Origin of the sequence: Massilia sp. BSC265, assembly GCF_000740675.1 — a bacterium.
Lineage (GTDB): Bacteria > Pseudomonadota > Gammaproteobacteria > Burkholderiales > Burkholderiaceae_D > Telluria.
Genome location: NZ_JPXI01000010.1, coordinates 227,991 through 279,509 on the forward strand (window position 1 = coordinate 227,991; position 51,519 = coordinate 279,509).

Sequence of the window (51,519 nt, forward strand, 5' to 3'; positions counted from 1 at the left end):
ACGATACGACAGGCGCGAATTCACTGTCGCGCGAGGCTCAGACAGCTGCCTTGACTGGCGCGGCGCGGTCGGTGACGAACAGGGTCAGCACGGCCGCGAGCAGCATGCTGGCGCCGCCCAGTACCAGGGTCTGCACGGTGTGGCCGCCGAAGAAGTGCTCCGTCACGCCGCCCAGCAGCAAGCCGCTGCAGATCTGCGGGATCACGACGAAGAAGTTGAACAGGCCCATGAAATAACCCATGCGCTTGGCCGGCAGCGAGCCGGCAAGGATCGCGTAGGGCATGGTCAGGATCGAGGCCCAGGCCAGGCCGACGCCGATCATCGGCAACATCAGCGTGTTCTTGTCGGTGATCAGGACGATGCTGGCCAGGCTCAGGCCGCCGATTGCCAGGCAGCTGGCATGCACGGTCTTGCGGCTGGTGGCGCGCGCGAACACCGGCAGCAGGAAGGCGGCCAGCGCCGACACGCCGCTATAGACGGCGAACATCACGCCGACGAAGCTGCCGGCGGCCTGGAATTCCGACGACTGCGCATCACGCGTGCCCCAGACGTTGTCGGCGATCGCCGAGCCGGTGTAGATCCACATCGCGAACAGCGCGATCCAGGTGAAGAACTGCACGAAAGCCAGCTGCACCATGGTCTTCGGCATCTTGCTGAAGCCGCCAACGATCTCCTTCAGGGCCACGCCGAAGCTGCGTGCGTGCTTGCGCTCGGCGTTGAAGGCGTCCATATCCGGGGGCGGCAGTTCGTCGGCGGTGACGACGGTCCAGAGCACGGCCAGGAAGAAGATGGCGCCGCCCGCATAGAAGGAATAGCGCACGGTCTCGGGGATCATGCCGCCCACCGCTTCGTTCGAGACGCCCAGCGATTCGAAGAAGACCGGCAACAGCGAGGCGATCACCGCGCCGCAGCCGATGAAGAAGGTCTGCATCGCATAGCCGGCGGTCTGCTGCGAAGCGTCCAGCTTGTCGCCCACGAAAGCGCGGAACGGCTCCATCGAGACGTTGATGGCGGCATCCATCATCCACAGCACGGCCACGGCCATCCACAGCACCGATGAATTCGGCATCAGGAACAGCGCGATGGCGGCCAGCACGGCGCCGATGAAGAAGAAGGGACGGCGGCGGCCCCACTTCGGGTGCCAGGTGTTGTCGCTCAGGTAGCCGATGATCGGCTGCACCAGCAGGCCGGTGACCGGCGCGGCCAGCCAGTACAGGGCCAGGTTGTCGGGGTCGGCGCCGAGCGTCGAAAAGATGCGGCTGGTGTTGGCGTTCTGCAGTGCAAAGCCGAACTGGATGCCGAAGAAACCGAAGCTCATGTTCCAGAGCTGCCAGAACGACAGGCGCGGCTTGAGCACGCCAGTTTGCATATCCATGTGTGTCCCCAATGACGGCCCGGACCGAAGCGGGCTCTCGTGTGATGCAGGCAGCCCACATCAGGCCGACCTACAGGTAGCTGTAGCAAAATAACATGGCGATTTCTGGGTGTCAATCGAAGAGCTCTCATAGTAGAATCGGCACAACAGGGGTAGCCAAAGTGTGCACCTCTGTAGTCAAACAACAAAAGAATCGACAAGGAGACTGCGCCATGTCCCTGTTTCGCCGCGCCTTCCTTCCCCTCCTCCTGGGCGCAGCGCTCGGCGCTCCCGTCTTTGCTGTCGAGATGCCTGCAGACAGCGCGAAACCCTCCACCGCCCTGCCCGGCGTGAGCCTGCTGGGCGAGCCGCTCGCGATGCCGGGCCTGGCGCGCACGCGCCAGCTGCGCATCTACCTGCCGCCCGGCTACGCGACCTCGGGCAAGCGCTATCCGGTGCTGTACATGCACGACGGCCAGAACCTGTTCGACCATGCCACGGCCTACGCCGGCGAGTGGAAGGTGGACGAGACGCTCGACGCGCTGGCCCGGGAGGGCAAGCTGGAAATGATCGTGGTCGGTATCGACAACGGCCAGGAAAAGCGCATGACGGAGCTGAACGCCTGGGACAACGAGAAGATCGGCAAGGGCGAAGGCCGCGAATACACCGATTTCATCGTCAAGACGGTCAAGCCGATGATCGACAGGAAGTACCGCACCCTGCCGGGGCGCGAGCACACCGCGATCATGGGCAGCTCGATGGGTGGGCTGGCCTCGCACTACGCACTGGTGCAGTATCCGGAGGTATTCAGCAAGGCGGGCGTATTCTCGCCGGCCTACTGGACGGCCCAGCCTGCGTTCGATTTCGTGGCGTCGAAGCCGGTGCCGAAGGATGCGCGCGTGTTCCTCCTGATGGGCGAGAAGGAAGGACCGCAGATGAACGCGGACGTCAAGCGCATGGCCGAGGTGGTGAAGAAGACCGGGCATCCGGCGGCCAACACGGTGCTCAAGATCGTGCCGGGGGCCGAGCACAACGAGGCGTTCTGGGCGGGGGAACTGCGGGAGGCGCTGTTGTGGATGTTTGCGGCACCAGGAGGCGGCGCGAAGGCGCTTGCCGTCTCCCGCTGACGCGGGCCGCCGCTCGGTCCCGGCGGCGCCGGCCCTCAGCCCGCTTCAGGCTCGAACACATAGATGTCGCCGGTCGCCGCGACGGCGATCAACCGTCCCTCGTGCCATACGGGGGTGGCGGCGAATGCGCCCAGGCGCTTGACGTGCTCCAGTCCGGCATCGAGGGCGTGGGTGCCGCCGCCGAACAGGCGCCCGCTGTCGAATTTTCCGTTCGCGTCGACGATGCCGGAAGCATTCGCCGCCGCCTCAGGGGTGCGCCAGCTCCAGCGCGCCTTGCCGCCCGCCGCGTCGAGCAGGTGAAGTTCGCCCTTCATCGAGGCGCCGAGTAGCGCGTCACCCACCAGCAGCGGCGAAGCGAAGGTCCATACCCGCATGTCGTGGCGATACAGCTCGCGTCCGCTGCGCTTGTCCAACGCCAGCAGCAGGCCGGTATCCGAGGTGGCCAGGTAGACGCGGGCCGGGTCGTGGGCGGCGGTGGCCACCACCCAGGTGCCGCCGGCGTCGTAGCGCCACCGTTGCCGTCCGCTGCGCGCATCGATCGCATAGAAGTAGCCGTCGCGCGCGCCGATGTAGACCGTGTCCTCGTCCATGCTGGGTGAGGCCTGGATGCCCGTCATGACGCTGATCTTCTGCTCGGTGCGGGTCTGGAAGCGCCAGCGCTCCTCGCCGCTGGCAGCGTCCAGCGCATACACCGCCCCGTCCCAGCTGCCGATCACGACACGCCCGTCGGCCAGCGCCGGCGACGAATGCACGACACCGCCGGTCTTGTAGGCCCAGGCCAGGGCGCCGCTCCTGGCGTCCAGCGCGTAGACGTGCTCGTCGCTGCTGCCGAAATAGACCTTGCCGCCATGGACCAGCGGCGAAGACAGGTACAGGTCCCAAGGGTCGGGCACCGGCTCGCCGTTGCGCGGCAGGCCGAACATGCCATGCGCGGCGAAGCGTCGCTCGCCGCCGGTCCTGAAGGTCCACAGTGGCTTGCCTTTGGCGGCGTCGAGCGCATGGAAGCGCCCGTCCCGGGCAAGGAAGTAGACGACGCCGTCCGCCACCGCCGGGGTCGAGCCGATGCCGGCGCGCGCGTGGTACAGCCACTGAAGCGTCATGTCGCGCGCATCAAAGGCGTACAGGTTGCCGTTCTCGGCGGCGACGAACAGGCGGCCGCCCGCCACCACCGGGGAGGCGCGGACCTCGGCATGGACGTCGGCGCGCCCGACCAGGCGCAAGCCGCGGATGCCGTCCGGGGCGTCGGCCCGGCCGCTGTGCCGGGCATCACCCATCAGGACCGGCCAGTCCGCGTGCGCAGCCACAGGAAACAAGGCCCCGAGAGATACGTACAAGACGACCAGGGAAGCGGCAAGACGGAAGCGTGGCATGCGTTGGCCTTTCGAAGTGAAAGCCAGGATTGTAGAAGCGACGCGCCGGAAAAACCTTCAGCCAATCTATAGGCACATGGGCAAGGACGCGGCGGCGCCCTATACTTCCATCCATGCGAATACTCCTGCTCGAAGACGACCTGGCGCTGGGCCGCGCGCTGCAGACGGTCTTGCACGACGACGGCTGGCTGGCCACCTGGGTGCGCCTCGGCGCCGATGCCGAGCGCCTGCTCGGCCAGGAATCCTTTGCCGCGCTGCTGCTCGACCTCGGCCTGCCCGACGACGACGGCCTCGCCCTGCTGCGCCGCCTGCGCGCGGCCGGGCATGGGCTGCCCAGCCTGGTCATCACGGCGCGCGACAGCCTGGAGGACCGCCTCAGCGGCTTCGACGGCGGCGCCGACGACTACCTGATCAAGCCCTTCGACATTCCCGAGCTGCTGGCACGCCTGCGTGCAGTGGTGCGGCGCGCAGGCGCTGCAGGAACCGGATCTGCGGCGGCGCCCGACCCAGGCTGGACGCTGGGCGACCTGGCCCTCGATCCCCGGCGCCTGAGCGTGAGCCGCGCTGGCCAGCCGCTGCCGGTGTCGCGCACCGAGTTCGCGCTGCTGTACACCCTGGTGCGCCATGCCGACCGCATCGTTACCCGGGCCGAGCTCGAAGACGGCGTGCTGCCGTATAGCGGCGGCCAGACGCTCGATGTCCACATGTCCAACCTGCGTCGAAAGATCGGCGAAGGATACATCCGAACCGTGCGCGGCGTCGGCTACATGGTGCGCGATGACGCCTGAACGTCCGCGCTCGCTGCTGCGGCGCCTGCTGGCCGGCTTCATGCTCGTAATGCTGGCGATCTGGCTGGCGGCGCTGGCGCACGTTGCCTGGCAGGTGCAGGCTGACCAGCAGCGCCAGGCGCTCATCGTCAACAAGGCCTGGGCGCGCCAGATCATGCTAAGCGTGCGCCACGCCGCCCATGACCCGGCCGAGATGGCGCGCATCGGTGCGGGCATCGAGAAGCTGCGCCAGGAGATGTACCGCGAAGCCGGCTTCGACAGCCCGGCGCGGGTCGTGCTGCGCCACCACGGCCGCCTGCTCTACGACTCGATGCCGGAGCCGGTCCCGCCCGCGGACTGGGTGCGCTGGGTCGAACGCGACGATGCGGCCGGTATCGTGGTCGAGCGTGCGGAAAAGCCGAACACGGACTGGCTGTTCACGCCCTCCGCCGCCAGCCACCTCCTGACGCCGCTGGCCTACAGCCTGCCCTTCCTGCTGCTGCCCGCCTGGCTGATCGTGCGCGTGGGGCTGCGTCCGCTGCGCAGCCTGGCCGACGCCGTGGCGGGCCGGGATGCCTCCGACCTCGCACCGGTGCCGCCCTCGCCCTACCGCGAGCTGACGCCGCTGGTACAGGCCATCAACGGACTGATGGCGCGCCTGTCCGAACGCCTGTCACGCGAGAAGGAATTCCTGGTCGACGCGGCGCACGAGCTCAAGACGCCGCTGTCCGTGGTGCAGCTCAACGCGCACCTGCTGGAACACGCGCCCGACGCTGAACGGCGTGCACAGGCCGCGGCAGGACTGCGCGCAGGCGTGGCGCGCGCGACGCACGCCGTCCACCAGCTGCTAGCACTCGAGCGGGCCCACGGCGAGGCGGGCGGGCGCGACAAGACGCCGCTCGACCTGGCGGCGCTGGTGCGAGAGCGCATCGCGCTGGCCGCACCGCTGGCGCTGCAGCGCGGCGTCGACGTCGCCTTCGAGGTTCAGCAATCCTGCACGCTGGCGCTGCACCGCGAGAGCACGTCGGCGCTGCTCGACAACATCATCGGCAATGCCCTCAAGTATTCACCCGACGGTGGCGCAGTACTGGTGCGGCTAAATGGCCGCATGCTGACGGTGTCGGACCAGGGGCCCGGCATCCCCCCGGAACTGCGCCGCAAGGTGTTCGAGCGTTTCTACCGGGTGCCCGGCCAGGAACTGCCGGGCAGCGGCCTGGGGCTGTCGATCGCGGAGCGCGCTGCGCTGCGCAATGGCGCGCAGATCGCGCTGGCAGATGGGCCGGATGGGCGCGGATTGACGGTAACGCTGGCGTTCTAGCCGGCGTCGCCACAATCAGCCCTTGCGGTGCGGCTTCTTGCCGCCCTTCTCCGCCACGCGCCGGTCGGCGCCCGGCTTCGCGAAGCTCTTCTTCTTCGGCGCCGTGACGATCGGCTCCTCCGCCCCGTCACGGGTCATGTTCAGCTGCTGGCCGGCCACCCACACGGTCTTGAGGTGGTCGACCAGGTCCTGGGGCATGTCGTCCGGCAGGTCGATGGTGCTGAAGTCGTCGTAGATCTCGATGCGCCCCATGTACTTGGCCGGCATGTTGGCCTCGTTGGCGATGGCGCCGACGATGTTGCCCGGCTTGACGCCGTGCTGGTGGCCGACCTCGATGCGGAAGGTCGCCATGCCCGGTTCGGGCGCGCGCTCCACACGCTCTTTCTTGAAGGCCGGTTCACGCGGTTCGCGCGGCGGACGTGCCGGACGGTCTTCCCAGGCGCCCGCATCCCGGCCCGCATCGCGGCCAAACTCGCGCGGCACGAAGTCCGCGCGCTCCGGACGTGCCTGCACGTCGCGGTCCGGCTTTTCCAGCAGCAGCGGCTGCTCGCCGCGCGCCAGCTTGGCCAGCGCGGCGGCGATGTCCACCGCCGGCACGTTGTGCTCGCGCTCGTAATCCTCGACCAGCGAACGGAACACGTCCAGGCCGCCCTCGGCCAGCGTCGCCGCGATCTGCTCCTTGAAGCGGGCAATGCGCACTTCGTTCACCGCTTTCACGGTCGGCAGCTGCAGCGGCGCCACCGGCTGGCGCGTGGCGCGCTCGATCGCCTTGAGCAGGCCGCGCTCGCGCGGGGTGATGAACAGGATCGCCTCGCCGCTGCGGCCGGCGCGGCCGGTGCGGCCGATGCGGTGGGTATAGCTTTCCGGGTCGGACGGCACGTCGTAGTTGATCACGTGGCTGATGCGCTCGACGTCGAGGCCGCGCGCGGCGACGTCGGTCGCGACCAGGATGTCGATCTTGCCGTTCTTGAGCTGTTCGATGGTACGTTCGCGTGCCTGCTGGGCCATGTCGCCGTTGATGGCGACGGCGGCAAAGCCGCGTGCCTGCAGCTTGGTCGCCAGTTCCTCGGTGCCGAGCTTGGTGCGGGCGAAGATGATCATGCCGTCGAAGGGCTCGGCCTCCAGGATGCGGGTCAGCGCATCGAGCTTCTGCATGCCGGCCACCAGCCAGTAGCGCTGGGTGATGTTCTCGGCGGTGCCGGTCTTGGCGGCCACCGTGATTTCCTGCGGGTCGCGCAAGTAGGTCTTGGCGATGCGCTTGATCGCCGGCGGCATGGTGGCCGAGAACAGCGTGGTCTGGCGCTCCGGCGGGGTCTGCTGCAGGATGTGCTCGACGTCGTCGATGAAGCCCATGCGCAGCATCTCGTCCGCTTCGTCCAGGACCAGGGTCTTGAGCTGGGAGAGGTCGAGCGAGCCCTTCTCGATGTGGTCGATCACGCGGCCCGGGGTGGCCACCACCACGTGCACGCCGCGGCGCAGGGCCGACAGCTGCGGGCCATAGCTCTGGCCGCCGTAGATCGGCAGCACGTGGAAGCCCTTGATGTGGGCGGCGTAGCTCTGGAAGGCCTCGGCCACCTGGATCGCCAGCTCGCGCGTCGGCGCCAGCACCAGCGCCTGGGGCGCGGCCTGCTTGATGTCGATGCGCGACAGGATCGGCAGCGCGAAAGCGGCAGTCTTGCCGGTGCCGGTCTGGGCCTGCCCGAGCACGTCACGGTTGGCCAGCAGCAGCGGAATGGTCGCGGCCTGGATCGGCGACGGCGTTTCGTAGCCGACTTCCTTCAACGCCTTCAGGACTGGAGCGGAAAGGTCGAGGTCGGCAAACGTCGGGAGGGGGGTGTCAGACATGGGGGAGATGCTCATAAAGTAAGTACGAAGGCGCCAGTTTACACTGTCGCCCGGGAGCCCGTCGCAAACTGCGGGGCCTTGTTCTGCAGTAAAAAAGAAAAAGCCCTTGCAGGCATTGCTGCCTGCAAGGGTTGCGGCGCGCCCGAAGGGGGCGAGCGGGATGATTACAGCTTGTAGTTCAGGCCGAACAGCATCTGGCGGCCGTACTTGCTGTAGCCGCGCGGGCGGTCTTCGGTACCGGCGTAGCTGCGGAAGGCGGTGTCGGTCAGGTTGTTCACCTGGAACAGCACCGACAGACCCTGGATCGACTTGAAGTCGTAACCCAGCTGCAGGTCGACGACCTTGTCAGCCTTTACGTAGGTCAGCTCGGTCGCGCCGCCGATGCCGCCGATTTCGCCGACGAAGTCGCTGCGGTAGCGCTGGCTGACGCGTGCCGAGAAGCCTTCCTTCTCGTAGTACGCGGTCACGTTGAACACACGCTTCGACAGGCCAGGCAGCGGGATGTTCATGCCGGCAAAGCGCTGGTCGAGGATCGTGATCTCGCTATTGGTGAACGATGCGTTGGCGGTGACGCCGAAGCCGTCCAGCACCGGGTGGACCATGTCCAGCGGAACCGAGGCCGCGAATTCGAGGCCCTTGATGCTGCCGCCTTCGCCGTTGCGCGGCTGGGTCATGGTGCCGATGTTCGAGGTGGCGCCGACCAAGCGGTATTCGGAGAAGTCACGTGGCGTGGTCACGGTGTAGATGTACGACGTCAGGTCCTTGTAGAAACCTGCTGCCGACACGTAGCCCTTGTTGCCGAAGTACTTTTCCCACGACAGGTCAACCTGCTTGGCGCGCCACGGATCGAGCTGGGCGTTGCCGCCGTTGCCCCATGGGGTGCCGGTGCTCTGGGCGGTCAGGCCGACTTCCAGCGCCGCGTTCAGCTGGTTCAGCTTGGCACGTGCCAGGGTCTTGCCGGCGCCGAAGCGGATGAACTGTTGCTCAGGCAGACTCCACGCGAGGTTGACGCTCGGCAGGTAGTCGGTGTACTTCTTGCCGTCGGTCAGCGGCACCAGGTCGGCGAACGGCCAGGCGCGCAGCGTGTTGGCGGTCGAGCTCTGGTCGGTCTTGACGACCTGGACACCGATGTTGCCGCGCAGCGGCATCGACATCAGTTCGGTGTCGATGTTCAGCTTGGCGTAACCGGTCTTGACCTTCTCGTCGATGGTCCAGTTCTTGGTGGCGCCCCACGGGACCAGGATGGCCGGCGTGAACGGGCCGAAGTTCTGACTCAGCACGCCCGGGATATCCCAGCTCAGGGTATTCGGCAGGCCGTACAGGTCCTGCGACCCGTTCACGACGTTGGCTGCGAAGGTGCCGCTGCCGATCTTCGAGAAGCCGGTTTCCAGATGCTGCTTTTCCTTCTCGCGCTTGGAGACGTTGAAGCCGACTTCCAGGCTGCTGAACAGCGGGCTGTCGAATTTGCGTTCCACGCTGGCGCGCGCCGAGGTCATCTTGTCGGTCATGTACGGCGCGTTGACGTAGCCTTCGCCGAACTGGCCGCCGATCGCGATCTGCGAGGGATCGTCGTAGACGCCGCTCAGGCCGAGGGTCGGGATCTGTCCGCCGGCATAGGAGAATTTCAGCGACTGGCGCGCGGCACGGCCGGCGTTGATCTCGATCAGCTCTTCGCGGTGGTCCGCCTTCGAACGGCTGAGGTCGACGATGCCGACCCAGTCGCCCGAGGTGAAGCGGTTGTTCCAGCCGAAGGCGGTCAGCTTGTCTTCGCGGGTCATGCGGTTGTTACGCACCACCGGGTTGACGTTGTTGGCGGTACCCTCGACCATCACGCCGTTGACGGTGCGGCCGTTGGTGAAGGTGACGTTGCCGTCGTCCTTCAGCGGGATTTCCATGCCGCGGCGGATCTCTTCCTGGTCGAAGCGCGAGTGGTACACGTCGAGGGTCGAGCTGAAGTTACGGTTCGGACGGAATTCAAGCACGCCCATCAGGCCGTCGCGCACCTGGTCACCGGTAATCGCCAGGGCCTTGATGCCCTTCGGGACCTTCACGTTCGGGTTGCCGCCGGAATCAACCCAGTCCCAGGTTTCGAACTGTTCGCCGACGTTCGGCTTGTCCTGGCGCGCGTAACCGATCGCGATACCGATGGTGCGGTTCGCGAACTGGTCGATATAGGAAGCGCTGACGCGGCTGCCGGCGTCCGGCGAACCGGCGCTGATCGAACCCTTCGAGTTCTTTTCGCCGCGCACGTTGACGCTGATGGTGCGCTCGCGCAGCGACAGCGGTTTGATGGTCTGCAGGTCGACCGTGCCCGACAGCCCCTGGCCGACGACGCTGGCATCCGAGGTCTTGTACACGGTCACGGCGTTGATCAGTTCCGACGGGTACTGGTCGTATTCGACGGTGCGGTCCGAGCTGGTTGTGACCTGTTCGCGGCCGTTCAGCAACGCAGTCGACAGGTCGCCCGAGGTGCCGCGGATGCTGATGGACTGGGCCTGACCGTTGACGCGCTGTGCCGACAGGCCCGGCAGGCGGGCCAGCGACTCGGCGATCGAGACATCCGGCAGCTTGCCGATGTCTTCGGAAGAGATGGCTTCAACGATGCCGGTCGACTCGCGCTTGACGCCGATCGCAGTCTCGATTGCGCGACGGATGCCGGTCACGGTCACGGTAGTAACTGGACCGTCGACCGTTGGGGTGTTTGCAGTGGTGCCCGAGGTCTGTGCGTTGACGTTGCCGGCCATGGCCGCAAGGAAAACTGCGCAGCCGGCAGCGACCGGGCTCAGCTGGAATGCAAGGCGGGCTGGCTCACCAGCGCGCTTGGTTGCGAAGATATTCATTTGTCCCCTCAATAAAGACCAATAATTTTTTCCCGAAACTACAGCGCGACCGGCAGCTGCACGGCAGCCTCAAGCAAACGTATTTAAACGTTCTGTCAAGGATTCTGTATTAAAACTAGATGCACTGTCAACGGGAGTTGCTTGTTACTACGATAATGGCATGTTTTTCAGAAAATCGGCAGCACAGCACGCCTTTTCCGTTGTATTTGGGGTACACAAGTGCATACAGACGACTGTAGTCGGACTACAAATACCTATTTTAGTGACCCGATTGCCTGGAAACGCACCAAGTCGGTGCACGCCTCGCGCGAGAGCGTGGCACGGCGGTGTATAAATTCTACTAGGAAATACATATGCCCAGTCGAAAATCTGTACTTTGACTAGATTATGAAATTGCAACTTGTTTGTGCCTTGTAGTCAGTTCATAGTATTCTCAGTGCAACACAACCAAGCGCGGCAGTTCCTCCCTCTCTTGATGATGTTCAAAAGCTGTAGTCTGACTACGCAGACATGCAGGCTGCATCGGGATGGGAGCGCCCGAATCCTATGAGACACTTCTTCGCCACCCTGCTGATCGGCACTGCCGCCCTCAGCCCCTTCGCCACCCACGCCCAGCCTTCCATTGCCCACATGGAGCCGCCGTTCTGGTGGACCGGCATGCAGCACAAGGGACTGCAACTCATGGTGCATGGCGAACGCATCGCCGAGCTCGAGCCCACGCTGGCCTATCCGGGTGTGCGCATCGCCTCGGTCACCCGGGTCCCCAGCGGGAACTACCTGTTCATCGACCTGGAGATCGGCGAGGAAGCGAAGCCAGGCAAATTCGACATCATGTTCAAGGGCGCCGGCCGCCAGGCCAGCTACACCTACCAGCTGCTGGCCCGCGAGCCCGGCTCGGCCCAGCGCATCGGCTTCAACAGCAGCGATGCGATCTACCAGGTGATGCCGGACCGCTTTGCCAACGGTGACCCGAAAAACGACTCTACGGCGGATACGCTGGAGAAAGCCGATCGCAAGAACGGCTCGGGGCGCCACGGCGGCGACATCCAGGGCATCATCGACCGCCTCGACTATATCCAGGGCATGGGCTTCACCCAGCTATGGCCCACCCCGCTGGTCGAGAACAACATGCCGGCCTATTCGTATCACGGCTATGCCGCCACCGACCACTACCGCATCGACCCGCGCTACGGCAGCAACGAGGACTTCCGCCGCCTGTCCCGGGAGGCGAAGAAGCGCGGCATCGGCCTGATCCAGGACGTGGTGCTGTCGCATATCGGCAGTTCGCACTGGTGGATGAAGGACCTGCCGGCGCCGGACTGGATCAACTACGGCGGCAAGTTCGTGCCGACCCAGCACCACCGCACCGCCGTGCAGGACCCCTACGCCTCGAAGGAGGACGCCGACAACTTCACGCGCGGCTGGTTCGTCGAGAGCATGCCCGACCTGAACCAGTCGAATCCGATGGTGGCCAACTACCTCATCCAGAACAACATCTGGTGGATCGAGTATGCCGGCCTGTCAGGGCTGCGCATCGACACCTTCGGCTATTCGGACGGCGCCTTCCTGTCCGAGTACACGAGGCGCCTGATGGCGGAATACCCGAAGCTGAACATGGTCGGCGAAGAATGGAGCACGCTGGTGCCGGTGGTGGCGCGCTGGCAGCGCGGCAAGGACAACTTCGACGGCTACCGCGCGTCGACCCCGAGCCTGATGGACTTCCCGCTGGCGGAAAGCATGCGCACGGCGCTCGCCGACAAGCGTGGCGGCAACGTCTTCACCAATGTATATGAGACGCTCTCGCTCGACTACCTGTACCCGGAGCCGGGCAACCTGGTGCTGTTCGAGGCGAACCACGACGTCTCGCGCATCTGGAGCGAGCTGGGCGAAGACTTCGACCGCTACCGGATGATGATGGTGTTCCTGATGACGATGCCGCGCATTCCCCAGCTTTATACCGGCGACGAGATCCTGATGACCAGCGCCACCGGCGAACGTGACGACGCCAGCTACCGGCGCGACTTCCCTGGCGGCTGGGCCGGCGACAAGGTCGATGCCTTCGCGGGCAAGGGTCTTACGGCGCAGCAGCGTGCGGCCCAGGAGCTGGTGCGCAAGCTGGCCAACTGGCGCAAGGGCCAGCCGGTGATCCATCGCGGCAAGCTGATGCATTACGGCCCGCGCGACAATACCTATGTCTACTTCCGCTACGATGAGAATAAAAAAGTGCTGGTCGCCTTCAACAACAACCCAAAGGAGATGGTGCTCGACACCTACCGCTTCCGCGAAATGCTGGCCGGCGTGCCCTCCGGCGTGGACGTCCTGAGCGGCAAGCGTTTCGAGCTGGGCAAGGAGCTGCGCCTGCCGGCCGGAGCCGCCGTCATCGTCGAACTGGAGGCGGCACGATGAAGCGCCGCCTGCTTGCGACCGCCGCCCTCCTCGCCTGCCTGGGTGCACACGCCAAGGACAAGGAGCTCTACATCCGCGGCGCCTTCAACGGCTGGGGTACCGACAACGCCCTCGTCCACAAGGGCAAGGGCATCTACGAGGCCGACATCCTGGTCAGTCCCGGCAACCATGCCTTCAAGGTGGGCAGCCGCGACTGGAGCGACGAGTGGGTGGCTGACGCCGACAAGAGCGTGACGGTGGCGCCGGGCACGCCCTACCGGCTCGAGACCCAGGCCGGCCCGGAAGACTACCTGTTCGTGCGCCAGACCGGCACTTACCGCTTCACGGTGGATGCCTCCAGCCCGGGCGCCCCCACCCTGCGCGTGGTGCGTCTGGACACGCCACAGGCGGCAAGCGCCCACGATCCGCATGCCGGGCGCGAAGCGGTGGCCACGCTCGCGTGGCCGACCTGGGACGGCAAGCAGGAAAGCGCGCGCTTCTCCTCGCCCGACCCCAAGGCGGAACTGCGGCGCTACGCCCACTCCACCACCCTGAGCCTGCGCGATCCGGGACCGCAGCACAGGGAATACGCCGAGCAGCCCGGCTTGCCGCGCATCCGCACCGGCAACCTGGCCTTCGACGCCCTGTTCGCACTCGCAGGCGCCGAGATGCGCCTGGACTCGGTCAGCCAGATCCGCGACGGCAACTACAACGGCGGCGCCGCGATCCCCTGCGAGTGCTTCGAGACCGGCGAGAAGTGGCACTACGTGTGGACCCGCGACCTGTCCTATGCGGCCGACCTCGGCCTGGCCCTGCTGGACCCGCAGCGGGTACGCAACTCGCTCGAGTTCAAGCTCTCCGGCTGGCGCAAGGGCGTGCCGATCGCCCCGCAAGTGGCGGGGACGGCGGATGGCATGCAGATCGTGCAGGACACCGGCAGCGGCGGCAGTTGGCCGGTCAGCACCGATCGCGTCACCTGGGCCTTCGCGGCGGAAGAAACCCTGCGCACCCTGCCCGCTGCGGAACGTGCGCCGTTCGCGAAGCGCGCGCTGCGGGCACTGACGAACACCATCGAGAACGACCGCATCGCGGCCTTCGACAAGAAGAGCGGCCTGTACATGGGCGAGCAATCCTTCCTCGACTGGCGCGACCAGAGCTATGCGTCCTGGATTCCAAACGAGCTGGCCTTCATGTCGACCTCGAAGTCGCTGTCGACCAACGTCGGCCATGTCCAGGCCCTCAAGCTGGGGTCGAAACTGGCGCGCGAGCATGGGGACGAAGTCCGTGCCCGCCGCTACGCGCAATGGGCGATCGAGCTGGCCCGCGCCATCAACACCCAGCTATGGCTCGACGATGCCGGCATGTACAGCAGCCTGACGGCCGGCCACCTCGACGGCGCGCCGATGCACAAATTCGACTGGCTCGGCCAGTCGCTTGCCATCATCAGCGGTGTCGCGGGCGAGGAGCGCGCGCGCTCGATCCTGGCGCGCTACCCGCATGGGCCGATGGGGGCGCCGGTCATCTACCCGCAGCAGCCGGGCATGCCGGTCTACCACAACCGCGCCTTGTGGCCCTTCGTCACGGCCTACGGCCTGAAGGCAGCCACCCACGCCGGCAACGTGGCGGTGGCCGATGCCGCCATCGACTCGCTCATGCGCGGCGCGGCGCTGAACATGTCGAACATGGAGAACCTCGAGTGGCTGTCCGGCCAGCCGCTGCTGCTCGACGAACGCCATCCGAACCTGATCGGGCCGGTGATCAATTCGCGGCGCCAGCTGTGGTCCGTCGGCGCCTACCTCGGCATGGTGGTGGGCGAGGTGTTCGGCGTGTCGCTGGACGATGACGCCCTCGTGCTGCGCCCCTTCGTCACCGCCAGATTGCGGCGCGAGATGTTCGCCGCTTCCGGCGAGATCGCGCTGCACGACTTGCGCCTGCACGGCAAGCGCATCGACCTGCGCCTGCGCCTGCCGGTGGCAAGCCGGCAGGACGGCTACTACCTGGTGGAACAGGTCCTGGTGAACGGCAAGCGCAGCAGCGAGCGGATTCCGCTCGCCCAGCTCCTGGATCACAACCAGGTCGAGATCGTGCTCGGCCGGCTGGCGCCCGGCCAGCAGGAGATCCGCCGCGTGAAGGACGATCCCTACGCCGATGGCGGCGCCACCTTCGGCCCGCGCGAGCCCGCCATCGCTGCAGTGACGCGCGGTGCCAAAGGCGTGACGCTGCAGATCGCCGGCAACGCCGGCGAACAGGGCGTCACCTACAGCGTGTACCGCGACGGCAAGCGCGTGGCCGACGGCTTGGGCACCGGCAGCTGGCTGGATCGTTCCGCGAGTCCCTATGGCTGCTATGCGGTGGAGGCGCGCTTCACGGCCAGCGGCAACCGCAGCCACCACAGCGCGCCGCGCTGCGTCGACCCGGGCATCGAGATCGGCGTCACCGATCCGCGCACCGTCTCCAACGTCAAGCCCGGTGCGCCGCACCCGCGCTTCCCGAGTGGCGGCAACTACGTACGCCTGGAAGGCTGGGGCCAACCGGGCGACCGCTTCGCCGTGGAACGCATCGCCGTGCCGGCAGCCGGCAACTACCAGGTGCAGGTGCGCTACCACAACGCGGCCAACCAGGTGAACCTGGGGATCAGCGGCGGCGTGAAGTGGCTGGCCGTGAAGGACGGGCGCGGCCGGGTCGTGGCGCAGGGCGTGGTGCAGCTTCCGCATGCGCCGCTGGCAAAAGCGGATACACCGACCGTGTATTCGACGCCGTTGGCGGCACGCCTGGGGCGCGGCAGCTACCGCATCGAGATGAGCGACTTCTACAATATGAGCTATCTCGACAGTAACAGCAGCTTCAGCGCGGCGGGCGGACTCACCGGACCGTCGAACCGCTTCGACATCTACGGAATTCGCCTGTTGCGGGTCAATTGAATCAGGCGGCTTCCGCTTCACCGGGATCCGGCCGCGCTTCCTTGCGCGACGGTCCCTGCGACATCAGGAGCAGCCGCCCTTCCAGCACACGGAACTCGAGCGGCATCGCCATCTGCGCCACTTCGCCGTCGGCCGCGACCTTCATGCGCTTGCGGCCGTAGACCGAGGGCGTGCGCACCAGCAGGCGCTTGAAGGCGAAGGCTTCGACATCCTCGTCGTCGCCCAAGTGCCCCAGCATGCCGCGCACCAGCAGGCGCAGCAGGCCTAGCTTGCCCATTGGCTTGGGCGCGATGGCAACCAACTGCCCGTCCTCGACCGCCTCGATCAGGCCGTCGCGCATCCCGACCTGCTCCAGCTGCAAACGGTTATTTCCGACGAACAGGGTCGTGGTGCGCAAGCGGCGTTCCTTGCCGTCTTGCTCGAGCGTGATGCGCAGGTGCCGGTGCGGTCGCAGCGCGATCTTGAGGGCCGAAAAGAAAGCGACGACACGGCTGCGCCCATACTGGCGCTTGTCGTGCTCGCGCTCTTCGAGCAGTTTCGGATAGAGGCCGACGCTGGCGTTGACGAGGAAGATCTTGTTGTTCAGCAGGCCCACCTGCACCGGCCGCATCCTGGCCCGCAGCAGCGCATACACGGCCTCGGCCAGGTCTTCTGGAATGCCGTGGGTACGGCCGAAATAGTTGAACGTTCCCTGTGGCAAGACGCCAAAGGGGCAGCCGGCCAGCACGGCTTCATGCGCCACCGTGTTGATGGTGCCGTCGCCGCCCGCCGCCACCAGGATGCCGCCTTCCGCCATGGCGCGCGCTGCCATGCTGCGCGCCTTCCCGGCCAGCCCGGCCGGGTCGTCGACCAGTTCCAGCGTGCAACTGCGGCCGGCGGAGGCCAGCACGCTTTCGATGGTCGAGCGCCGCAGTTCGGTCTCGGAATGACCGGACCCGGCGTTCAGGACAATGAAAAACGGCGCATCGGGGCGCGGTTCGGTGATCGGCATCGATGGTTCGCTTGACGGTTGGTGGACTAAGAGCGCCTAACAAAACCTCCATAGCTGCGTTGCACCGTCTCGCCGTACAGGGGTACTGTCTTCGACGTTGCGCCTTGCTCTGAAGGTTTTGTCAGGCGCTCCAAGTACTCGCTCCAAAATAAATGTGTTTTGGCTGCCAGAACTCACATTTATTTCTGGTCGAGTATTCTGGTCGAGTACTTAGCAACGCCATCCTACCACCACCGCGCGCCGCGCGCGGTGCGCTACAGCGCCATCCCGTACAGGTTCAGCTCGGGCTCGCCCGCCGCGAGCGCGCGCCTGCCTTCGAAGCGCATTCCCAGCCTGAGCAGCAGCGCGATCGAGGCGGCGTTGCCCGGCGTGGTAATGGCCGCCAGGCGCGGGATGCCGAGCGTGCGCGCATGCGCCACCACGGCCCGGGCGGCTTCGAAAGCATAGCCCCGGCCGCGGTGGCGCGGCAGGAAGGCGTAGCCGATGTCGACGTCCTCGAGCGTGTCGCGCTTGACGAGGCCGGACAGGCCGACAGGGACGCCCTCCTCGGCCAGCTCCACCATGTACATCGAATGGCCGCGCGTGCGCTGCATTGCCACCGGGCCGTCCTCGATCGATTTCACCGCGGCATCAAGGGTGCGCACGCCCCGGTCACCGATGTGCTCGATGAAGGCGGGGTCGTTGAACAGTTCCAGGAACACCGGAGCATCGCCCGTGTCCACGAGGCGCAGGCGCAGGCGTTCGGTACGGAGGACCTCAAGCGGGTGGCGCCTCATTCGTCCGCCGTCGGCCAGTAGTCCGGATCCTGCAGCAGCTGGTACATGACGTAGGCGTCCACATAGCCGAGACGCTTGTGGCGGTAGGCCTTGGGCAGGGTGCCGACAATCGAGAAGCCGAGCTTCTTCCACAGCCGGACGGCGGCGGTATTGGTGCTCACGACGTAGTTGAACTGCATGGCGAGGTAGCCCTGGCGGCGCGCCTCGACCAGGCTGTGCTCGCCGAGCAGGCGCCCGACACCGGCGCCCTGCGCCGAGGGACTGACCATGTAGGACGCATTGGCCACGTGGTGGCCGCGGCCGACCTGGTTCGGCACCAGGCGGTACATGCCGAGCACGCGCGCACCGCTGGTCGCGACGAAGGCCGTCACCTCGGGGCCGAGCCAGTAGGCATGGCCTGCCTCGCGCGAGGTGGCGGTAGTGAACGGATAGGTTTCGCCGGCCGCGACGTGGGCACAGAAGATGCTCCACATCGCATCGAAATCTTGCTCGCCGGCGGGGCGGATCTGGATGTCTTTCACGGCTGTCAGGGACGCGTTACCGAACTTAAAGCGTTCTATTCTAGCCTTAAATTGTCATGGATTTCACAAATCGTGCGCGGCTTTTTGAGCGGTTATTTTGTCGCCTGCGTCGCGGCCTGCTGCGGCATCCTGAAGTCGGTGGCCGCCGGCCGCCCGGGCAGGTGCAGTGTCACCCGGGCGGACGGCGCCTCGGCCACCACGGCGCCGCGCCGCACCACCAGCTTGCGCGCCGCGCGCAGCCGGATCGCCTCGATCGTGGAGCCGGCGTCCAGCAGCACCAGGTCGGCCTTGCAGCCCGGCGCCAGCCCGTAGCCCTCGAGGCCGAGGATGCGCGCCGGGGTCTCGGTCACCGCCAGGAAGCACTGGTGCATCGCCTCCACCCCGGTCATCTGCGCCACGTGCAGTCCCATGTGCGCCACTTCCAGCATGTCGCCGGAACCCATGCCGTACCAGGGGTCGAGCACGCAGTCGTGGCCAAAGGCGACGTCGACGCCCGCCGCGAGCAGCTCCGGCACCCGGGTCATGCCGCGCCGCTTCGGGTAGGTGTCGTGGCGGCCCTGCAGGGTGATGTTGATGAGCGGGTTGGCGATTGCCGCGACACCGCTCTCCGCGATCAGGGGCAGCAGCTTGCTCACGTAATAATTGTCCATCGAGTGCATCGAGGTCAGGTGCGAGCCGGCCACCAGGCCCTGCATGCCGAGGCGCCGGGTCTCGGCGGCCAGGGTCTCGATGTGGCGCGACATCGGGTCGTCGGTCTCGTCGCAATGCATGTCCACGCGCCGGTCCTGCTGCGCCGCGTACTCGCACAGCAGGCGGATCGATTCCGCTCCGTCGGCCATGGTACGTTCGAAGTGCGGGATGCCGCCGACCACGTCGACCCCCATCGCAATGGCGCGTTTCAGGTTGTCGAAGGCGCCGGGGCTGCGCAGCAGGCCGTCCTGGGGAAAGGCGACCAGCTGCAGGTCGAGGTAGGGCGCGACCTGGCGGCGCACTTCCAGCAGCGCTTCGACAGCCAGCAGGCGGTCGTCGCAGATGTCGACGTGGGTGCGGATCGCCAGCAGCCCGCGCGCCACCGCCCAGTCGCAGTAGCGCAGGGCGCGCTCGATCAGCGCCTCCTGCGCCAGCTGGGGCTTGAGCTCGCCCCAGAGGCGGATCCCTTCCAGCAGCGTGCCGCTGCGGTTCACCCGCGGCATGCCGTAGCTGAGCGTCGAATCCATGTGGAAGTGCGCATCCACGAAGGGCGGGCTGACCAGGTCGCCGCAGGCGTCGATCTCGCGCGCCCCTTGCGCGGCCAGCCGCTTTTCCACGGCGGCGATGCGTTCGCCGTTGATGCCGATGTCGATGCCGCGGCTGCCGTCCGGCAGGCTGGCGTTGCGAATCACGAGATCCATGCGCGCTCCTCCTGTTGTCTCCCTGATTGTAACCATTTCCCGTCGGATCGGACGGTCAAGCAAAATCCGTAGACCTTGATAATGCTGCAACGCAAGATTTCCATACTTAAACTACAAAATAAGTTCTTTGCAACACCGGCCAATCATGGCTACACTAGTTATATTGCAGTGCGCCATAAAATGACTGACAAGGAAATCTCATGACTTCTCCCCGTGACCAGTTTTCCGCAGTAGGCAAGGCCCAGTTCGAAGCACAGTTCGATTTCTTCAATTCCATTGCCAGCCAGACCCTCGAAAGCGCCAGTCGCGTGGCTGCTCTCAACCTGGCGGTATCGCGCGACTCGGTGCAGCGTTCCATCGGCGCCACCCTCGCACTGGTGAACTCGCGCGATCCACGCGACGTCCTCAGCCTCGGCGGCCAGGCCGAGGAACAGTTCCGCAGCCTGTTCGCCTATGGCCGCGAGCTGCTCGGCATCGCTGCCGGGGTGCGCCCGTATCCCCTGCGTCCGCAGGCGCTGTCGGCGCCGCAGGCCATCGAGACCGTGGAAGTGATCGAGCGTAGCGTGGCCGACGCCACCGCGTCGGCTGCCGCCGCGCCGGTCGAAGCGGCCGCTGCCGCCGCATCCGTCGTCGAGGCTGCCGTGGAAGCCGCCCCCGCGGTGGAAGCGCATCCGGTGGCCGCCTTCGCTCCCGTGTCCGAACCGGTGGTGGTGGCCGAACCGGAAGCCGCGCCCGCGGCAAGCACTGAAGCGCTGGCCGCCGAGCCGGTCCCGGTCGCGGAACCGAAAGCCATCGCCAAGGCCGTCGGCAAGGGCGCCGCGCGCGCAGCTGCCGTCCCCCACCCCGCCGCGGCACCGGTGGCCGAACTCGCCACCGACGAAGGCACCGAAGCACCGAAGCTCGTCCCTGCTCCGGCCTCCAAACGCAAGAAATAAACTTGCAATACGGACGCGGCTGCGCCCGATTGGCAAAGCGACTACACTAGCGGGCTTCGGCCCGCTTTTGTTTTTTTGCGCGCCTAACAAAACCAACAGGGCAAGGCGCAGCGTCGCAGACAGTACGCTTGTACGGCAAGACGATGCAACGCAGCCGTGGGGATTTTGTTAGGCGCGGTGGAATCGGGCTGCACCAATCTGCAAGGAACAACATGAGTCTCGCAAGGCTGATCGGCGGCTTCGTCCGCCGGCATTGGCATGCCTATGTCTCGTCGGCCTTCATGCTGGCCGGCGTGGCCACCTGCACGGTTTTGATCCCGCGCAAGGTCGGCGCCCTGGTCGACGGCCTGGCGGCGCAAAGCCTCGACCAGGACGCGCTGCTGCTCGGACTGGCCCAGCTGCTCGGACTGGGCCTGGCCATCTACGTGCTGCGGGTCGGCTGGCGCATCCGCCTGTATTCGGCCGCCTACAACCTCGGCGTCGAGCTGCGCACGCGCCTGTATGCGCGCCTGGCCGCGCAGGGACCGGGCTTCTACCAGCGCCAGCGCACCGGCGACCTGATGGCCCTGGCCACCAACGACATCGACGCCATCGAGATGGCTGCCGGCGAGGCGATGCTGGCCGGCTTCGACGGCACCCTGACCCTGGTGATGGTGCTGGGCGTGATGACGCTCGGGGTCGACGCGCGCCTGGCGGCCATCGCCCTGCTGCCCTTCCCGCTGATGGCCTTCGCGTTCTGGCGCATTTCGCGCCAGGTGCACACGGCGGAAGCCGATGCGCTGAAGCGCTTTTCGGCGCTCAACGACCATGTGCAGGAATCGCTGTCCGGCGTGCGCACCCTGCGCGCCCTCGGCCTGGAAGGGCGCAGCGCCGCGCAATTCAGCGAACTGGCCGGCAAGGCGGCCGACGCCAGCCTCGACGCGCAGCGCTGGGAAGCGGCCTATGAACCGGCGGTCGGCCTGACCCTGACCGCGGCCACCGGCCTGACCCTGGGCCTGGGCGGCTACCTGGTCTGGAACGACGAGCTGACGGTGGGCGCGCTTACCAGCTTCTCGATGTACCTCGGCCAGCTGATCTGGCCGATGTTCGCGGCCGGCTGGGTACTGTCGCTGATCGAGCGCGGACGCGCCGGCCTGGCGCGCCTGCAGCCCCTGCTGGACGCGCCGCTCACGGTGGAAGACAGGGGCACCCTCGACCAGGTGGGGCGCGGTGCACTGGTGCTCGATGGCGTCAGTTTCACGTACGGGGAAGCCGAGCGCCCTGCCCTCGACGGGGTAGCGGTGCGGGTGGAGCCGGGCCAGACCTTGGGCCTGGTGGGCCCGACCGGCGCCGGCAAGTCGACCCTGCTGCGGGTGCTGCTGCGCCAGGCCACGCCGCAAAGCGGCACGGTCGCCTGGGCCGGCCATTCGCTGGCGGCCTACCGGCTCGATGCCCTGCGCGCGGCCATGAGCTGGGTGCCGCAGGAATCCTTCCTGTTCTCGGCCACGATCGCCGAGAACATCGCCCTCGCCCGCCCCGGCGCCTCGCGTGCCGAGGTCGAGGAAGCGGCGAAGATGGCCTCGATCCACGACGACATCCTGCGTTTCCCCCAGGGCTACGACACGCCGGTCGGCGAAAAGGGCATCACCCTGTCAGGCGGCCAGCGCCAGCGCGTCGCCATCGCGCGCGCCCTGCTGGCCGACAGTTCCCTGCTGCTGCTCGACGACGCCCTGTCGGCGGTGGACACCGGCACCGAGACCCGCATCCTCGAACATTTGAACGAACTGCGTGCGGCCCGGCCGGAACGCGCGGCGATCATCGCCAGCCACCGCTTGTCGAGCGTGGCGGGCGCCGACCGCATCGTGGTGCTGCGCGAGGGCCGTGTCACGGAGTCGGGCACCCACGACGAGCTGCTGCTTCTGAACGGCTGGTATGCCAGCCAGTGGCGTTACCAACAACTGGAGGCCAGCATCGATGCAGAGTGATACCAACGGGGTCCCCATGCGCGCGCAAACTGCGCAGGCAGCGGGCCTGCTGCGCCGCGCTGCCGAACCGGATCGCCGCCACCTTGTCCGGGCCACCTTCTGGCTGGTCATCGCCGCCGCCCTCGAAGTGCTCGGTCCCCTGCTCGGCAAGGCGCTGATCGACGACCACCTGCTCACCCGCAACCTGGACTGGACCCGCATGTCGCTGCTGCTCGGCGGCCTGGTGGTCACCGGCTGGGCCTCGTCCTGGATCCGCTACCTGCAGCTGATCCGCCTGTCCGGCCTGGCGATGCGCTCGGTGCGGCGCCTGCGCGAGTGGGTCTACGGCCACGTGCTGCGCCTGCCGATGGCCTTCTTCGACCGCGCCATCACCGGCCAATTGGTGAGCCGCGTGACCAACGACACCGAGGCGGTCAAGACCCTCTACATCCAGGTGCTGTTCGTGATGCTCGACTCGAGCATCGTGCTGGTCGGCACCATGATCGCGATGGCCTGGCTCGACTGGCGTTTGATGCTGGTGGTGCTGGCCCTGGTGCCGGCGGTGGTCGGCATCGTCTGGCTCTACCAGCGCCTGTCGGCGCCGGCCGTCACGCGCGCCCGCGCCCTGCGCAGCGACATCAACGGCCAGATGGCGGAATCGATCGGCGGCATGAGCGTGCTGCAGGCCAGCAACGCCCAGGGGCGCTTCGGCGAACGCTTCCTGCACACCAACCGGGCGCACCGCAAGGCGCGCCTGGCCGAACTGAAGGCCAATGCCTTCCTGCTGCGACCGGCGCTCGACCTGCTCAACGTGGTGCTGCTGACCATCGTGATCTACGGCTTCGGGCAGCGCCAGATGAACGCGGTGGAGGTGGGCGTGCTGTACGCCTTCATCAGCTATATCGCGCGGGTGGTCGAGCCACTGATCCAGATCACCATGCAGTTCAGCGGCCTGCAGCAAGCGGTGGTCGCCACCGCGCGCGTCTCCACCCTGCTCGACGAGACCGGAGCGGCCGAACATGCGCTTGGGCGCGTCGGCAACGAGGCAGCCTTCGACCCGAAGGCGCCGGCGGTGCGCGTGCGCGACGTGAACTTCGCCTACGTACCGGGCCAGCGCGTCCTGCACGAGCTGTCGCTCGACATCCCGCAGGGTGCTTTCTTCGGCATCGTCGGCCACACCGGCAGCGGCAAGTCGACCCTGCTCTCGCTGCTGCTGCGCTACTACACGGCGGACGAAGGCACGATCGAGATCGGCGGCCTGCCCCTCGGCTCGATCGGCAACGAGCGCTTCCGCAACGAGGTCGGCCTGGTGCCGCAGGATCCGTTCATCCTGGCCGCGACCGCGCGCGAGAACATCGACATGGGCCGCGGCCTGCCGATGGAGCGCATCGAGGGAGCGGCGCGCGCCGCCCATGCGCACGGCTTCATCGCGGCGCTGGAACAGGGCTACGAGACCCAGCTGGGCGAAGGCGGCTCGCGCCTGTCCTCGGGCCAGAAGCAGCTGCTGGCGATCGCACGCGCGCTGGCGGGCGAGCCGCGCATCCTGCTGCTGGACGAAGCCACCTCGCGCATCGACAGCGCCACCGAGCAGATCGTGCAGGAGGCACTGGAGGAGCTGCGCGGCAAGGTGACCATCATCGCGATCGCGCACCGGCTGTCGACCATCCGCGCCGCCGACCGCATCATCGTGCTGAACCATGGCCGCATCACCGAAGCCGGCTCGCACGAAGACCTGATGCGCATCGAGGGCGGCCTGTACCAGCGCCTCTACCTGCTGCAGCAGATCGCGCTGTAGGGGGGGGTGATCTGGTCCGGTGGACCAGATCACGGTCCGGTGGACCAGATCGCGCTTCGCCGACCGCGCGTCCAACCAGCACGAGCGCCGCCGTCATGCATGCCGGCGCTGAACGCCCTTTCGGCATAGCCGAACACCCTACATTCCGGGCAGGTTCTAGCGCGGCGCCGGCACCAGGCGCCGTGGGTCGCGGCGCCGGATCTCGTTCACGACCTGGTTCGCCAACCCGTCGAGCGCCGCGAAATGCACGCCCAGTCCCTGCTGCAGGGCCGCCGGCACGCTGTCCGCGCACCAGCCGAGCAGCATGCACAGTTCCAGGGTGCGCGGCGCCCCCGGACCGCAGTCGGCGCCCAGGCGGCACGCAAGCAGCGCGCCCCCGAACGGAACGCCGCGCGCGGTCGAATCCTGTTCGTCGCGCACCGGCACGCGTTCATGGAAGACCGGCGCCACCAGCGAGGCGATGACCTCCGGATTGCCCTGTTCGAAAGCCGCCAGCAGCATGCGCGCCCGGCCTTCCGGACCATCGGCGGCCAGGTAGTCGAACATGCTGCCCATCAGCGGATCGGTGGCCAGGTCGAGATGCCGCGCCGCCCCCAGCTCGCGCTCGGCGTCTTCCAGGCCCTCGGGGGTGAAATCGCAGCGGCGCTGCAGTTCCTCGGCGGCGGCACGGCGTGGCGCCGGCAGCGCCGGCAAGGTCTGTTCCAGCGCGCGGCGGCAGGTCTCGAGGACGTTCGTCGCATAGAAATAGGCGCCGCTGCCGGGCTTGCGCATCGCCTCATAGAAGAACACGCGCAAGTTCGGCGCATGCACGAATTTCGCGTGCATCTCACGCCATGTGCTGTCCGGCTGCGCGCCCCTGGCAGGGGGCCGTCCGGCCGGTGCCAGCGGCATCGGCGCCGGAACCCGGGCCGATGGCACCGGGGGCGCCGGAACGGGCGCGGCGGTGCCGGCCGGCCGCGGCCGGGGAATAGTCAGGACCACGAGGCCGGCAAGCAGGCTACTCAATGCAAGTCCGATGCCGATTTCACGGAAGCGCATCATCGGTAGCAACTCGCGCTGGCAACGTTGGTGTTGCCAGGATCATGTCAGGCACTGCCCGTCATGCCCGGCTCCAGTTGAGGCAGGCGGCCGGCACGCCCGCCCCGCTCACCAGCAGGGCGCCATGACGGTAGAACTGCCAGCGCCGCTCCTCGGGCACCGCGACCACCACCACCCCCATCGCGCGGTCGCTCCAGACCAGGCGCGCATCGAGGGCGTCGAGCGCCGCGAACACCTCGCGCGGCTTGGCGCCGGGCTCGAACACCACGGTCGCGAATTCGCTCTGGGCGGGCGGGAGCATGGCCCAGGCGCCGGCGCCGGAAGTGAAGGCGCCGAGCAGCACCATCGCCGCCGCACTGTTCATGCCGGGTCCACCGCGCTTGCTCCGCAGGCGCAAGCCGATGATGAGCGGTACGATGCCAAAGGCCACGGCCCAGATCAGGTCCCACATCAGGGGATTGCTGTCCAGGCGAACGCGGTGGATCCGCAACACCCAGTGGAAGACCCCGACGTCGACGAACTGCCAGACGGCAAAGCCGATCAGTACCGCCGACACCAGCGGCCAGCCCCATTCGCCCGCGCCGCGGCGATGCAGGCGCCACAGGCCGATCAGGCCCGCCAGGGCAATCGCGTACATCAAGGCGTGGAAATACCCATCCCACAGCACCTGGAAGCGCAGGTCGTCGGTCCCGGGCACCAGGCTGAGCAGGTGGTGCCACTGGAGGATCTGGTGCAGCAGGATGCCGTCAAAAAAACCGCCAAGTGCAAAACCGAGCACGGCGCCCCAACGGAACCACGGTGTCTTCCACATCGTTTTCCCCTCGCGTCGAAACAGATCGGGCCAGTATAGGCCCGTCCGCGCCGGCGCAAGTGCACCATTCGCAAAGGAACGATTCAGCCGCGCCGGCTCCACGCGATGCCGGCCGCCACCGACGCGAGCCCGGCCGCAAGGAAGCTGGCGGCCGATAGCAGGCTGGCGTCGCCGTGGAAACCGACCGCGTCCATCATGGCCATGCCCTTGGTTTGGATCATCACGTAGAACCCGAACAGGAACAGGCCCAGGAAGAGGCGCGGCGTACAGCTCAGTTGCCCGAACAGGGCGGCGCAGCCGGACAACGCCACCAGGCCGGCCACCAGTGCGAAGGCGCGCACCGGGTCTACCAGGCTCCAGCGCAGCGCGATGGTTCCCATGGACAGGAGACCGAGCAGCAGCACGGCTGCCCACTGGCGCAGGAAGCGGCCGCCGATCCCGCCCGGCACGGCGGCGCTCAGGCCGTCGCAGCCGGCACTGGTGTCGCGCGTGGTGCTCTCGCTGCACAGGATGCCCCAAAACACGAGCGCGCCGGCCAGCAGGCCAGGCAGGATCACGGCCGGCAGTACCAGGCCGCCCACGAAACAGGCCGCAATCGCCAGGATCGCGCTGGGCGCCGACATCAGCACCAGCCCGGTATCGGCCAGCACCTGTCCGCCAGGCCCCGGCAGGCCGGCGGCCAGCCGCATGAGCGGCGCCACGGCGCCCGCCAGCGGACGCAGCCAGCCGTTGAGCAGGGCCAGGGGCGAACGGCGCCGGCGCGCCTTGCCGGCCTTGACATGGTCCGGCGAAAAGCGGTGGAACAGCAACACGGCTGGCAGCAGCGGCAGCAGGGCCAGCACCGCGCACAGGAGGCGCTCGCGCACCATGGTCCCGCTCCACATCCACTGCGGCAGCGTGTGCGCAGGCAATGCTGCGTCGAAATGCATCATGCCGATGCCCAGGGCCTGCGTCCCGGCCTGGACCCGCAGGGCGTCGATGGCATGGGCCAGGCCGGTGAAGTCGAGCCGGGCCAGTGAGGACACCGCGGTGCCCTCCTCCACCACCGCGCCGAGCGACATCATGCCAACCCATACGACGAAATACAGCAGGTCGCCGGCCTTGCCCATGAGCGGGCTCCAGCTGTCGCACAGGACGGCGCAACTGGCGCAGAAGAAGGCCATCGGCAGCAGCAGCAAGCCATAGGTCTGCAGGTAGACCAGGAGCTGCACCGGGCCCTCGCCGCGCAGCAGGTGGCATACCAGGGTGGTCAGCATGAAGGCGCCGAGCAGCAGTACCAGCCAGCCGACTGCGCCCAGCCAACGGCTGGCTACCAGCAGCGCATCGCTGGCCTGTGTTGCGCCGATCACGCCGCCGATCCCGCTGCGCAGGTCTTCGCCGGTGCGTCCGCGCGCCAGGTAGAAGCCGGCAAGGCTGAACAGCAGGCTGCCCATGGCGGCACTGCCCAGCGCCAGCGCGGAGCTGGTATACAGCACGCGCGCATCGTTCACCACCAGCAGGGTGCGGCCGGTCCGGATATCGCTGATCATCGCCCAGGTGACCGCCACCACGGCCAGCACCGCCACCAGGGTCGACAGGCGGCGCAGGCGCAGGCGTATTTCGTTGGCTGCCAGCAGAAACAGCGGATGCGGGTTCATGCCGCCTCCGCCTGCAACGCATAGCGCTGCGCCATCAGGGCTTCTTCCAGGCTCGGTTCGGCATCCACCGCCCCCGGGCAGGGCAGCTCGGGGTGGGCAATGCGCAGCAGCATGCGGCCTTCCTGGCGCTGGGCCTGCAGCACGTGCACGCGCTCGCGCAGCGCCGCGTAGTCCGCCTCCGGCACGCTGGCGGCCCAGACCTGCCCGCGGGCACGCCGCAGCACCGCGTCCGGCGTCTCGTGCGCCACCAGCCGTCCGAAACGCATGATCGCCAGCTCGGTCGCGATGCTCTCCACGTCCGATACGATATGGGTCGACAGGAGCACCAGCTTGCCGAAGCCCAGTTCCGAGAGCAGGTTGCGAAAGCGCAGCCGCTCTTCCGGGTCGAGCCCGGCCGTGGGCTCGTCGACCACCAGGATGTCCGGGTCGTTCAGCAGGGCCTGGGCGATGCCGAGCCGGCGCTTCATGCCGCCCGAGAACGAGGCTGCGGGCCTATGCGCCTGGTCGTGCAGGTTGACCAGTTCGAGCAGGCGGCGGATGCGGGCGTGGTCGCGCACACCCTTGAGGGCCGCGAAGTACTGCATGAATTCGAGCGCGCTCAGGTTCGGGTAGACGCCGAAATCCTGGGGCAGGTAGCCGAGGCGGCGGCGGATCGCGTCCGGCTTCTTTACGATGTCGGCGCCGTCGAACAGGATCTGGCCGGCGCTGGGACGCATCAGGGTGGCGATCATCCCCATCAGGGTCGATTTGCCGGCGCCGTTGTGGCCGATCAGGCCGACCACGCCTTGGCCGAGGGACAGCGAGACCTCCTCCACCGCCTTCACCGCTTTCACGCCCTTCGCGTCCCTGCCGAAATGTTTGCTTACCGCGCGCAGTTCCAGCATGTTTTCCCCCTTCGAATTGTTGTTGCGTTCGACTATAGGAAAGGCATGCGGCCGGCTCCAGCCATTTGCGACAAGCGGTCGAAAACAGGGGGTGAATGCCAAATGCGAATTCGTCTTATTTGCTACACATATGTGTCATTTTTGTGACAATTGAACAGAAATCGAATTTCCTGTTTGTAACAGGAATATAATGATTTAACGCAAACACATGTGCTGCCGGTGTTCCGAGACCTCTCCATGTTCCCTTCCCTAGCCCGCGCACTGGCGCGCTCACCGGCGCGCTCATGCAGCTTCGTGTTCGCCGCGGCCTTGTGCCTGGCCTCGTCCGCCGCTACCGGCGCCGAAGTGGACAAGTCGGCGCCGCTCGCGCAGCGGCTGGCGGAGATCCGAGAGCTCAACAAGTACGTGCCCGAGCGCGCCATGCCGCTGCTGCTCGCGATCGAGCAGGAAGGCCGTGCGGCACCGCTGGAGCAGCGTGCCGAATTCCTCAACCAGCTCGCCAATGGCTACGACCTCCTCGGCAAGCTCGACGCTGCCAACGCCGCCGCCGACGAGCTGGTGGCGCTTGGCCGCACGCACAACAACACGGTGGCCCTGGCCAAGGGTTTGTTGCGCAAGGGCTACATGGCCTACCGCCGCTCGCAGCTGGCGGAGTCCCACCGTCTCATCTGGGAAGCCGAACGGCTCGCCTACACCACCGATGACATCGACCTGAAGGTGCGTGCGACCATTTCCTCGGGCGAGTCTTTTGCCGAGGAAGGCAACTTCCCGAAGGCGCTCGAGCGCCTGCAGGCCGCGGTGGCGCTGGCGCGCAGGCACAGCGACCCGACCCAGATCGTCATGTCGCTCAATGCCCTGATCGGCCTGTACTCGCAAATGCGCGAGTACGACAAGGGGTTCGAAGCATTGGCCGAAGCCCTGGAAGCTGTAGAAAAGGCGCATTCGCCGGGCCGCATGTCGACCCTGAAGCATGCCGAGTACGGCCTGGCTGTCGACACCGGCCAGTACCGGCGCGGCCTGAAGGCGCTGCAGGAAAGCCTCGCGATCGAACGCAGCATCGGCGCCGACTCGATGGCGGCCTATACGCTGGTGAACCTGTCGGACTGCTACCTGAAGCTGCGCGACTACCGCAATGCCGCGCGCTACGCCGAGGAGACCATCACCGTGGCGCGCGCACTGAACGACGCCGGGCTCGAGGCCACTGCGCGCCTGAACCTGGGCCAGGCCTATCTCGCCCTCGGCCGCCTCGCGGACGGCAAGCGCCATATCGAAGCCGGCATGACTGCTTATGAGAACCTCGGCGACCAGCCCGAGCTGCAGGCGGTGCTGGTGGAATACGGCCAGGCGCTCGAACGCGCCGGCGACCTGCCGGGCGCCCTGCGCGCCTACCACCGCGAACGCAAGATCTCGAACGAGCTGTTCGAAAAGCGCCGCCAGCGCGCCGTGCTCGACCTGCAGGAGAAATACGAGACCGACAAGAAGCAGCGCCAGATCGAACTGCTGCGCAGCGAGAACGAAGTCAACCGCCTGCAGCAGCGCGTGATGTGGCTGCTGGCGGCCGTGTTCGCCCTGGCCTCGGTCGTGGTCGGCCTGCTCTACCGCAAGGTGCGCCAGGCCAACGCCAAGCTCCACGAGAAGAACAAGGAACTCAAGCAGCAGAGCGTACGCGACCCGCTGACCGGGCTGTACAACCGCCGCCACTTCCTGGACTACATGCGCAGCATGCCACAACCGAACCCGCAGGCCGCCGCCAGCGAGCACTGCGGCGCACTCTTCCTGCTGGACGTCGACCACTTCAAGCACATCAACGATACCTGGGGCCACGCGGCCGGCGATGCGGTGCTGACGGCGATTTCCAACAGCCTGCGCGAGATCCTGCGCGAGACCGACATGATCGTGCGTTGGGGCGGCGAAGAGTTCCTGGCCTTCCTGCCCGCGATCCCGCGCGCGGGGCTGGACGAAGTGGCGCAGCGCATCCTGGCCGGCATCTCGGCGGTGAAGATCGCGCACGGCGGCCAGACCCTCCATGCGAACGTGTCGATCGGCTTCGCACCCTTCCCGCTGTGCTGCGGCGGGCTGGTACTGCCATGGGAACGCGCGGTCAACCTGGTGGACATGGCGCTCTACCTGGCGAAGTCGCACGGGCGCAACCGCGCCTATGGGGTGCAGGGCTTCGGCGACCCGTCGCAGGTGTGCGTGGAAGAGATCGAGCAGAACCTCGAGCAGGCCTGGCGCGCGGGGCAGGTCAGGATGTCGATGGTGGCGGGGAGCCAGCCGGAGTTACGCGCGAGCGCGTGATGTTTTGTAGGCATGGTCCGGTCCGGTGGACGGGAGTACGCTCTGTCGACCGCACGTTCAATTCAAGTATGCACCACTGCAATTATTCCCCGATCTGGGCGTCTTGAATATGCAATTCTGCAATAATTCCCCAGGCTGAACGCGAGCCGGGAGGGCCGGCCACCCTACGGCCGGCACAACATCCACCGGGCCGAGTCAATCCACCACTTCCTGGATCTTCTCGCCGACGTCTTCCACCTTCCTGCCGACTTCCTCGGTGGCCCGCTTCAGGCCGCCCTTGGCATCCCGGGTGGCGTCCTCGACCTTGTCGCGCGCTTCGTCGGCGGCGCGGTCGACCTTGGCCAGTTCCTGGTCCACCTGGCGCGAAACCTTTGCGCCGGCGTCGTCCAGCGCCTTGCCGGCACGCTGCGCCGGTCCCATCGCTTCTTCGTCACGGCTGCAGCCTGCCAGCGCGGCAAGCAGCAGCAGCGTGCCCAACATGCTCGTTTTCATGTTCGACTCCACCTGTCTGCTTGCCGGTCAGCATACACCCGCGCCGGAAAATGCGGCTGACGCTTGGCGTGGCTGGCGCCTCCCCCGGGGCGCATGCTCACTCGTTGCGCGTGGGATCGGCCAGCGGATGCTCGCGCTCGTCGATGATCTCCTGCCGGAGGGCGCGCGTCCGGTCATCCTCGCCCCAGCGCCTGGTGAACGTGGCCAGCCTGGCCAGCGCCTTGTCGTAGGCGCGTGCACGCCGCAGTTTCTTGATCGCGCCGCTGGCGTCCTCCCAGGCCTTGGCGCGCTGTTCGGCGCGCGTGCAGTCTGCGGCCGCCTTGTTCAGCGACTGCTGCACCTGGCGCAGCTGCTCGGGCGTGGCGCGGGTATTGCGCAGGGCGATCAGCTCGTCCTGCGCTTCCCTTGCCTTGCACTCGACGGCCAGCGCCACCGCACGCTCCATGCGCCGCTCGATGCGGCTGCCCTCGGGACGCACCGTCATCCAGATCAGCCATAGCACCACCAGCGCGGCGATCCACCAGCGCAGCCCGAGCGGCGCCCGCCGCGGTGGCGGCGCCGGCGCCGGGCCTGCTGCAGCGCGGCCGACGCCGGGTGGCGGCGGAATGCCGCGTCCCGGCTGCGGCTGTGCTTGCGGCTGGCCCTGCCGTTGGCCTTGCGGCTGCGCTTGCGTCCCTGTAGTCGGGTGCGGGGGCGGCGGCGTGAACGGCGCCGGCGTCGGCGCCGGCGTCGGCGCGGGCGTGGGCGTGGGCGGAGCCGGTGCCGCCTCGAATGGCGCGGCTGCGGCTGCGGCTGCCGGCGCCGGCGCGGCGCGTGGCGGTTCCGCCGGCGGTTTCACCAGTACCGGCGGCGCACGATCCGGCGCCGGCCGGACGGCCTGCTGGGGCGTGCCGCACCAGGGACAGAAGTTCACCCGCCTCGGCATCAGGCGCCCGCAGTGCGGGCCGATGCAGCGGTAGACCGCGTCGTCTTGCACCATGCCGTCCTTCATTCGGGATCGGGAATACCGTCACCGGCACTGCCCGGGACATCGTCCGGGTCGGGAATCGCGTCAAGCAGCACAGCCGCCAGTTCCGGCAGCGCGCCCACCGTGCTCCACTTGTCCAGCCTGGGGTTCCAGGCCATGTTCCAGGCGCGCGTCGACCCGTCGATCTCGCCGCGCGCGGCCTGGCCCGCGATGTCATCGATCGTGTACGGACCACGCTGGGCGCCCTGCACGAACAGCTTGAAGCGTGGCCCGTCCGCCTGCCCGGCGACATGCACGGCCGGCGCAGCCTTGGCCAGGTCCGGCGATGCCGCAGCCCGCCCCTGCAGCACTGCCGCCGCATGGGCATCGCTGTGCAGGTATTGCGGCAGGATCACGCGCTTGTCCACCGGCCGCTCGACTTCCCAGCTGTAGGCATCGCTGGCGGAATCCGGCACCGCTTCGGTCCATCCCTGGATGCTGCTGAGTGCGGTCTCGATCTGGATCGGCGCCAACGTGGGGTCGAGCGCGGCGGCGCGGCGGATCCACCCGTCGTACAGGCGCCGCGCGGTGATGTTCGGCAGCGAGGGCGACGGCAACTGGGCGCCGGTCTCGTCCACCTCCAAACGCGGCTCGTACACGCGCAGCTGGTAGTAGCGCATCAGGGCCGCCAGCAGCACCAGCTGGTGCGGCCCCACGTTCGCCAGGCGGTGGCGCACCGCGCCGATCACCCCGTCGCGGTAGTACGGCGGCAGGCCGTTGGAGCGGATCGCGTATTCGTTGCCGATCTGGAGCCACTCGCCCGACCCCGGCTCGACCTCGAACAGGTATTGGCCGCGCGGCTGGAAGCTGGCCTCGCGGTCGCCCAGGTCGGCCTTGCGGCGGATGACGCCGAGCGCGATCGCCTGCAGGAACCATTCATAGTCGTCGGCCAGGCGGTTCAGTTCATCCATCGAAGGCGACAGCGGATGGCGGAAGCGCGTGGCGTCGAAATGCAGGTGGGTCGGGATCTTCGGGTTCTCGATCTGGTACGAGGCGCGCCAGGTCGGCAGGCCGCGCAGCACCGTCATCGGATAGCCCGAGAGCTCGATGTAGCACACCGCCTTGCCGGAAATACCCGTGTTGACGACCGACAGCAGGTCGCCGTGGAAGTACCCGGTGGGCACGGCGGCGCGCAGCTCCGCCTCCATCTTGCGCCAGGCGCTCACGTCGCCGACGCCGATGAAGCACTTGAACTGGTCGGCATTCGGCGTGAACTCGGCCGAGAAGCGCGCGTTCACCCACGGCATGGCGCTGCGGATCCACTCGGCGAACACGCGCTGGCGCTCCTGCGGGCTCATGGCGGACAAGCGTTCCAGCAGCGGATCGACCGGTTCCGGCTGCTCCAGCTCCTGGGTGGACAGCTGCAACTGGGCGCGGCGGAACAGCTTGAGCAGCAGGTCGGCGCGCAGGCGCTCGTCGCCCAGCTGCGGGAACAGGCGCGCGGAGCCGCCGAATTCCAGCAGCACTTCCTCGCTCCAGCTACTGACGTCGCCTGTAAGGCGCACCGGTGGCGGCAGCGTGTCGCCGGCGAGCTTGATGTAGGTGGCGTGTTCCTGGCGTGCGTCGGCACGCAGCTGGCTGATGCGCTGGTCGGCGGCCGCCAGCATGGCCGCCACCATCCGCCGGCCTTCCTGGAATTCGCCGGCGACCCCGGTCCACTGGGCATTCCCGTACTCGTCGGGCGCCTGCGGCTCGCCCAGCCAAGCCGACATATTGCGCATCACCTCGATCGATTGGCCTGCCGCGACCGCCAGCAGGTGGAAGCGCAGGTAGTCGGCGATGTCGCGCTTGAGGTGGTTCATCACCTCGCGCGCCTGTGGCTCCTTGCCGAACAGGCGGCCGGCGGCCTGCGACAGGTTGTTCAGCGATTCTTCCACCTGGCGCGTGCGCAGCGCGTCGCGGATGTCGCGGTAGCGCCGGCCGTTGCGCTCGGCATTCGCGATGTCGCGCTGGGACAGGCGCGCCTTGACTTGCTCCAGCAGCGACAGCACGAATTCCAGGCCACCCTGCTTGCGGTCGTCCAGCAGGGCATACAGGCGGTCGCGCACGCGGGTCTTCTGGCGGGCAGTGACCTCGCCCGTGTGGCGCTTGATGCGGTCTTCGCTGGTCTCGGCGGTGGCGCCGGCCTCGCGGATGGCGTCGCGTTCCAGCTGCGGCAGCAGTTCGGCCACCTTCTCGCGCCACTGCTTGATGTCGTAGGACGCCATGATGCGGTCGACCTCGAGCTGCACCTTGCTCTCGACGCGTTCGAGCAGCAGGCGTCCGTCCTTGTCGAGCAGGAGCGTGCCGGTGAGCGCATATTCCGGGAAAGGCGTCACGTCCACGGTGCCCTTGCGGAAATCCGGGAAGATGTCGAAGGGGCGCTCGGCCATGTCCATCTGCTCGCGCATGAAGCTGTCGCGCTCCGCATCGCCGGCGCGCCGCGCATTCCCGGCGCTGCCGTCCGAACCAACGATGCCGAAAAAGGCCTTCACCATCAGCCCGGCCAGCTCGTAGGCGCGGATGTCGTCGCGCAGGCTCTGCTGGGTGTCGAGCACGGCCTGCCCGAAGGCGGAGTAGGCCTTGGAATAGGACAGGCGCATGTCGCCGAAGCGCTGCTCGGGCACGCGCGGGTTATAGGGGCCGAGCTTGTGCTGCTGCTGGTTGACCGCCACCGAGCGCTTGCGGTTGGCGAAATCGGCCGAGGCGAAGTCTTCGAACAGGGTGTCGGCCACCATCTGGTAGACGTCCTTGACGTCGAGCGTGGCCTTGTTGGCGAGGTTGGCGGTGTCGACGAAGTACACGTCGTCGAAAGGCGCACCACGGCCCACGATACTGTCCGGGTCCATCCAGTGGACCTGCGCGTTCATGTCGCGCATCGCCGTCTCCAGTTCCATCAGGGTGGCGTAGGCATTGGCCTCGGTGCGTTCCTTGTTGGCCTTGGCGAAGCCGCCGGGCATCAGGAGCACCAGGTCGACCTGGCTGTCCGACACCTCCTGGCGGGCGATGGCCTTCGACAGCCAGCCCAGGTCCAGCACGCTGCCGGCGCCGGTGCCGCCGGCGCAGGAAGCGATGACGACGATGCGGAACTTCGAGGTGTCGACCTGCAGGCCGAGGCGCTGGTAGTTCTCCTTGCGCTCGATGCCGGCATTGCTGCCGAGGGAATTCAGCGCGCCCTTGATGCGCCCCCGCAGCTTGGGATACTTGTCGTAGAGGTAGAGCCGAGCCAGGGCGCGGATCTGGCCCGCCCCTTTCGAGGGATCGATGCCGAGCGAACGCAGCTTTTTGGGACGCAGCGGCATCCAGCTTTCGATCAGGGGAAAGCGCGCCAGGCTGTCGTCGGACTCGTGATACTGCGGCAGGTCGAGCGGCTCGACCAAACGCTCCTCGTCGGTCAGCTTCACCAGTTCGAACCAGGGATCGGTGCGCTGCGACTTGCCCTCGTCGATGACCGCGTTGTTGTCGAGGTCGAAGTGCAGGAAGCGCGCCACCGGGAAGTCGGCGATCGACTCGACCCGGGTCGGATTGTGCCGGTTCCAGACCGCCGACAGGATGCGGCGCCGGATGCGCATCATCACTTCCATGCCGGTGCCGCCGGCGCCGATGAACAGCGTCGGGCGCAGGTCGACCTTGAGCTCGGCCTTGGCGTTCAGTGCTGCTGGGTTGGGGAAATCTGCCATGTCAGTCTTTCGGATACGTAGTGATGCGTTACCTGCGGCCGATGAACAGGGCCGCGACCAGCGCCACGAGGCCCACGGCCACCAGGGGACCGGTGACCGCGAAGGTCAGGAACTTGCTGGCGTTGATGATGGCCAGGACCGCGGCGGCCGAGAGAAAAGCCAGGCCGACGAACAGCAGCCAGCCGGCGCTGCCTGCCGACGAGGGCGCGACGCGCCGCACCACCAGGTGGTGCACGTAGGCGTTGCGCACGAAGAAGTACACCACCAGCAGGATCACGAACACCGCCGCGCCGATGGCCAGGTCGCGCGTCGAGGTGTCGGTGGCCGGCACCGGCGCGGTTGTCGTTCCGGGCACGACCTCGACCGGACGGCCGGCAGTTTCCGGCTGGGTCTGCGGCAGCGTGTCCTGGGGCGAGGCCGATTCCTCGGGCAGCTTGAAGCCGGGATCGGCTGGCGATGGTGCGCTGGGTGCTTGGGTGCCTTGCATGGTGAATCCTTTCTTCTTCTTTATTGTTAGTAACGATGGTTTCAGCGGCCGAGCCGGACCTGCGCTCCCTCACGCAGGTCGACCAGCTGGTGACCGAACAGGGTGGTTTTCAGCATCGCCACCTGGGCGCCGGCCTTGTCGTAAATCGGTTGCGTGGTGCCGGGACGGGCGCGCATGGTGCGCAGCTCGTCCTCGACGGTGACCTGGGCCACGCGCGGCCTGCCGTAGGCCCAGGCAGCCGCTCCGGCGGCGGCGAGCAAGGCTGCTGCCAGACCGCCGAGCGCCGCCAGCGGTCCCATGCCATAGTGCACCCGCACTTCGAGCGGCAGCACGGCGTTCGAGGCCTGCACGGTCGCGGGCGGCGTGAAGATGTCGGGCAAGGGGTCGCCCGGAAACAGCGCGGCCATGCGCTCGCGGAAAGCCTGCGACAGCGCCAGGCGCTGGTTTGCCAGGTGCAGCTCGATCCGGCCCGGCAGCACATAGGCCGAGCCGGCCGACTTGAGCGCCTCCATCGACCACTTGTCGGGCAGCTGGGCCACCGGCAGCTGCATCGTCGAGGCGAGCGGCAGGGGCTTGCCCGGCGCCAGGTTCTCCACCCGGCTGCTGCCCAGCGCGATCGGGTGGTCTTCGCCGGCCAGCATCGAACGCGCGCCGAGGGTGGCCGAGACGATGGTGTAGGGGTACATCGCGTTCTCGAGGTTCCAACGCACACTGGCCCTGGGGGTGCGCGCGTCCGGATCGACGTCGGCGCGCAGGGCGCCGCCCGGCGCCTGCGAGAAGGACACGCCCGGCGCGTCTTCCACCTGGGCCGGCACCAGGCGCACGGTGTCCCGGTCGAGGGGCTTCAGGCGCGCCGGCTGCTCGGTGATCACGCGGCCGATGCGGCCCGAGGCCAGCAGGCCGTCGAGCGCACGGCTGCCTTCCTTGCCGACCGCGAAGGCATACACCATCAGCCCGTTCGCCTGGTAATGCTTGCCCGCTACCTGCATGCGCAGCGGGAAGGCCACTACCTTGTCGATGGCCTGCCCCCGGTGGATCAATTCATAGAACTCGCGGTTGCGCGCGGCCGTGGCCTGGTCGTTGTTCGGGCTGTTGCGGTTGTTGGTGACCAGCCAGACGATGCCCGGCTTGCCTTTCAATACCGTCGTGATGGCCGCCTGCACCGCTTCGCCGAGGTCGGTGTCGGCCAGTGCGCTGCTGTTCGGCTTGCGTGCGGTGTCGAGCTTGGCCAGTGCGCCGCCCACGCGGCTGCTCACGGTCTTCTCGTCTGCCTTGATCGACAGCAGCGCCCTGGGCGAGGGCGCGCCGGGCAGCGACTGGTTGAAGGCGGCCAGCACCAGCGCATCGCCCGGCTGCACGACGGCGCCGGCCAGCGCGCCGACGAGCGGCTTGAACTGGCTCTTCGGATCGCTGTAGAAGGGCTCCATCCAGCCCGAGTTCTGCACCAGAAGGACGTGCGGCGTCGCCCATGCGCCCGTCATGGCGAGCAGTGCCGCCAGCGCGGCCAGGGTGTGCCGCATGGTTTGCCAAATAAGCGCCCTCATGCCGGCTCTTCCAGGCGCCAGCCGCGCATCGCATTCCAGTCCGGATGGTGCAGCCACAGGCAGCCGTCGTAGACGAAGGGCACGCACTCCAGCGGGCGGGACAGGCGCACCACCTCGTCGAGGATCACGTTGCGCCGGCCAATCCATTCGACCGTGGTGCGCGCAATCGTGCGCGCGTCGAGCGCATCCTCGGCGCGGCCGGTCACCTTGTGCAGGCGCAGCACCAGGCCGCTCGGCTGGCTGCGGTTGTTGTTGAAGGCGCGCAGCAGGGGCAGTACCAGGGTCTCGTCCTGGTTCAGGTCTTCCACGTGCTCTTCCGACCAGGGCTCGTCGACCACCGGATGACCGCGCCGGAACAGGAAATTGGCGAAGCCCAGGCGCGCACCGTCGATCGGCGCCGTCTCCGGCCGCTCGCTGCCGAGTTCGAGGAAGGAATAGCCCTGCCCGTCATGGCCGATGTGCCACAGGCGGCCATCGCGGCTCTGGGTCGGTCCGCCGAAGCCAAGGCGCGGCTGCCAGCCCGGCGGCCAGGGCGTGAACAGCGGCGGCTCGCCCGGACGCCAGGCCAGCTGCCCCTGCTCGTGCAGCCAGAACAGGCGGCCGTCGTAGCCGATCGGACGCGACCAACCGGCGTCCGGAACATCGGGACAGGCGAATTCCTCCACCGCGTCGGCGTCGACACGCGCGCTCCACAGGCGAACCATGCCCTCCGGCGCCACCAGGCAGGCAATGTGGCGGCGCATGGCGCCCGGCGCGGCGACGAGCGGCGCCTGCAGTACGGGTTCAAGGCGGTAGGTTTCGCTGACGGGATTGATCCACAGGCGCTGCAGCCCCCCGTTGGTCGGCACGATGGCGACCTCGCCGCGGCGCGGCTCGAGCACCGGCAGCCATGCATGGCTCGACGCCGTAAAGGCCAGGCCGGCTGCGCCCTCGTCCGGCGTCATCACGTGCCACAGGCCGGCCACCGGGTCCCAGTACTGCAGTACGCCGCGGGTGTGCGCCAGCGCCAGCAGGCGCTGTTCCGGAAAGCCGTAGTGGGCGGCGGCGAACATGCAATAGGCGTTGGGCGGCGCCGGCATGGTCAGGTCGCAGCGCCCGGGATGCGGTGCGGCCGGACGTTCCTCCAGGCTGTCGCCGAGCGGCAAGGAAGTGACCGGCAAGCCATGTGGCACATGGCGCGGCAACATGGCGTCGGCGCCCGGGCCCCACCAGCCGGACTGGCGCGAGGGCGTGCCGGGGAGGCGCTGCAATGGTTTGCCGCAGGTGGGACAAAAAGCAAACCCTTCGGGGTAGATGGGTGCGCAGCCGCAGCTGGCCGGCAGCGAGGCGCCGAGCAGGCGGGCAATATCGGGCAGACGCGCAGGCAGGCGGCCGGGCGCATGGGCCTGCCACTCGATGCGGCCCAGCCCTTCGCTGGCCAGCAACGCGAACTGTCCGTGCTCGTCCTCCTGCCAGACACTGGCAGGGGTTTCCCATCGGTATGCCATTCTCGCCTTTTCACCTAAATAATTGATCGACATCTAGCCTGTGAAGGCCGTTGTTGTTGCTCAAATCATAGCGCCGGGCACTGCCGCGCGGCGCGCCGTACACGGGGTAGCATGTCCTGACACCTGAAGCATCAATAGATGAGCCAAAAACGGGCTGAAGCGGGGAACTTTTGTTCAACGTACGTATAATGGCGGCGATTCCGCTTCTATTTCCCTCCAACATGCATACCCCAGTTTCGCCAGACCTCCCCCTGCAGGACGCGCTTCCCGCGCACGCCGTCGATGCCGCCACCGCGCACCTGCGTGACATCCTGGCGATCGCGCTCGAACATGGCCCCGGGCAGCGGGCGCTGGTCGTGTACGACGAACGCACGCCCCTGTCGCGCGCACTGGGCGAGGGCTACCGCCGCAACCTGCCGGACGCGAGCTTCATCGACTTCGACAGCGCCACGCCCGAGGCGGTGCTGGCCGCCTTCCGCGCGATGGCCCCGAAGGACCTGGTGGTGCTGGTGCAATCGACCAACTTCCGGCTCGACGGCTTCCGCATCCGGGTCGAACTGTTCAAGCTGGGGCTGAAGGTGATCGAGCACGTGCACCTGTCGCGCATGCCGGGCCCGCAGTCCGAACACTACATCGAAGCGCTGGCCTACGATCCGGCCTACTTCCGCGGGACCGGACGTGCGCTCAGGGCGCGCATCGACGTCGCGCCGCATGCGCGCGTGGTCGGCGGCGGCGAGACCCTGCATTTCGGTTCGCCCTTCGAGCCGGCCAAGCTGAACGTGGGCGACTATAGCGAGATGCACAACGTCGGCGGCCAGTTCCCGATCGGCGAAGTGTTCACCGAAGCGCTCGACCTGGAGGCGGTGCACGGCCGGGTGCAGGTGCATGTCTTCGGCGATACCAATTACCGCTCGAACCGCCCGGAGGTGCCGGTGACCCTCATCGTCGAGCGTGGCCGCGTGGTGGGCACCGAGAACGCCACCCCGGCCTTCCAGGAAGTGCTGGACAACATCACCCGGGACGAAGGCGAAGTCTGGGTGCGCGAGCTGGGCTTCGGCCTGAACCGCGCCTTCACGCGCGAGCGGCGCGTGGACGACATCGGCACCTACGAGCGCATGTGCGGCATCCACCTGTCGCTCGGCGCCAAGCACGGCGTGTATCCGAAGCCGGGCTTCAAGCGCAAGGACGCGCGCTATCACATCGACGTGTTCGCTGTGACGGATGCCGTCTACCTGGGCGAAGAACGTGTTTATGCGGACGGGCAGTGGATTTGTAACAGCTGAGCGCAGCCCCTTTTTCAGGTGTTACCATGCCCGGATAACAATTTTCGTGGAGCGATCCATGGCAGGCAGCAGGCAGACTTGCGTCGACGAGATCCAGGCGATCGGCGCCGTCCCGAAGATCCTCGAAACCGTGGCCGCCATGACCGGCCTGCGCTTCGTGTGCATCGCCCACGTCACCCAGGATTCCTGGACCGCCTGTGCAGTGCTGGACAAACTCGAATTCGGCCTCGAGCCGGGTGATCCGCTCGACGTCACGACCACGCTGTGCGAGGAAGTGCGCGCGACCTCCGCCGCCGTGATCATCGACCATGTGCGCGAGAGCGCGCAATACTGCGATCACCATACCCCGCGTATCTACGGCTTCCAGAGTTACTTCTCGATCCCGGTCTTCCGTCCGGACGGCCAGTATTTCGGCACCCTGTGCGGCCTCGACCCTGAGCCGAAACGGCTCACCGATGCCGTCACCGTGTCGACGCTGCAGCTGTTTGCCGAACTGATCGCCAAGCAACTGGAGAGCGAGCACTCTTTAGGGGAAGCACGCGCCGCCCTGCTCGACGAGCGCGAAACGGCCGAACTGCGGGAACAGTTCATCGCCGTGCTTGGGCACGACCTGCGCACCCCGCTCGGCTCGGTCCTGTCGGGCACCGAGATCCTGCTGCTCAAGCACCAGGACCCGTCCACCCGCCAGGTGGTCGAACGCATCCGGCGCAGCACCCGGCGCATGGCGGCACTGGTGGAGGACGTGGTCGACTTCACGCGCGGCCGCATGGGCGGCGGCATCGCGCTCGACCTGAGGCTGGTACGCGGCGTCGACCTGCGCCTGTACGACGTGGTGGACGAGCTGTCCGGCCTGTATCCCGACCGCGTGATCGATACTGCGATCCAGCCCGGCATGTCGCTGCACTGCGACCCGGAGCGCCTGGCGCAGCTGCTGTCCAACCTGCTGAAGAACGCCCTGGTGCACGGCAGCGAGCACCATCCCGTGTTCGCCGTCGCCCATGTGCGCGAGGGCCGGTTCACGCTGCGCGTCACCAACGGCGGGCCCGACCTGAGCCCGGCCGTCATCGCCCAGTTGCTGAAACCCTACTGGCGCGCGGCCTCGCGTGCCGGCAGCGAAGGCCTGGGACTGGGCCTGTACATCGTCGACCAGATCGCGCGCGGGCATGGCGGGACGATCGAAGTGGGGTCGAGTGCCGGTTCCACCTCGTTTACCTTCACGATGGCGGCGGAAGCGCAGGCTTGAGTCCGTTTTAGGCGGAAAGCTCCGGTTGTCGCAGGGGGCAGGTGCCCAGCGGTTCGGCCAGGCGTCGTGCCAGGTCCGCCCGCAACGCCGCCAGGCCAGCGATGCGCGCGTCGATGTCCGCCAGCTTGCGCTCCAGCGCGGCGCGCAGTTCGGCGCCGGAGATGGCCGGATCGCTCAACAAGGGCATGCCCGCCTCGATCTCGGCCAGCGTGAAGCCGAGCGACTGGGCGGTGCGCAGGTAGCACAGCCATTCGACAGCTTCCGGCGGATAGTCGCGATAACCGTTGCCGCGCCGGCGCGCCGTCAACAGGCCACGTGCCTCGTAGAAGCGGAGCGCGTCGCGGCTCAGGCCGGTGGCTGCGGCCAGTTCTCCAATTTGCATGGGTCATTCCCGAAAAATTGCTTGACCCTCGAGTGTACTCCAGGGTTGAGGATGGGGACTTCTTATGACCAAGGAGTCCCCATGCCGGTTTCCCTCGCCGCCAACCGCCGCATCGTGCGCGCCAGCGCCATCTACGACCTGCTTGTCACGGCCGCGTTCGCCACGCCGTGGACCTTTGCCCTTGCCCATGGCCAGATCTCGTCCTTGAACACGGCATTGGGCGGCGCGCCACTGCCCAGCTTTACGCCTTTCCACATGCTGTTTGCCTGCCTGATGGGCAGCGTAGTGCTGGTGTGGTCGACCTTGCGCGTCCTCGAGCCGTCGCAACGCCTGGGACGCTTCGACGGCATTGCGCGTTTCCTGTTCTCCTTGTGGATGGCCTGGTGCCTGGCGCTGACCGGTGCGCCGGTGTTGTGGCTGTTCGTGGTGCCGGAATTTGCCTGGGGTGTGGCGCAGTGGTGGCCGGTCCATCGACAAGAGAACCGGCAGCGCTACAATGGCGCTTTGCCCCGGACTTCCCAAGCATGCTGACCACCGAACAGCGCGACCGGTACCAGCGCGACGGTTTCCTCGTCATCCCCGGTTTCAAGAGCCTCGACGAGATCGCCGCCCTGCGCCGCCGTGCCGAGGAAATCGTCGACGCCTTTGACCCCGACGAATCGCGCGCCATCTTCACGACCAAGGACCAGGCGCGCGCCAGCGACGCCTGGTTCCTCGGCTCGGACAACACGGTGCGCTGCTTTTTCGAAGAGGAAGCCTTCGGCCCCGACGGCCAGCTGCGCCAGGCCAAGGCGCTCTCGATCAACAAGATCGGCCACGCAATGCACGACCTCGACCCGGTCTTCGCAGCCTTCACGCGCGACCCCAGGCTGGCCGCCGTGGCGCGCGACCTGGGCTTGGAGCAACCGCAGGTCTGGCAGTCGATGTACATCTTCAAGCAGCCGGGCATCGGCGGCGAAGTGCGCTGGCACCAGGATGCCACCTTCTTCGATAGCGACCCGATCACCGTCACCACCTTCTGGTTCGCGCTGGAAGACGCGACCATGGACAACGGTTGCCTGTGGGCCGAACCCGGCGGCCACCGCGGTCCGCTGCGCGAGCGCTTCCTGCGCGAAGGCGACACCATCACCATGGAAAAGCTGGATGCCACGCCCTGGCCGATTGACGGCACTGCGGTTCCGCTGGAAGCCAAGGCAGGCACCCTGGTCTGCTTCCACGGCCTGCTGCCGCACTACAGCGCGCCGAACCGGTCGCCGGTGTCGCGCCATGCGTTCACGCTGCACGCAACCGATGCGCGTTCCATCTACTCGCCGCGCAACTGGATCCAGCGCGACGCCACCTTCCCGGTGCGCGGCTTTACATGACTTTCACCCAGCCGCCTTTGTAGAGGATCGGCCCGGTCGGCCCATTCGGATCGGGAGAGCCGCCCTTCGGCTCCAGGCTGACCGCGAGCAGGGCCACGTCTGCGCCGAGCGCCTCGCGCGTGAGCGGCAGCGACAGCTCGCGTCCCGCGCCAAGCACGCCCAGCGAGCGCGGCTTGCCCTGTTGCGGCACTGCCCACAACTGCAGCGCCTGCTCCGGGGTGACCGGCTGCGCCGCCACCAGGCGCACGGTCAGGCGCTGGTGCTCGCGGTCGGCCAGCACCAGCAGCGCGGTGCGCGCCTGTTCGTCGGTCAGGGTCGCGACGTCACTGAAAGACGGCTCGCGGCGCTCCTCGATCACGACCACCAGCAGCAGCGCCGCCAGCATGCTCGAGGTCACGCCGAGCGTGCGCCAGTAGCCGAAGCTGCCGTGGCGCCAGAACTGCCAGGCCGGCGCCTTTGCGCGCAAGCCGAGACGCGCTTCGATCGCGCGCCATACCTGCCCACGTGGAGTCGCTGCCGGCGCGAACTCCCCCATCGCGCCGATCCGGTCGCGCCATTCGGCGACCGTGCGCCGCAGCGCGCCGTCGTCGTGCATGTAACCCTCGAAGCGGCGCCGCGCCCTTCCCCGTAGCGTTCCCAGCACATACTCGGCCGCGAGGCGGTCACGTAATGTGTCCTTGCCGCGCAGGTTCATGCGGCCCTCCCGCCGGCCGTCAGGCATGCCTGCAGGCGTGCCAGGCTGCGCCGGATCCAGGTCTTCACCGTCCCGATCGGCAGCGCCAGCTTCCGCGCCACGTCACTGTGCGACAGGTCATGAAAAAAGGCGAGGCCGATGGCATTCCGGTGCTTTTCCTCGAGCGCGGCCATGCAGATTGCCAAGGCCTTCGCTTCGCTGCTCAGCTCGAGGGCATCGGCCGGATTGGCTGACGGGTCGCGCAGGCTGGCCAGCACCCGCTCATCGAAATCCTCGCCATCGATCTCGACCTCCGCTTGCAAGCGCCGCAGCAGATCGAAGGATTTGTTGCGGACGATGGTGGTCATCCAAGTCATCGGCGCCGACAGGCCGGCCTGGTAGTCCCCGGCGTGGTGCCAGATCGAGACGAAACTCTCCTGCAAGGCTTCCTCGGCCAGTTCGCGCCGCCGCAGGATGCGCAGCGCCAGGCCGTACAGGCGGGGCGAACTGGCGTCATACAGCTGCCTGAAAGCGAGTGCATCTTTCTGCGCGGCGCCACGCAACCATGTATTCAGTTGTAATGGATTTAGCGAATTTGACGAATGGACCACAAGACCGCCTTCCGGATCAAGAATATTTTGATGATTTTGTTAAGTCAACCAGCAACTTATCATATTCACGTAAATACTATGCAAGAAAAATATTTTGAATCCGCTAAGGCCAGGCCTGCGTATATACCTGTGTAGCCGTGCCGCCCCGGCCCCTGCCGTTCCAGCAAGCTCGCCAACGCCCCTGGAGGGGACCCATAACACCAATGAGGAGATCGTCATGCAATATGGTAAGCAACATCGTTGGGCCGCCGCCCTGCTATCGGGCGCGGCCCTGGCCGCACTGGCCTTGCCAGCCACAGCCTCGAGCCACCGCGAAGCGCCATTCCTGACCAATGCTCCCAAGGTCGACGGAACCGACTTCTACCTTTTCCGCAGCTACGCGCCCGGGCGCGAAGGCTACGTGACCATGATCGCCAACTTCATTCCCTTCCAGGACCCGCAGGGCGGCCCGAACTTCTACCAGTTCGACAACAACGCCCTGTATGAAATACACGTCGACAACAACGGCGACGCCAAGGAAGACATCTCCTTCCAGTTCCGCTTCAAGAGCACCTCCAAGCGCACCGCGCTTAGCGTGGGCGGCCGCCAGGTCCTGATCCCGCTGATCAATTCGAACACCATCAGCGGCGTCAACCCGGCCTCGCTCAACGTGCGCGAGACCTACACCATCGACATGGTCAAGGGCGACCGCCGCGCCGGCACCCGCGCCCGCCTGGCTTCAGCAACCGGCGGCGCCACCGAGTTCGACAAACCGGTCGACAACATCGGCGAGAAGACCTTCGGCAGCGCCGGCGGCTACGAGACCTACGCCAACCAGCACATCCATGACGTGAACATCCCCGGCTGCGGCACCGGCCGTGTCTTCGTCGGCCAGCGCAAGGAACCGTTCTACATCGCGGTCGGGAAGATCTTCGACCTGGTCAACCTGAATCCGCTGGGCGCTGAAGTCAACGGCAACAAGAACGACCTGGAGAACAAGAACGTCAGCACCATCGCGATCGAAGTACCGATCGGCTGCGTCGCGGCGGCCGGCGAACCGGTCATCGGCGCCTATGCCACCGCCAGCATGCGCCAGGGCCGCCTGATCAATCCAAGCCCGGCCAGCGGCATCAACAACGCGGTCAAGGAAGGCGGCGCCTGGGCCCAGGTCTCGCGCCTCGGCATGCCCCTGGTGAACGAAGTCATCATCGGCATGGACGACAAGGACCGTTTCAATACCTCGAAGCCGAAAGATGACGGGCAGTTCCTCCCCTACGTCACCAACCCGACCCTGCCAGCCTTGATCGAGACCTTGTTCCCGTCCGCCAAGGCGCCCACCAACTTCCCGCGCAACGACCTGGTGACCGCCTTTCTCAAGGGACTGCCGGGCGTGAACCAGCCGAAGAACGTGGTCGCATCGGAGATGCTGCGCCTGAACACCAGCATCGCCCCGACCGCGCTGGCCGCGCAGAACCCGATGGGCGTGGCGGCGGGCGACAATGCCGGCTTCCCGAACGGACGCCGTCCGGCCGACGACATCGTCGACATCGCGCTGCGCGTCTCGATGGGCGCCCTGTGCGTGCTGACCGGCGCCAACGACGCCCTTGGCGTGGGCTGCAAGCCGGCCGATGCGCCTGCCGGCGGCCTGGCCCTGACCGACGGCGTGCGCAAGAACGCCGCCGCGTTCAAGCCCGCCTTCCCCTACCTGAACACCCCGCTGCCGGGCAACCAGTAAGGAGAACGCCATGACTGCCACCATCCACCGCATGCGCAAGGGCGCGCTGCTGGTGTCGCTGGCCCTGCTGCTGGGAGCCTGCAGCGACAACGACGACCGCAAACACGCGGTTGCGCCACCGCCACCGCCGACCGGCACCGTGCCTCCGCCGCCGGTAGCCGACTCGTTCTTCTCGCTGGTCGCAGCGCGCGTGGCTTCGCTGCTCGACAACGACGAACCCGTCGCAGTCGACGCAGCTACCGCCACCACACCGGACAACACCGAGCCGGAACCGGTACCGTCCACCTGAGCCGCACCGAAGGCGGGGCGCTTCACCGCGTCCCGCCTTGCCTGGAGAACCGATGAGCGCGAGAATCATCTCCCTGCTGCTCGCAGTGCTGGCATGCGCCGGTGCCGCCGCGGCACCCTATACCCCGGCCAGCGGCCTGCAGGTGCTGGAACGCCTGCCGGGCCGCTTCGACCCGGTACAGCGCGAGCTGGGGCGCCTGCGCGCCGAGCTGGCCGCCAACCCGTCCGACCTGGAACGCGCCGCCGCGTTGGCGCGCCGCTACATCGAGCAGGCGCGCCGCGACGGCGACCCGCGCTACCTCGGCTATGCCCAGGCCGCGCTCGCCCCATGGTGGAAGCAGCCGCGCGCGCAGGCCCCGGCCGAGGTGCTGGTGCTGCGCGCCACCCTGGTCCAGAGCACGCACGCCTTCGCCGAGGCCCTGGCCGACCTCGACGAGGTGGTGCGGCGCGATGCAGGCAACGCCCAGGCCTGGTTGACTCGCGCCACCATCCAGCTCGTGACGGGCGACCATGCCGGTGCCCGCGCCAGCTGCGCCCGCCTGTTCGGGCGCGCGCCCGACCTGGTGGTGCAGACCTGCCTGGCCTCGGTGGGCAGCCTCGGCGGCCAGGCCCGCGCCAGCTACCGGCAGCTCGAGCGTACCCTCGCCGCCCGTGCCGACAGCCCGGCGCCGCTGCGCTCCTGGTCCCTCACGCTGCTGGCCGAGATGGCCGAGCGGCTCGGCGACCATGCCGCGGCCGAGGCCCATTTCCGCGCGGCCCTGCAGGCCGATGCGCAGGACACCTACCTGCTGGCCGCCTATGCCGACTTCCTGCTCGAACGCGGGCGTGCGCAGGATGTGCTGCGCCTGCTCGGGACGCGCACTCAGGCCGACGCCCTGCTGCTGCGCCATGCGCTCGCACTGTCCGCGCTCGGCTCGCCCGAAGCCAAACGCCAGGTCGCCGCGCTGGCAGCCCGTTTCGAGGCGGCCCGGCGCCGCGGCGACACGGTCCACCGCCGCGAGGAAGCCCGCTTCGCACTGGAGCTTGCCGGCGATCCTGCCGAGGCGGCACGACTCGCAAAACTCAACTGGGCCGTACAGAAGGAGCCTGCCGACGTGCGTATCCTGGCGCGCGCCGCAGCCGCCAGCGGCGATGCCGAGGCTGCCCGTCTGGTGCGCGACTGGCTGCGCCAGAGCAGGCTCGAAGACCGCACGCTCGACAGTGCGGCTAGCCGAGCGGAAGCCAGGACATGACGCGGCGCCTGTTCACACTGCTGGCGGTCGCGGCCTTGCTGTGGGCGCCTGCGGCATTCGCCCACAAGGCCAGCGACAGCTACCTGAACCTGGCTGTCGACGGCCAGCGCATCGAAGGCCGCTGGGACATCGCGCTGCGCGACCTCGAGCTGGCTGTCGGGCTCGATGCCGACGGCGACGGCAATCTCACCTGGAACGAGGTACGCGCCAGGCATGCGGCCATCGAAGCCTATGCGCTGAGCCACCTGAAGCTGTCCGCCGGCGGCGACGATTGCCCCCTCGAGGTGACGCAGCAGTTGGTCGACAGCCACACCGACGGCGCCTACACGGTGCTGAAGCTGCGTGGCGCCTGTCCAACAGCGGTGGGCACACTGGCAGTCGGCTATACGCTACTGGCCGAGCTCGATCCGCAGCACCGCGGCCTGCTCGCGCTGCGCCATGCAGGCACGGGGGCCACCTCCACCGCCATCCTCGGCCCGGACAATCCGCGCCAACAGCTAGGCCTGGCCGAGCCGGATCGCTGGAGCCAGTTTGCCGAGTATGTGAAACAGGGTGTGTGGCACATCTGGATCGGCTTTGACCACATCCTGTTCCTGCTGTCGCTGCTGTTGCCTGCCGTACTGCTCTACCGCGAGCGGCAATGGGTGGGCCGGGAGGGCTTCCGCAGCGCCGGAATGGATGTGGTGCGCGTCGTCACCGCCTTCACGCTGGCGCATTCACTGACCTTGACGCTGGCCGCACTCGGCGTACTGGCGCTGCCCTCGCGCTTGGTCGAATCGGCGATCGCGGCCTCGGTGATCGTGGCGGCCCTGAACAACATGCGCCCCCTATACCAGCGCGGCCGCGTCCTGTTCGCCTTCGGCTTCGGGCTGCTGCACGGCTTCGGCTTCGCCAGCGTGCTGGCCGACCTCGGGCTGCCGCAGGGCGCCCTGCTGCTGTCCCTGGTCGGTTTCAACGTGGGGGTGGAGCTCGGGCAGCTCGCGATCGTGGCGGTGTTCCTGCCGCTGGCGTGGTGGCTGCGCAATGGCCTGTTCTACCGGCGCGTGATCATGCTGGGCGGTTCGGCTGCGATCGCGCTGGTAGCCGCCGTCTGGCTGCTGGAACGCGCGCTCGACCTGCAACTGCCCCTATGGGGAGACGCCGCCGCATGAGGTCGCTGTTGCAAGCTGCGCAAACCAGGCCATACATATGCATTATGTATCAGCTTTTTTACAAATCCTCTGAGCAATTGATAATTGGTAAAGCTAGAATACTTTTTCCTATACCAATTAAAATTCCAGGGGAAATATGATACGTCTGCCCATCGGACTAGCTGCGCTGTGCCTGAGTGCCACGGTTTTCGCCGCGCCGCCTTTCGACGACAAATTCCGCCAGCTCGACGAACTGCTGCCGACGCCGACCTCCGTGCGCACCGCATCGGGCGCGCCGGGCCACGCCTACTGGCAGCAGCGCGCCGACTACAAGATGCGCGCCACGCTCGACGAAAGCAAGCGCGCGCTCACCGGCTCGGGCACCATTACGTACCACAACAATTCCCCTGATACGCTGAAATACCTCTGGCTGCAGCTGGACGAGAACATCTACAAGCCGGATTCGGCTGCCCGCAAGACCGCCACCCTGCCCTCGCGCGAGGCATGGCAGGCACGCGGCAACGATGGCGTGAAGTTCGACGCCCTGCGCAACGTGCTGGAAGGGAATACCTTCGAGGGCGGCTTCAACATCCGCAACCTGCGCGACAGCGGCGGCGGCCAGCTGAAGTACACCATCAACGGCACCATGATGCGCATCGACCTGCCGCAGCCGCTCAAGCCGGGCGCGCGCGTGTCGTTCAGCCTCGACTGGAACTACAACATCAACGAGCAGAAGGTGCTCGGCGGCCGTTCGGGCTACGAGAAGTTCGAAGACGGTAACGACCTGTTCGAGATCGCCTTGTGGTTCCCGCGCATGGCGGCCTATTACGACGTCTACGGCTGGCAGCACAAGCAGTTCCTGGGCGCCGGCGAGTTCACGCTGGAGTTTGGCGACTACGACGTGCAGATCACCGTGCCGTCCGACCACATCGTCGCCTCCACCGGCGAACTGCAGAACCCGAACGAAGTGCTGACCGCCACCCAGCGCCGGCGCCTGCAACAGGCCCGCACCGCCAAGAAGCCGGTCCTGATCGTGACCCAGGCCGAGGCGGAAGCCGCGGAGAAGGGCCGCGCCACCACCACCAAGACCTGGCACTTCAAGGCCAAGAACGTGCGCGACTTCGCTTTTGCCTCGAGCCGCAAGTTCATCTGGGACGCCCAGGGCATCAAGTCGGGCAACACCGACGTGATGGCCATGTCCTTCTATCCGAAGGAAGGCAACCCGCTGTGGGAACGTTACTCGACCCACGCGATCATCCACACCATCGAACAGTACAACAAGTACTCCTTCGACTATCCGTACCCGGTCTCGATTTCCGTGAACGGCCCGGTGGGCGGCATGGAATACCCGATGATCACCTTCAACGGCCCGCGCCCGGTCAAGGACAAGAAGACCGGCGAGCTGACCTACTCGAAGCGCACCAAGTACGGCCTGATCGGCGTGATCATCCACGAAGTCGGCCACAACTACTTCCCGATGATCGTCAACTCGGACGAGCGCCAGTGGACCTGGATGGACGAGGGCATCAACTCCTTCGTGCAGTCGCTGGCCCAGGAAGCCTGGGAAGAAGACTGGGATGAAATGCGCGGCCACCCGCGTTCGATCGTCCCCTACATGCGTTCCCAGAACCAGGTGCCGATCATGACCAACTCGGAGTCGCTGCTCCAGTTCGGCAACAACGCCTACGCCAAGCCGGCTGCCGCACTGAACATCCTGCGCGAGACCATCCTCGGCCGCGAGCTGTTCGACTTCGCCTTCAAGGAATATGCCGAGCGCTGGAAGTTCAAGCGCCCGACCCCGGCCGACTTCTTCCGCACGATGGAAGATGCCTCCGGCACCGACCTGGACTGGTTCTGGCGCGGCTGGTTCTACACCACCGATGCGGTCGACATCAGCGTCGACGGCATCCTTGAATACACCGTCAGCACCAAGGATCCGGAAATCGAGAAGGCCTGGGCGCGCGCGCGCAAGCAGGA

At 67.3% G+C, this 51,519-nt stretch carries 39 protein-coding genes; 18 read left to right on the top strand and 21 right to left on the bottom strand.

Annotation, left to right across the window (positions count from 1 at the left end; translation table 11 throughout):
* Positions 1–37: 37 nt before the first annotated feature.
* Positions 38–1,375: an MFS transporter gene (locus MA09_RS01925; protein ID WP_036244772.1), complete on the bottom strand. Its 1,338-nt coding sequence runs from the start codon at positions 1,373–1,375 to the stop codon at positions 38–40.
* A gap of 212 nt (positions 1,376–1,587) precedes the next feature.
* Between MA09_RS01925 and MA09_RS01930 the strand changes: the two genes are divergently transcribed.
* Positions 1,588–2,481 carry an alpha/beta hydrolase gene (locus MA09_RS01930; RefSeq protein WP_051933082.1) on the top strand — a complete coding sequence of 298 codons (894 nt, stop codon included), beginning with the start codon at positions 1,588–1,590 and terminating at the stop codon, positions 2,479–2,481.
* Between the two features lie 35 nt (positions 2,482–2,516).
* Here MA09_RS01930 and MA09_RS01935 read toward each other — a convergent pair whose 3' ends face one another.
* Positions 2,517–3,851, bottom strand: a complete 1,335-nt coding sequence (locus tag MA09_RS01935; RefSeq protein ID WP_152594523.1) for a PQQ-binding-like beta-propeller repeat protein — start codon at positions 3,849–3,851, stop codon at positions 2,517–2,519.
* Positions 3,852–3,964: 113 nt separating this feature from the next.
* Between MA09_RS01935 and MA09_RS01940 the strand changes: the two genes are divergently transcribed.
* Both MA09_RS01940 and MA09_RS01945 read left to right on the top strand, forming a co-directional pair.
* Positions 3,965–4,639: a response regulator transcription factor gene (locus MA09_RS01940; RefSeq protein ID WP_036244775.1), complete on the top strand. Its 675-nt coding sequence runs from the start codon at positions 3,965–3,967 to the stop codon at positions 4,637–4,639.
* Positions 4,629–5,936, top strand: a complete 1,308-nt coding sequence (locus tag MA09_RS01945) for an ATP-binding protein (protein WP_036244777.1) — start codon at positions 4,629–4,631, stop codon at positions 5,934–5,936. The genes MA09_RS01940 and MA09_RS01945 overlap by 11 nt, the downstream gene beginning before the upstream one ends.
* Positions 5,937–5,951: 15 nt before the next feature.
* Here MA09_RS01945 and MA09_RS01950 read toward each other — a convergent pair whose 3' ends face one another.
* Positions 5,952–7,781 carry a DEAD/DEAH box helicase gene (locus MA09_RS01950; protein WP_036244778.1) on the bottom strand — a complete coding sequence of 610 codons (1,830 nt, stop codon included), beginning with the start codon at positions 7,779–7,781 and terminating at the stop codon, positions 5,952–5,954.
* A gap of 164 nt (positions 7,782–7,945) precedes the next feature.
* Positions 7,946–10,621, bottom strand: coding sequence for a TonB-dependent receptor (locus tag MA09_RS01955; protein WP_036244780.1), 2,676 nt, complete (start codon positions 10,619–10,621; stop codon positions 7,946–7,948).
* A gap of 546 nt (positions 10,622–11,167) precedes the next feature.
* Between MA09_RS01955 and MA09_RS01960 the strand changes: the two genes are divergently transcribed.
* Together MA09_RS01960 and MA09_RS01965 are read left to right on the top strand one after the other, a co-directional pair.
* A complete protein-coding gene (locus tag MA09_RS01960) occupies positions 11,168–13,027 on the top strand; it encodes a glycoside hydrolase family 13 protein (RefSeq protein ID WP_036244782.1) in 1,860 nt (619 codons plus the stop codon).
* Positions 13,024–15,927 (top strand): esterase, encoded by a 2,904-nt coding sequence (locus MA09_RS01965; RefSeq protein ID WP_036244784.1) that lies wholly within the window; start codon positions 13,024–13,026, stop codon positions 15,925–15,927. Before MA09_RS01960 ends, MA09_RS01965 begins: the two co-directional genes overlap by 4 nt.
* 1 nt (position 15,928) lies before the next feature.
* On the opposite strand, the gene MA09_RS01970 is transcribed toward MA09_RS01965, so the two are convergent.
* From MA09_RS01970 to MA09_RS01985, 4 genes are all read right to left on the bottom strand, one after another.
* Positions 15,929–16,918, bottom strand: a complete 990-nt coding sequence (locus MA09_RS01970) for a diacylglycerol kinase family protein (RefSeq protein WP_036244785.1) — start codon at positions 16,916–16,918, stop codon at positions 15,929–15,931.
* A 254-nt stretch (positions 16,919–17,172) separates the two neighbouring features.
* Positions 17,173–17,694, bottom strand: coding sequence for a GNAT family N-acetyltransferase (locus tag MA09_RS01975; protein WP_036244788.1), 522 nt, complete (start codon positions 17,692–17,694; stop codon positions 17,173–17,175).
* A complete protein-coding gene (locus tag MA09_RS01980; RefSeq protein ID WP_036244789.1) occupies positions 17,691–18,215 on the bottom strand; it encodes a GNAT family N-acetyltransferase in 525 nt (174 codons plus the stop codon). The genes MA09_RS01975 and MA09_RS01980 overlap by 4 nt, the downstream gene beginning before the upstream one ends.
* A gap of 92 nt (positions 18,216–18,307) precedes the next feature.
* Entirely contained in the window at positions 18,308–19,606 is a 1,299-nt protein-coding gene (locus MA09_RS01985) for an amidohydrolase family protein (protein WP_036244790.1), read from the bottom strand.
* A 200-nt stretch (positions 19,607–19,806) separates the two neighbouring features.
* Here MA09_RS01985 and MA09_RS01990 point away from each other — a divergent pair, with 200 nt between their 5' ends.
* The 3 genes from MA09_RS01990 to MA09_RS02000 all read left to right on the top strand — a co-directional run bounded on the left by MA09_RS01990 (position 19,807) and on the right by MA09_RS02000 (position 24,279).
* Positions 19,807–20,541, top strand: a complete 735-nt coding sequence (locus MA09_RS01990) for a phasin family protein (protein ID WP_051933083.1) — start codon at positions 19,807–19,809, stop codon at positions 20,539–20,541.
* 212 nt (positions 20,542–20,753) lie between these two features.
* Positions 20,754–22,505, top strand: a complete 1,752-nt coding sequence (locus MA09_RS01995; RefSeq protein WP_036244792.1) for an ABC transporter ATP-binding protein — start codon at positions 20,754–20,756, stop codon at positions 22,503–22,505.
* 16 nt (positions 22,506–22,521) lie between these two features.
* A complete protein-coding gene (locus MA09_RS02000) occupies positions 22,522–24,279 on the top strand; it encodes an ABC transporter ATP-binding protein (protein WP_152594524.1) in 1,758 nt (585 codons plus the stop codon).
* A gap of 156 nt (positions 24,280–24,435) precedes the next feature.
* Here MA09_RS02000 and MA09_RS02005 read toward each other — a convergent pair whose 3' ends face one another.
* The 4 genes from MA09_RS02005 to MA09_RS02020 all read right to left on the bottom strand — a co-directional run bounded on the left by MA09_RS02005 (position 24,436) and on the right by MA09_RS02020 (position 28,649).
* Positions 24,436–25,284 (bottom strand): hypothetical protein, encoded by an 849-nt coding sequence (locus tag MA09_RS02005; protein ID WP_152594525.1) that lies wholly within the window; start codon positions 25,282–25,284, stop codon positions 24,436–24,438.
* 94 nt (positions 25,285–25,378) lie between these two features.
* Complete coding sequence (locus MA09_RS02010) at positions 25,379–26,128, bottom strand: DUF2243 domain-containing protein (protein WP_036244798.1); 750 nt, start codon at positions 26,126–26,128, stop codon at positions 25,379–25,381.
* An 83-nt stretch (positions 26,129–26,211) separates the two neighbouring features.
* Complete coding sequence (locus MA09_RS02015) at positions 26,212–27,765, bottom strand: hypothetical protein (RefSeq protein WP_036244801.1); 1,554 nt, start codon at positions 27,763–27,765, stop codon at positions 26,212–26,214.
* Complete coding sequence (locus MA09_RS02020; protein ID WP_036244803.1) at positions 27,762–28,649, bottom strand: ABC transporter ATP-binding protein; 888 nt, start codon at positions 28,647–28,649, stop codon at positions 27,762–27,764. The genes MA09_RS02015 and MA09_RS02020 overlap by 4 nt, the downstream gene beginning before the upstream one ends.
* Before the next feature lie 237 nt (positions 28,650–28,886).
* Here MA09_RS02020 and MA09_RS02025 point away from each other — a divergent pair, with 237 nt between their 5' ends.
* A complete protein-coding gene (locus tag MA09_RS02025; RefSeq protein ID WP_036244915.1) occupies positions 28,887–30,947 on the top strand; it encodes a diguanylate cyclase domain-containing protein in 2,061 nt (686 codons plus the stop codon).
* Between the two features lie 195 nt (positions 30,948–31,142).
* Here the strand turns inward: MA09_RS02025 and MA09_RS02030 are convergent, their stop codons facing one another.
* The 6 genes from MA09_RS02030 to MA09_RS02055 form a co-directional block, all read right to left on the bottom strand.
* Positions 31,143–31,439 (bottom strand): hypothetical protein, encoded by a 297-nt coding sequence (locus tag MA09_RS02030; protein ID WP_229440518.1) that lies wholly within the window; start codon positions 31,437–31,439, stop codon positions 31,143–31,145.
* Between the two features lie 97 nt (positions 31,440–31,536).
* On the bottom strand, positions 31,537–32,418 hold the full coding sequence (locus tag MA09_RS24990; RefSeq protein WP_051933084.1) for a zinc ribbon domain-containing protein: 882 nt from the start codon (positions 32,416–32,418) through the stop codon (positions 31,537–31,539).
* 8 nt (positions 32,419–32,426) lie between these two features.
* A complete protein-coding gene (locus MA09_RS02040; protein ID WP_036244809.1) occupies positions 32,427–36,104 on the bottom strand; it encodes a tubulin-like doman-containing protein in 3,678 nt (1,225 codons plus the stop codon).
* Between the two features lie 28 nt (positions 36,105–36,132).
* Positions 36,133–36,591, bottom strand: a complete 459-nt coding sequence (locus MA09_RS02045) for a hypothetical protein (RefSeq protein ID WP_036244811.1) — start codon at positions 36,589–36,591, stop codon at positions 36,133–36,135.
* 41 nt (positions 36,592–36,632) lie between these two features.
* Positions 36,633–38,135: a hypothetical protein gene (locus MA09_RS02050; protein ID WP_051933085.1), complete on the bottom strand. Its 1,503-nt coding sequence runs from the start codon at positions 38,133–38,135 to the stop codon at positions 36,633–36,635.
* Positions 38,132–39,622: a hypothetical protein gene (locus MA09_RS02055; RefSeq protein ID WP_036244816.1), complete on the bottom strand. Its 1,491-nt coding sequence runs from the start codon at positions 39,620–39,622 to the stop codon at positions 38,132–38,134. The genes MA09_RS02050 and MA09_RS02055 overlap by 4 nt, the downstream gene beginning before the upstream one ends.
* A 221-nt stretch (positions 39,623–39,843) precedes the next feature.
* On the opposite strand from MA09_RS02055, the gene MA09_RS02060 reads away from it, so the two are divergent.
* A complete protein-coding gene (locus MA09_RS02060; protein WP_051933086.1) occupies positions 39,844–40,905 on the top strand; it encodes a hypothetical protein in 1,062 nt (353 codons plus the stop codon).
* Between the two features lie 58 nt (positions 40,906–40,963).
* A complete protein-coding gene (locus MA09_RS02065) occupies positions 40,964–42,148 on the top strand; it encodes an ATP-binding protein (RefSeq protein WP_036244818.1) in 1,185 nt (394 codons plus the stop codon).
* A gap of 7 nt (positions 42,149–42,155) precedes the next feature.
* On the opposite strand, the gene MA09_RS02070 is transcribed toward MA09_RS02065, so the two are convergent.
* Positions 42,156–42,530 carry a MerR family transcriptional regulator gene (locus tag MA09_RS02070; RefSeq protein WP_036244821.1) on the bottom strand — a complete coding sequence of 125 codons (375 nt, stop codon included), beginning with the start codon at positions 42,528–42,530 and terminating at the stop codon, positions 42,156–42,158.
* Between the two features lie 81 nt (positions 42,531–42,611).
* Here MA09_RS02070 and MA09_RS02075 point away from each other — a divergent pair, with 81 nt between their 5' ends.
* Positions 42,612–43,061, top strand: a complete 450-nt coding sequence (locus tag MA09_RS02075) for a hypothetical protein (RefSeq protein ID WP_036244823.1) — start codon at positions 42,612–42,614, stop codon at positions 43,059–43,061.
* Positions 43,055–43,894, top strand: a complete 840-nt coding sequence (locus tag MA09_RS02080) for a phytanoyl-CoA dioxygenase family protein (protein ID WP_036244825.1) — start codon at positions 43,055–43,057, stop codon at positions 43,892–43,894. Before MA09_RS02075 ends, MA09_RS02080 begins: the two co-directional genes overlap by 7 nt.
* Here the strand turns inward: MA09_RS02080 and MA09_RS02085 are convergent.
* The gene (locus tag MA09_RS02085) at positions 43,887–44,588 is read right to left on the bottom strand and encodes an anti-sigma factor domain-containing protein (protein WP_036244826.1); all 702 of its coding nucleotides are present in this window, start codon (positions 44,586–44,588) and stop codon (positions 43,887–43,889) included. The two genes, MA09_RS02080 and MA09_RS02085, sit on opposite strands and share 8 nt — an antisense overlap.
* On the bottom strand, positions 44,585–45,130 hold the full coding sequence (locus MA09_RS02090; RefSeq protein ID WP_229440519.1) for an RNA polymerase sigma factor: 546 nt from the start codon (positions 45,128–45,130) through the stop codon (positions 44,585–44,587). The genes MA09_RS02085 and MA09_RS02090 overlap by 4 nt, the downstream gene beginning before the upstream one ends.
* Before the next feature lie 265 nt (positions 45,131–45,395).
* On the opposite strand from MA09_RS02090, the gene MA09_RS02095 reads away from it, so the two are divergent.
* The 5 genes from MA09_RS02095 to MA09_RS02115 all read left to right on the top strand — a co-directional run.
* On the top strand, positions 45,396–46,892 hold the full coding sequence (locus MA09_RS02095) for a DUF4331 domain-containing protein (RefSeq protein ID WP_036244829.1): 1,497 nt from the start codon (positions 45,396–45,398) through the stop codon (positions 46,890–46,892).
* A 10-nt stretch (positions 46,893–46,902) separates the two neighbouring features.
* Positions 46,903–47,181, top strand: coding sequence for a hypothetical protein (locus MA09_RS02100; RefSeq protein WP_036244831.1), 279 nt, complete (start codon positions 46,903–46,905; stop codon positions 47,179–47,181).
* 52 nt (positions 47,182–47,233) lie between these two features.
* Positions 47,234–48,412, top strand: coding sequence for a hypothetical protein (locus tag MA09_RS02105; protein ID WP_036244832.1), 1,179 nt, complete (start codon positions 47,234–47,236; stop codon positions 48,410–48,412).
* The gene (locus MA09_RS02110) at positions 48,409–49,563 is read left to right on the top strand and encodes a HupE/UreJ family protein (protein ID WP_036244834.1); all 1,155 of its coding nucleotides are present in this window, start codon (positions 48,409–48,411) and stop codon (positions 49,561–49,563) included. The genes MA09_RS02105 and MA09_RS02110 overlap by 4 nt, the downstream gene beginning before the upstream one ends.
* A 136-nt stretch (positions 49,564–49,699) precedes the next feature.
* A partial coding sequence (locus tag MA09_RS02115) for a M1 family metallopeptidase (RefSeq protein ID WP_036244835.1) occupies positions 49,700–51,519 on the top strand: 1,820 nt, incomplete at its 3' end.

Excerpts from the sequence above, each read along its gene's own strand:
- MA09_RS02075 (WP_036244823.1), top strand. The coding sequence starts at position 42,612 with ATGCCGGTTTCCCTCGCCGCCAACCGCCGCATCGTGCGCGCCAGCGCC.
- MA09_RS01990 (WP_051933083.1), top strand. The coding sequence starts at position 19,807 with ATGACTTCTCCCCGTGACCAGTTTTCCGCAGTAGGCAAGGCCCAGTTC.
- MA09_RS02105 (WP_036244832.1), top strand. The coding sequence starts at position 47,234 with ATGAGCGCGAGAATCATCTCCCTGCTGCTCGCAGTGCTGGCATGCGCC.
- MA09_RS01995 (WP_036244792.1), top strand. The coding sequence starts at position 20,754 with ATGAGTCTCGCAAGGCTGATCGGCGGCTTCGTCCGCCGGCATTGGCAT.
- MA09_RS02045 (WP_036244811.1), bottom strand. The coding sequence starts at position 36,591 with ATGCAAGGCACCCAAGCACCCAGCGCACCATCGCCAGCCGATCCCGGC.
- MA09_RS01935 (WP_152594523.1), bottom strand. The coding sequence starts at position 3,851 with ATGCCACGCTTCCGTCTTGCCGCTTCCCTGGTCGTCTTGTACGTATCT.
- MA09_RS01950 (WP_036244778.1), bottom strand. The coding sequence starts at position 7,781 with ATGTCTGACACCCCCCTCCCGACGTTTGCCGACCTCGACCTTTCCGCT.
- MA09_RS02080 (WP_036244825.1), top strand. The coding sequence starts at position 43,055 with ATGCTGACCACCGAACAGCGCGACCGGTACCAGCGCGACGGTTTCCTC.
- MA09_RS01940 (WP_036244775.1), top strand. The coding sequence starts at position 3,965 with ATGCGAATACTCCTGCTCGAAGACGACCTGGCGCTGGGCCGCGCGCTG.
- MA09_RS02030 (WP_229440518.1), bottom strand. The coding sequence starts at position 31,439 with ATGAAAACGAGCATGTTGGGCACGCTGCTGCTGCTTGCCGCGCTGGCA.
- MA09_RS02065 (WP_036244818.1), top strand. The coding sequence starts at position 40,964 with ATGGCAGGCAGCAGGCAGACTTGCGTCGACGAGATCCAGGCGATCGGC.
- MA09_RS01970 (WP_036244785.1), bottom strand. The coding sequence starts at position 16,918 with ATGCCGATCACCGAACCGCGCCCCGATGCGCCGTTTTTCATTGTCCTG.
- MA09_RS01965 (WP_036244784.1), top strand. The coding sequence starts at position 13,024 with ATGAAGCGCCGCCTGCTTGCGACCGCCGCCCTCCTCGCCTGCCTGGGT.
- MA09_RS02070 (WP_036244821.1), bottom strand. The coding sequence starts at position 42,530 with ATGCAAATTGGAGAACTGGCCGCAGCCACCGGCCTGAGCCGCGACGCG.
- MA09_RS02010 (WP_036244798.1), bottom strand. The coding sequence starts at position 26,128 with ATGTGGAAGACACCGTGGTTCCGTTGGGGCGCCGTGCTCGGTTTTGCA.
- MA09_RS01960 (WP_036244782.1), top strand. The coding sequence starts at position 11,168 with ATGAGACACTTCTTCGCCACCCTGCTGATCGGCACTGCCGCCCTCAGC.
- MA09_RS02100 (WP_036244831.1), top strand. The coding sequence starts at position 46,903 with ATGACTGCCACCATCCACCGCATGCGCAAGGGCGCGCTGCTGGTGTCG.
- MA09_RS01945 (WP_036244777.1), top strand. The coding sequence starts at position 4,629 with ATGACGCCTGAACGTCCGCGCTCGCTGCTGCGGCGCCTGCTGGCCGGC.
- MA09_RS02055 (WP_036244816.1), bottom strand. The coding sequence starts at position 39,622 with ATGGCATACCGATGGGAAACCCCTGCCAGTGTCTGGCAGGAGGACGAG.
- MA09_RS01975 (WP_036244788.1), bottom strand. The coding sequence starts at position 17,694 with ATGAGGCGCCACCCGCTTGAGGTCCTCCGTACCGAACGCCTGCGCCTG.
- MA09_RS02085 (WP_036244826.1), bottom strand. The coding sequence starts at position 44,588 with ATGAACCTGCGCGGCAAGGACACATTACGTGACCGCCTCGCGGCCGAG.
- MA09_RS02025 (WP_036244915.1), top strand. The coding sequence starts at position 28,887 with ATGTTCCCTTCCCTAGCCCGCGCACTGGCGCGCTCACCGGCGCGCTCA.
- MA09_RS24990 (WP_051933084.1), bottom strand. The coding sequence starts at position 32,418 with ATGGTGCAAGACGACGCGGTCTACCGCTGCATCGGCCCGCACTGCGGG.
- MA09_RS02015 (WP_036244801.1), bottom strand. The coding sequence starts at position 27,765 with ATGAACCCGCATCCGCTGTTTCTGCTGGCAGCCAACGAAATACGCCTG.
- MA09_RS02040 (WP_036244809.1), bottom strand. The coding sequence starts at position 36,104 with ATGGCAGATTTCCCCAACCCAGCAGCACTGAACGCCAAGGCCGAGCTC.
- MA09_RS01985 (WP_036244790.1), bottom strand. The coding sequence starts at position 19,606 with ATGGATCTCGTGATTCGCAACGCCAGCCTGCCGGACGGCAGCCGCGGC.
- MA09_RS01925 (WP_036244772.1), bottom strand. The coding sequence starts at position 1,375 with ATGGATATGCAAACTGGCGTGCTCAAGCCGCGCCTGTCGTTCTGGCAG.
- MA09_RS02000 (WP_152594524.1), top strand. The coding sequence starts at position 22,522 with ATGCGCGCGCAAACTGCGCAGGCAGCGGGCCTGCTGCGCCGCGCTGCC.
- MA09_RS02050 (WP_051933085.1), bottom strand. The coding sequence starts at position 38,135 with ATGAGGGCGCTTATTTGGCAAACCATGCGGCACACCCTGGCCGCGCTG.
- MA09_RS02060 (WP_051933086.1), top strand. The coding sequence starts at position 39,844 with ATGCATACCCCAGTTTCGCCAGACCTCCCCCTGCAGGACGCGCTTCCC.
- MA09_RS01930 (WP_051933082.1), top strand. The coding sequence starts at position 1,588 with ATGTCCCTGTTTCGCCGCGCCTTCCTTCCCCTCCTCCTGGGCGCAGCG.
- MA09_RS02020 (WP_036244803.1), bottom strand. The coding sequence starts at position 28,649 with ATGCTGGAACTGCGCGCGGTAAGCAAACATTTCGGCAGGGACGCGAAG.
- MA09_RS02095 (WP_036244829.1), top strand. The coding sequence starts at position 45,396 with ATGCAATATGGTAAGCAACATCGTTGGGCCGCCGCCCTGCTATCGGGC.
- MA09_RS01955 (WP_036244780.1), bottom strand. The coding sequence starts at position 10,621 with ATGAATATCTTCGCAACCAAGCGCGCTGGTGAGCCAGCCCGCCTTGCA.
- MA09_RS02110 (WP_036244834.1), top strand. The coding sequence starts at position 48,409 with ATGACGCGGCGCCTGTTCACACTGCTGGCGGTCGCGGCCTTGCTGTGG.